Annotated in this window: 48 protein-coding genes and 1 pseudogene (1 of these 49 only partly in view); 24 read left to right on the top strand and 25 right to left on the bottom strand. The window is 69.2% G+C overall.

The window, feature by feature from the left end; genetic code table 11:
* Window positions 1-183 precede the first annotated feature (183 nt).
* Window positions 184-1509 (top strand): cytochrome P450, encoded by a 1326-nt coding sequence (locus ACFV9C_RS41420; RefSeq protein ID WP_380202926.1) that lies wholly within the window; start codon window positions 184-186, stop codon window positions 1507-1509.
* A gap of 107 nt (window positions 1510-1616) precedes the next feature.
* Here the strand turns inward: ACFV9C_RS41420 and ACFV9C_RS41415 are convergent, their stop codons facing one another.
* Complete coding sequence (locus ACFV9C_RS41415) at window positions 1617-2117, bottom strand: DUF5709 domain-containing protein (protein ID WP_380202924.1); 501 nt, start codon at window positions 2115-2117, stop codon at window positions 1617-1619.
* Between the two features lie 57 nt (window positions 2118-2174).
* On the opposite strand from ACFV9C_RS41415, the gene ACFV9C_RS41410 reads away from it, so the two are divergent.
* Both ACFV9C_RS41410 and ACFV9C_RS41405 read left to right on the top strand, forming a co-directional pair.
* Window positions 2175-3329 (top strand): aromatic acid exporter family protein, encoded by a 1155-nt coding sequence (locus ACFV9C_RS41410; protein WP_380202922.1) that lies wholly within the window; start codon window positions 2175-2177, stop codon window positions 3327-3329.
* Window positions 3330-3391: 62 nt separating this feature from the next.
* Entirely contained in the window at window positions 3392-3514 is a 123-nt protein-coding gene (locus ACFV9C_RS41405; RefSeq protein ID WP_380202920.1) for a hypothetical protein, read from the top strand.
* Between the two features lie 214 nt (window positions 3515-3728).
* Here the strand turns inward: ACFV9C_RS41405 and ACFV9C_RS41400 are convergent, their stop codons facing one another.
* Together ACFV9C_RS41400 and ACFV9C_RS41395 are read right to left on the bottom strand one after the other, a co-directional pair.
* Window positions 3729-4169, bottom strand: a complete 441-nt coding sequence (locus ACFV9C_RS41400; RefSeq protein ID WP_380202918.1) for an OsmC family protein — start codon at window positions 4167-4169, stop codon at window positions 3729-3731.
* A 4-nt stretch (window positions 4170-4173) separates the two neighbouring features.
* Window positions 4174-5316 (bottom strand): phosphatidylinositol-specific phospholipase C1-like protein, encoded by a 1143-nt coding sequence (locus ACFV9C_RS41395; RefSeq protein ID WP_380202916.1) that lies wholly within the window; start codon window positions 5314-5316, stop codon window positions 4174-4176.
* Between the two features lie 88 nt (window positions 5317-5404).
* Between ACFV9C_RS41395 and ACFV9C_RS41390 the strand changes: the two genes are divergently transcribed.
* Window positions 5405-6022 carry a TetR/AcrR family transcriptional regulator gene (locus ACFV9C_RS41390; protein ID WP_380202914.1) on the top strand — a complete coding sequence of 206 codons (618 nt, stop codon included), beginning with the start codon at window positions 5405-5407 and terminating at the stop codon, window positions 6020-6022.
* A gap of 31 nt (window positions 6023-6053) precedes the next feature.
* On the opposite strand, the gene ACFV9C_RS41385 is transcribed toward ACFV9C_RS41390, so the two are convergent.
* The 3 genes and pseudogenes from ACFV9C_RS41385 to ACFV9C_RS41375 all read right to left on the bottom strand — a co-directional run.
* The gene (locus tag ACFV9C_RS41385) at window positions 6054-6455 is read right to left on the bottom strand and encodes a DUF3592 domain-containing protein (protein ID WP_344200428.1); all 402 of its coding nucleotides are present in this window, start codon (window positions 6453-6455) and stop codon (window positions 6054-6056) included.
* Between the two features lie 212 nt (window positions 6456-6667).
* Window positions 6668-8524, bottom strand: coding sequence for a DUF5107 domain-containing protein (locus ACFV9C_RS41380; RefSeq protein ID WP_380202912.1), 1857 nt, complete (start codon window positions 8522-8524; stop codon window positions 6668-6670).
* Window positions 8525-8609: 85 nt separating this feature from the next.
* Window positions 8610-9659 (bottom strand): annotated as a pseudogene (locus ACFV9C_RS41375) (RNA-guided endonuclease InsQ/TnpB family protein); the annotation flags it as partial.
* Window positions 9660-9907: 248 nt separating this feature from the next.
* Between ACFV9C_RS41375 and ACFV9C_RS41370 the strand changes: the two are divergent.
* The gene (locus ACFV9C_RS41370; protein WP_380202910.1) at window positions 9908-11563 is read left to right on the top strand and encodes an FAD-binding dehydrogenase; all 1656 of its coding nucleotides are present in this window, start codon (window positions 9908-9910) and stop codon (window positions 11561-11563) included.
* Window positions 11564-11623: 60 nt separating this feature from the next.
* Here the strand turns inward: ACFV9C_RS41370 and ACFV9C_RS41365 are convergent, their stop codons facing one another.
* The 3 genes from ACFV9C_RS41365 to ACFV9C_RS41355 form a co-directional block, all read right to left on the bottom strand.
* Window positions 11624-12091 carry a hypothetical protein gene (locus ACFV9C_RS41365; protein WP_380202908.1) on the bottom strand — a complete coding sequence of 156 codons (468 nt, stop codon included), beginning with the start codon at window positions 12089-12091 and terminating at the stop codon, window positions 11624-11626.
* A 14-nt stretch (window positions 12092-12105) separates the two neighbouring features.
* Window positions 12106-12963, bottom strand: a complete 858-nt coding sequence (locus tag ACFV9C_RS41360) for a serine protein kinase RIO (protein ID WP_380202906.1) — start codon at window positions 12961-12963, stop codon at window positions 12106-12108.
* 148 nt (window positions 12964-13111) lie between these two features.
* Window positions 13112-13822, bottom strand: a complete 711-nt coding sequence (locus ACFV9C_RS41355; RefSeq protein WP_380202904.1) for an NIPSNAP family protein — start codon at window positions 13820-13822, stop codon at window positions 13112-13114.
* A gap of 169 nt (window positions 13823-13991) precedes the next feature.
* On the opposite strand from ACFV9C_RS41355, the gene ACFV9C_RS41350 reads away from it, so the two are divergent.
* Window positions 13992-14783: a sigma-70 family RNA polymerase sigma factor gene (locus ACFV9C_RS41350; RefSeq protein WP_380202902.1), complete on the top strand. Its 792-nt coding sequence runs from the start codon at window positions 13992-13994 to the stop codon at window positions 14781-14783.
* Between the two features lie 97 nt (window positions 14784-14880).
* On the top strand, window positions 14881-15747 hold the full coding sequence (locus ACFV9C_RS41345) for a hypothetical protein (protein ID WP_380202900.1): 867 nt from the start codon (window positions 14881-14883) through the stop codon (window positions 15745-15747).
* Between the two features lie 306 nt (window positions 15748-16053).
* Here ACFV9C_RS41345 and ACFV9C_RS41340 read toward each other — a convergent pair whose 3' ends face one another.
* Window positions 16054-16716 (bottom strand): hypothetical protein, encoded by a 663-nt coding sequence (locus ACFV9C_RS41340; RefSeq protein WP_380202898.1) that lies wholly within the window; start codon window positions 16714-16716, stop codon window positions 16054-16056.
* Between the two features lie 145 nt (window positions 16717-16861).
* On the opposite strand from ACFV9C_RS41340, the gene ACFV9C_RS41335 reads away from it, so the two are divergent.
* On the top strand, window positions 16862-18952 hold the full coding sequence (locus ACFV9C_RS41335) for a thiamine pyrophosphate-dependent enzyme (RefSeq protein ID WP_380202896.1): 2091 nt from the start codon (window positions 16862-16864) through the stop codon (window positions 18950-18952).
* On the opposite strand, the gene ACFV9C_RS41330 is transcribed toward ACFV9C_RS41335, so the two are convergent.
* Window positions 18945-19421, bottom strand: a complete 477-nt coding sequence (locus ACFV9C_RS41330) for a DUF1992 domain-containing protein (RefSeq protein WP_380202894.1) — start codon at window positions 19419-19421, stop codon at window positions 18945-18947. The genes ACFV9C_RS41335 and ACFV9C_RS41330 overlap by 8 nt on opposite strands.
* Window positions 19422-19493: 72 nt before the next feature.
* On the opposite strand from ACFV9C_RS41330, the gene ACFV9C_RS41325 reads away from it, so the two are divergent.
* A complete protein-coding gene (locus tag ACFV9C_RS41325; protein WP_380202892.1) occupies window positions 19494-20075 on the top strand; it encodes a hypothetical protein in 582 nt (193 codons plus the stop codon).
* Entirely contained in the window at window positions 20072-21010 is a 939-nt protein-coding gene (locus ACFV9C_RS41320) for an ornithine cyclodeaminase family protein (RefSeq protein ID WP_380202890.1), read from the top strand. The genes ACFV9C_RS41325 and ACFV9C_RS41320 overlap by 4 nt, the downstream gene beginning before the upstream one ends.
* On the opposite strand, the gene ACFV9C_RS41315 is transcribed toward ACFV9C_RS41320, so the two are convergent.
* From ACFV9C_RS41315 to ACFV9C_RS41295, 5 genes are all read right to left on the bottom strand, one after another.
* A complete protein-coding gene (locus ACFV9C_RS41315; protein WP_380202888.1) occupies window positions 21003-21746 on the bottom strand; it encodes an SDR family NAD(P)-dependent oxidoreductase in 744 nt (247 codons plus the stop codon). The genes ACFV9C_RS41320 and ACFV9C_RS41315 overlap by 8 nt on opposite strands.
* Window positions 21743-22216 (bottom strand): SRPBCC domain-containing protein, encoded by a 474-nt coding sequence (locus tag ACFV9C_RS41310; protein ID WP_380202886.1) that lies wholly within the window; start codon window positions 22214-22216, stop codon window positions 21743-21745. The genes ACFV9C_RS41315 and ACFV9C_RS41310 overlap by 4 nt, the downstream gene beginning before the upstream one ends.
* Window positions 22213-22515, bottom strand: coding sequence for an ArsR/SmtB family transcription factor (locus ACFV9C_RS41305; protein WP_380202884.1), 303 nt, complete (start codon window positions 22513-22515; stop codon window positions 22213-22215). Before ACFV9C_RS41305 ends, ACFV9C_RS41310 begins: the two co-directional genes overlap by 4 nt.
* Window positions 22516-22594: 79 nt before the next feature.
* Entirely contained in the window at window positions 22595-23929 is a 1335-nt protein-coding gene (locus ACFV9C_RS41300) for an aromatic amino acid lyase (RefSeq protein ID WP_380202882.1), read from the bottom strand.
* Complete coding sequence (locus ACFV9C_RS41295; RefSeq protein ID WP_380202880.1) at window positions 23929-24942, bottom strand: ornithine cyclodeaminase family protein; 1014 nt, start codon at window positions 24940-24942, stop codon at window positions 23929-23931. Before ACFV9C_RS41295 ends, ACFV9C_RS41300 begins: the two co-directional genes overlap by 1 nt.
* Window positions 24943-25006: 64 nt before the next feature.
* Here ACFV9C_RS41295 and ACFV9C_RS41290 point away from each other — a divergent pair, with 64 nt between their 5' ends.
* Entirely contained in the window at window positions 25007-25711 is a 705-nt protein-coding gene (locus tag ACFV9C_RS41290) for a hypothetical protein (RefSeq protein ID WP_380202878.1), read from the top strand.
* Here the strand turns inward: ACFV9C_RS41290 and ACFV9C_RS41285 are convergent.
* The 3 genes from ACFV9C_RS41285 to ACFV9C_RS41275 all read right to left on the bottom strand — a co-directional run bounded on the left by ACFV9C_RS41285 (window position 25708) and on the right by ACFV9C_RS41275 (window position 27270).
* A complete protein-coding gene (locus ACFV9C_RS41285) occupies window positions 25708-26094 on the bottom strand; it encodes a pilus assembly protein CpaE (RefSeq protein ID WP_380202876.1) in 387 nt (128 codons plus the stop codon). The genes ACFV9C_RS41290 and ACFV9C_RS41285 overlap by 4 nt on opposite strands.
* 84 nt (window positions 26095-26178) lie before the next feature.
* Entirely contained in the window at window positions 26179-26547 is a 369-nt protein-coding gene (locus ACFV9C_RS41280) for a hypothetical protein (protein ID WP_380202874.1), read from the bottom strand.
* Between the two features lie 12 nt (window positions 26548-26559).
* The gene (locus tag ACFV9C_RS41275; RefSeq protein WP_380202872.1) at window positions 26560-27270 is read right to left on the bottom strand and encodes a M15 family metallopeptidase; all 711 of its coding nucleotides are present in this window, start codon (window positions 27268-27270) and stop codon (window positions 26560-26562) included.
* A gap of 299 nt (window positions 27271-27569) precedes the next feature.
* Between ACFV9C_RS41275 and ACFV9C_RS41270 the strand changes: the two genes are divergently transcribed.
* From ACFV9C_RS41270 to ACFV9C_RS41260, 3 genes are all read left to right on the top strand, one after another.
* Window positions 27570-28925, top strand: a complete 1356-nt coding sequence (locus ACFV9C_RS41270) for a sensor histidine kinase (RefSeq protein ID WP_380202870.1) — start codon at window positions 27570-27572, stop codon at window positions 28923-28925.
* Complete coding sequence (locus ACFV9C_RS41265; RefSeq protein WP_380202928.1) at window positions 28922-29662, top strand: response regulator; 741 nt, start codon at window positions 28922-28924, stop codon at window positions 29660-29662. The genes ACFV9C_RS41270 and ACFV9C_RS41265 overlap by 4 nt, the downstream gene beginning before the upstream one ends.
* Window positions 29663-29871: 209 nt before the next feature.
* A complete protein-coding gene (locus ACFV9C_RS41260) occupies window positions 29872-30966 on the top strand; it encodes a winged helix DNA-binding domain-containing protein (RefSeq protein ID WP_380202868.1) in 1095 nt (364 codons plus the stop codon).
* Here the strand turns inward: ACFV9C_RS41260 and ACFV9C_RS41255 are convergent.
* Entirely contained in the window at window positions 30951-31292 is a 342-nt protein-coding gene (locus ACFV9C_RS41255; protein WP_380202866.1) for an MmcQ/YjbR family DNA-binding protein, read from the bottom strand. The genes ACFV9C_RS41260 and ACFV9C_RS41255 overlap by 16 nt on opposite strands.
* Window positions 31293-31347: 55 nt before the next feature.
* Between ACFV9C_RS41255 and ACFV9C_RS41250 the strand changes: the two genes are divergently transcribed.
* Entirely contained in the window at window positions 31348-32424 is a 1077-nt protein-coding gene (locus ACFV9C_RS41250) for an alpha/beta hydrolase (protein ID WP_380202864.1), read from the top strand.
* Window positions 32384-33115, top strand: a complete 732-nt coding sequence (locus ACFV9C_RS41245) for an esterase family protein (protein WP_380202862.1) — start codon at window positions 32384-32386, stop codon at window positions 33113-33115. Before ACFV9C_RS41250 ends, ACFV9C_RS41245 begins: the two co-directional genes overlap by 41 nt.
* Here ACFV9C_RS41245 and ACFV9C_RS41240 read toward each other — a convergent pair.
* Entirely contained in the window at window positions 33094-33729 is a 636-nt protein-coding gene (locus ACFV9C_RS41240; protein ID WP_380202860.1) for a hypothetical protein, read from the bottom strand. The genes ACFV9C_RS41245 and ACFV9C_RS41240 overlap by 22 nt on opposite strands.
* Window positions 33730-33822: 93 nt before the next feature.
* Between ACFV9C_RS41240 and ACFV9C_RS41235 the strand changes: the two genes are divergently transcribed.
* Window positions 33823-35052, top strand: a complete 1230-nt coding sequence (locus ACFV9C_RS41235; RefSeq protein WP_380202858.1) for a RimK family alpha-L-glutamate ligase — start codon at window positions 33823-33825, stop codon at window positions 35050-35052.
* Entirely contained in the window at window positions 35045-35914 is an 870-nt protein-coding gene (locus ACFV9C_RS41230) for an amidohydrolase family protein (RefSeq protein ID WP_380202856.1), read from the top strand. Before ACFV9C_RS41235 ends, ACFV9C_RS41230 begins: the two co-directional genes overlap by 8 nt.
* Here the strand turns inward: ACFV9C_RS41230 and ACFV9C_RS41225 are convergent.
* Window positions 35826-36611, bottom strand: a complete 786-nt coding sequence (locus ACFV9C_RS41225; protein ID WP_380202854.1) for a TRM11 family SAM-dependent methyltransferase — start codon at window positions 36609-36611, stop codon at window positions 35826-35828. The genes ACFV9C_RS41230 and ACFV9C_RS41225 overlap by 89 nt on opposite strands.
* 249 nt (window positions 36612-36860) lie before the next feature.
* Here ACFV9C_RS41225 and ACFV9C_RS41220 point away from each other — a divergent pair, with 249 nt between their 5' ends.
* The gene (locus ACFV9C_RS41220; RefSeq protein ID WP_380202852.1) at window positions 36861-38669 is read left to right on the top strand and encodes a glycoside hydrolase family 2 protein; all 1809 of its coding nucleotides are present in this window, start codon (window positions 36861-36863) and stop codon (window positions 38667-38669) included.
* Here ACFV9C_RS41220 and ACFV9C_RS41215 read toward each other — a convergent pair.
* A complete protein-coding gene (locus ACFV9C_RS41215; protein WP_380202850.1) occupies window positions 38654-39763 on the bottom strand; it encodes a YeiH family protein in 1110 nt (369 codons plus the stop codon). The two genes, ACFV9C_RS41220 and ACFV9C_RS41215, sit on opposite strands and share 16 nt — an antisense overlap.
* Before the next feature lie 84 nt (window positions 39764-39847).
* On the opposite strand from ACFV9C_RS41215, the gene ACFV9C_RS41210 reads away from it, so the two are divergent.
* The 4 genes from ACFV9C_RS41210 (at window position 39848) to ACFV9C_RS41195 (ending at window position 42728) form a co-directional block, all read left to right on the top strand.
* Entirely contained in the window at window positions 39848-40621 is a 774-nt protein-coding gene (locus ACFV9C_RS41210) for a GntR family transcriptional regulator (RefSeq protein ID WP_380202848.1), read from the top strand.
* Window positions 40622-40631: 10 nt separating this feature from the next.
* Window positions 40632-41027 carry a VOC family protein gene (locus tag ACFV9C_RS41205; protein ID WP_380202846.1) on the top strand — a complete coding sequence of 132 codons (396 nt, stop codon included), beginning with the start codon at window positions 40632-40634 and terminating at the stop codon, window positions 41025-41027.
* A gap of 24 nt (window positions 41028-41051) precedes the next feature.
* On the top strand, window positions 41052-41837 hold the full coding sequence (locus ACFV9C_RS41200; RefSeq protein WP_380202844.1) for an arylamine N-acetyltransferase: 786 nt from the start codon (window positions 41052-41054) through the stop codon (window positions 41835-41837).
* 366 nt (window positions 41838-42203) lie between these two features.
* Window positions 42204-42728: a hypothetical protein gene (locus ACFV9C_RS41195; RefSeq protein ID WP_380202842.1), complete on the top strand. Its 525-nt coding sequence runs from the start codon at window positions 42204-42206 to the stop codon at window positions 42726-42728.
* Between the two features lie 33 nt (window positions 42729-42761).
* Here ACFV9C_RS41195 and ACFV9C_RS41190 read toward each other — a convergent pair whose 3' ends face one another.
* Complete coding sequence (locus ACFV9C_RS41190) at window positions 42762-43604, bottom strand: class I SAM-dependent methyltransferase (RefSeq protein WP_380202840.1); 843 nt, start codon at window positions 43602-43604, stop codon at window positions 42762-42764.
* Window positions 43605-44030: 426 nt separating this feature from the next.
* On the bottom strand, window positions 44031-44219 hold the full coding sequence (locus ACFV9C_RS41185; protein WP_380202838.1) for a hypothetical protein: 189 nt from the start codon (window positions 44217-44219) through the stop codon (window positions 44031-44033).
* 299 nt (window positions 44220-44518) lie between these two features.
* Here ACFV9C_RS41185 and ACFV9C_RS41180 point away from each other — a divergent pair, with 299 nt between their 5' ends.
* On the top strand, window positions 44519-45569 hold the 5' portion of the coding sequence (locus ACFV9C_RS41180) for a helix-turn-helix domain-containing protein (protein ID WP_380202836.1). 230 nt of this gene lie beyond the right edge of the window; 1051 of the gene's 1281 nt are visible here — the first part of the coding sequence; it begins with the start codon at window positions 44519-44521; its stop codon lies beyond the right edge, outside the window.

The following is a 45569-nucleotide window of genomic DNA, read 5'->3' as shown; positions in this document are numbered from 1 at the left end:
TGCGGTGGTTGAGGCCGGGCGTGCGGTGGTTGAGGCCGGGCGTGCGGTGGTTGAGGCCGGGCGTGCGGTGGTTGAGGCCGGGCGTGCGGTGGTTGAGGCCGGGCGTGCGGTGGTTGGGGTCGGGTGTGCGGTGGTTGGTGCGTTTGATGTTGGGTGTTCACCCGGCTGACGTAGCGTGCGGGTATGGCTCCGACACCTTTGCTCGGTTCGCGGACGCTCGATCGGCAGACGGCGCGGACGTTGCCGCCCGGGCCCAGGTTGCCGACGCTCGCGCAGACTGTGCTGTTCGCGAGTCACCGGAAGACGTTCTTCCCGCGGATGCGGGAGAAGTACGGCGACGTGTTCACGGTCCGGCTGGTGCCGTCGAGCCGGGTGTGCGTCGTACTGAGCCGGCCCGAGCACATCAAGGAGGTGTTCGGCAGCCCGCCCGCGGTGATGCACGCCGGCGAGGGCAACACGGTGCTGGAGCCGATCATGGGCTCGCACTCGCTGCTGCTGCTCGACGACGAGGACCACGTCCGGATGCGCAAGCAGCTGATGCCCGCCTTCTCCGGGGCGGCGCTGCGCGGGTACGCCGGGATGGTGCACGAACTGGCCAGGGCCGAGGTCGCGAAATGGCCGACCGGTACGCCGTTCAAGGTCCACCAGCGGATGCGCAACCTGACCCTGGAGATCATCCTGCAGGTGATCTTCGGCGTCACCGACGTCGACCGGCTGAACACCCTCCGCCCGCTGCTCGACAAGATCGTCTCCGTGTCGCCGGTGATCATGCTCGGCGGCTTCTACCCGCCGCTGCTCAAGGTCCGGCCGTGGAAGACGTTCCTGGACACCCAGCGGCGGATCGACGAGATCCTGTCCGACGAGATCGCCGGCCGCCGCGAGACGTTTGCCGGGCGCAACGACGTACTGTCCCGTCTCCTTGCCGCAGGCAACTGGTCGGACGTGGAGCTGCGGGACCAGCTGGTCACGCTGCTGCTGGCCGGCCACGAGACGACCGCGACCGCGATGGCCTGGGCGTTCCACGAGCTGGCGCGGCGCCCGGCGGACCTGGAGTTCGGCCAGCGGGCGGCCGACGCCGGCGCGGACGACGAACTGGAGGCGATCGTCAAGGAGGCGCTCCGCCTGCACCCGGTCGTCTACCAGGTCGGCCGTCGGCTCACCGAGACCGCCGACATCGCGGGCTACCGGTTGCCCCGCGGTACGACGATCATGGCCGCGATCGGCCTGGTCCACCGCGACGGCGAGCACTTCCCGAACCCGAAGGACTTCCGCCCGCGGCGGTTCCTCTCCGACGACCCGCCCGCGCCCGGCAGCTGGATCCCGTTCGGCGGCGGCGCCCGGCGGTGTATCGGCGCCGGCTTCTCGCTGATGGAAGGCACCGAGATCCTCCGCGCCGCCCTCACCACCTTCAACTTCCAGGCCCCCGATCCCACACCCGAACCGGCCCAGCCGAAGAACGTCACCCTGGTCCCCCGCCGCGGCGCCGAGGTCACTGTCACGCGCCGCTAACCCCCGCGCCTCTCGTGGGTCCACCCACCAGATGCTGGGTTCGCCCATCGGATCCCGGACGCAAACCCGGCCTCTCGTGGGTGGACCCACCAGAGGCCGGGGAGAGTTCAGTCCTCCAGGTCGCCGACGTCGCCCAGGTCGACGTCGCGGTAGCTTTCGCGGTCGCCCTCGTCGTCGTCCGAGAGCTCGAAGTCGTCCTCGTCGACGACGTGTACGGCGGCTTCCTCGGCGCCGGCGGCCGCGCCGTCGATGCCGACGTCGGAGGCGTACAGCTCGCTGTCGTCGTCCTCGCGGGTGCCCTCGTCGGACGCGACCAGCCGGCCGGAGCGGGTGTTGCCGACCTCGGGTCCGCCGACCTCCTCACCGTCCTCGGCGTACGGGTCGACGTCCGGCACCTCCTGCGCGAGCCGCTGGTCCAGGGTCTCGCCCTGCAGCGCCTCGTCGGCCGTCGTACCGAAGCCTTCGCCCGCGGACCACTTCTCCGGCGGCGAGTACCCCTCGTCCAGCAGGTCGTCCACGCCGCGGTCGTTGAGGGTGTCCCCCGGCTGCAGCTGATCCTCGTCGTCGACGGAGTAGCTGCCGTAGTCCTCACGGTTGTTCTCGCTCATGTGCAAACCTTGGCGCGTCGTACGCAACGGAAGCAAGCTCAACGGAGAATGGGGCCCGTGGATCCGGTCAGGCTGACGTTGGACCAGTTGCGGGAACTGCGGGACGACATCGCCCCGCAGGCCGCGCGGCGGTCGCGTGCGTCGATCCGGCGCCGGGTCGAACGCTGGCGCAGCCGGGCCTTCTTCATCGCCCAGTGCGCGCTGGCCGCGGGCGTGGCGTGGACCATCGCCCGGTACGTCGTCGGCCACAAGCAGCCGTTCTTCGCACCGGTCGCGGCGATGGTCTGCCTCGGGTTCAGCTTCGGCCAGCGGCTCCGCCGGGTGGCCGAGGTGATGGTCGGCGTCGCGGTCGGCGTCGGCGTCGGCGACCTGTTCGTGAAGGCGTTCGGCACCGGGGTCGCGCAGCTGATCTTCGTGATCGCGCTCGCGATGAGCGTCGCCGTACTGCTCGGGGCCGGCAATCTGATGACCACCCAGGCCGGCGTCCAGGCGGCGATCGTGACCACCCTGCTGCCGAACCCGAACGCCGGTTTCAGCCGCTGGCAGGACGCCGCGCTCGGCGGTCTGGTCGCGCTGGCGGCGGCGACGATCGCCCCGGCCGCGGCGATCCGGCGGCCACGGCAGCAGGCCGCCGGGGTACTGAGCGAGCTGGCCGCGATCCTCAACGAGACCGCGGACGGCCTGCGGTCCCGGGACGAGGAGGCGGTCACCGACGCGCTCCGCCGGGCCCGGGCCAGCGAGTCCCGGCTCGACGACCTGCGCAGCGCCGCCGAGGAGGGCGTCGCGGTGGTCCGGCTGTCACCGTTCCGCCGGCGGCACCGCGGGCGGGTGCAGGAGATCGCGGACCTCGTTGTACCGCTGGACCGGGCGATCCGGAACACCAGGGTGCTGGTCCGCCGGTGCGCGGTGTCGGTATGGCGGGACGAGGGCATGCCGGCCGAGTACCCGATGCTGCTCGAGCGGCTCGCGGACGGCACCCGGCTGATCGGCGAGTCCCTGTTCGAACCGGCCGCCGACGTCGCGGCGCACCGGGTCCTCGGCGAGCTCGGCCGCCGTACGGCGGAACTCCCGCTGCCGACCGGCCTGTCCGCGGTCGTCGTGCTCGGCCAGCTCCGCTCCACGATCATCGACCTGCTCGAACTCACCGGCACGTCGTACGACGACGCCCGCAAACTCGTCCCACTCCGGCTGGACGGACTCGACGAGAAGTAGCAGTGACTCAGGTCACAATCGGTTTCGCCGTCATACCTCGTCACGCTCCGCGTCTCACCAGCATGACGATCCACCGACTGATGAGCACGATGGCCGCCGAGCAGGTTCGTGATCTCGAGGACCTGCTGGCCGTCGACAGCACCCAGACCACCGACGACCGGACCGACGCCGCCGCCGAGCAGTAAGGCGCCAGCCGGACGAACGGAACCGGGCGGCGCACCCGGACGGTCTTGCCCACCGAGCCAGACCGCACGGAAGTCGCACATCAAACGCAGAGGCGCCCCAGTGCGAGGCGCCCCCGGATCCGTTACCGGTGCACCGCCACAGAGGTGCACCGCAACCACCCGCCGACCGTCCTGACGCCGCTTGCGCGAGGCTCAGGCCGGTCGGCGGGTGGTTTTACGCAACGGTGATCTCGGTGGTCACCGAGTTCGCGATGAAGCACTCCTGGTGCGCCAGATGGTGCAGTTTGTCGAGCGTCGCAGTGTCCGGCTCGGCACCGCCCCAGACGATCTTCGGGTGCAGGGTCACCTGCGTGACCGCGAGCCGCCCGGCCTCGTTCTTGGCCATCACGCCGACCGCGTGGTCGTCGTACGAGTCCACCACCAGCCGCTTCCGGGCCGCGATCGCCAGGAACGTCAGCATGTGGCACGACGACAGCGCCGCCACGAACGCCTCCTCCGGGTCGACCGGGCCGGGATTCCCGAGGTACGCCGGGTTCGCCGACGCCGGCACCGTGATCCCGCCGTCGAAGCGCCACTCGTGGTCGCGGTTGTAGGCGTCGTAGGTGAACTCGTGCTCACCACGGCTCCAGCTCACATCGACCACGTGCTCCGACATGGACTCACCTTTCCGAGACGGCCGCCTTCGCGGACGCGGTGACGGGATTGCATCGTACTGGAGTGTGTCCGGGCAGCTTGGCGACGTAATCGCTGTCGTACCGGGCCGCCATCCCGGCCACCGGGAAGTCCGTCGTCACCCATTGCGCGCCGCTCGCGAGCGCGATCCCGAGCCGGGTGTAGTCCTTGTCCCGGATCGTCGCCATCGGCTCGTCGGAGCGGGTACGGACCAGGTACCCCTTCTGCACCAGCCGCTGGATCTCCGCCTGGTTCGCGCCGCGCGGGTCGTTCACCTCGGTGACCGCGGCGTCCGGTGCGCCCTCCGGCCCGCGGGTGAACACCGCCCGGCCTTCGAGGCTCGGCCGGCCCGCGGTGTAGGTGTCGCGGATCTCGCCGGGTCCACCGTTGTCGAAGTAGAACATCACCTGGCCGCGGACACTGTTCAGCTTCGGCCAGCCCTTGGTCAGCACGGACTGCTCGAGCGTCAGGCCCGGCTTGCGTACGTCGTCAGGCGTCAGCAGCTGCTGCTCGCTGAACACCGAGCGAATCTCGGTGTCGACGCTGTCCAGGTTGGCGGCGTCCCACGGCGGCGCCTTCACGCCACCGGCCGCGACGACGGCCGGGTCGGACTGCTTGAGCTCGAGGTTGATCGCGATCGGCACGTGGTTCGGGTGTGCGTCGGACCAGGTCTTCACCTGCTGCAGGCAGAGCACGAACGTGTCGCAGTTCGTGTTGTAGTCGAAGTCCGGGATGTGCATGACCTTGATCCCGGGCTTGGCCATCGCGGGATCGGTGAGCGGTCCCTGCCCGGTCAGCTTGCGGATCAGCGGGTACGTGTACAGCCCGCCCTGCGGGTCCGGGTACAGGTCGAGCTCCAGCGCGCGGACGTTCTGGTCCTCGAGCTGCTGGGTGATCGGGGCGTGCGAGTACCAGAGGTCGACCGAGCCGGCGTTCTGTTGCTGCTGCACCTTCTGCTCGGCCGGGCTGAGCTCGCGGTGGTACGAGTTGTGCGACCCGACCACCTGGATCTGGTTCAGTCGCAGGTCGTCGCCCTGCGACCCGTGCCGGGAGTACGCCGTACCGGCCACCCCGGACGCGGCGAGTGCGGCGGACGCGAGCCCGGCGACGACGGTTTTGTTGACGCGCATAAAAGTTTCCCCTCCGTCATGACCAACTGTCGGCAATCTGTCACAAAGAGGTGGCAACGCTGTCCCCGGTTCCGTGGACAATGAGTGAATGGTGACATCGGGCGCGTATCCGCTCCGCCGTACGCCCACCCAGGACCGGGCCAGCCGCCAGGTCGAACGGATCCTGGACGCGGCCTGCGCCGAGGTGGTGGAGCGTGGGTACGACGCGGCGTCGACGAGCGGTGTCGCGAAACGGGCCGAGATCGCGGTCGGCAGCGTGTACCGGTACTTCCCGGACAAGCGCAGCCTGATCCAGGCGATCGAACGCCGGAACCAGGCGCGCTACACCGAGGCGGTCGGGGAGCGGCTGGCCGCGGTGACCAGCTGGCGCGGGGCCGTGGACGTGACGCTGGAGACGTTCCGGGAGATGCACCGCACGGACCCGGGGTTCAAGGCGGTCGTGCTCAGCGGGCTCGGCGATCCGGAGCTGGAGGCCAAGCCGGGCGAGTTCGACGACCAGCACGCCGGCGAGTTCGCGGAACTGCTCGCGGCGCGGTTCGGCGCTCGCGACACCAGGGACTTCCGCCTGGCCGTGACGCTCAGCATCGCGATGGGCGAGGCGCTGGCCCACCTGGCGGACCGGCTGTCCGGGGACGAGGCGGAGTACGTCCTGGACCGGGGCCGGCCGGTGCTGTACGACCTGCTCGCCCCGCATCTGCCTGCTTGAGCCGGAGAGGAGGCTCAAGCAGGGTGTTCCGTCAGGCCGCCGGGGCCGCGGAGTACGGCCCCATCGTCGGCCAGTGGCTGACGCGGCCCGCGAGCCGGGCCCGGCGCGGGTTCCGGACGTCGTACGCGACGATCACCCGGTCACCCTTCGCGTAAGTGATGCGGCTCCCGACCGGGAACTTGCGGGCGACCTCGTACGGTCCCTCGCCCCGGCGCGTGTAGTACTCGACGATGACCTCGGTGTAGACCGCCGGTGCACCGTTCGCCAGCTGGCCGCGGACCGGGCCACGCACCCGGATCACTCGTCCCGCGGTCTTCTCCTCCGTGCCGGTGGGGAGTTCGTCCCGGCGCAAGCCGGCCAGAACCTCGGTCACGATGAAAGCCGCGACCACCAGCACCAGGCCGAACCCACCTAGTACAACGATCGTCAACATGGCACTCACCCCCGACGCGCCGCCCGCGAGCGACGCGGTCGTTTGTCGAAACTGCCTTGCACGGCCCTTGCCGTACACCGGTGGGACGCCACCGGACTCCACTTGGTTCCGTGTAACTTCACGAAACCTTTACAGGATCACTTTTTCGTCTACAGGACCATAGTAGAGTCCGGTGGAGCGGTGTTTCTAGAGGTAGAGTTGACCTGTAGTTGTCAGTTTTCGCCCATTCCGAACCGGTACTGCGGCGGTACTGGCCGCTGTGTGCCAAGCGCCTCCTCGGCGGCCAGCCAGTACTCGGTGAGCGGGTTCGCGCCCTCCCGGACGGTGGCCAGCTGGATCCCGGCGGCCAGCAATTCATGGGCTTTCGCCGGATTTCCGGTCTCCAACGCGTGCCGTACCCGCAGCAGCTGCACCCGCGGGTCGTCGGGCGCCTCCGCGAGCATCCGCTCGGCCCGCAGTACGTCGGAGTCGAGCGCGGCCGCGACCGCCTCCACCACCAGCGGCACCAACTGGGGCTGTAGCGCGACGGCACGCTCGTAGTAGTCCAACTCGCCCGTAACTACACCGAGGTTGCGTAGAGCCCAGGCGTTGTCCCCGGACCGGCGCCATGCCTCCACGGCCCCGTCCACGTCACCGTCGTAGTGCCGAGCCACGCCCCGGTGGTACCAAACGAGCCAGTTGTCCTCAGCCGCCTCCAGCAGCTCGCGCCACGCGACCAGGGTCCCGTCCGGTACGTCGTTCTCCGCCGGCAGCTGCCCGTCCAACAACGGCAGCCAGGCCGACTCCCTAGCAGTCAGGGTGTCCTCGCTGAACGGCGTACCCGCAGACACGGCCCACCCGGTCCGCTTCACCTCCAACGCACCCCACCCGGACCCCAACGCCAGCTGTTCCACCGGCGCTGCATCGACAACCCGCGCCCACTCCCGCTCCCGGGCCGCCAGCCCACCCAACACCGGACCCAACGCAGCAGCCCCACCTTCGCGAGCTGCCTTCCAGTCCTGGGAGTGCGCTACACCGGCGTCCATGGACAAACGTCCGTACGCCTCCAACCAGCTCCAAGAGGTATCAGCAGGAAGCCGTAGGTGCTCCATCTGCGTCCGGGCAAGCCCAGCCTGAATCTCGGCGTACCCATCACCGGAAAGACCAGGCGCCAGCCACTCCTGCCACCGCCGTCCACCGTCGCCCTGCCCCCACACGAACAGCTTCCGCCCCCGCAGCTGCTCGGTCGACGCCTGCACGAGCCCGTCGCCGTCCCCGTCGACGGAAGCGATCCACGACGCCTCCCCCGCCAGCGGCTCGAAGAAGTAGTCGATCGCCCGCGGATGCCGCATCGGGTACGTCAGGTCCGTGGTCACGTCGACCAGGTCGAGCCGGCTCCCGTACCCGAACTGCCACGCCTGCTCCGCCGGTACCAGCACCCGCCGGTCGGGCGACTGCGGTACGGCGATGTTCGACCACCAGTACGCCGGGACGTCGACGTCGGACGGGTTCTGCAGCCGCACGCCGACGTACAGGAACTCCGAGTCCTCCGGCAGCCAGAAGTCGAGCTGGGTGACGAGGTTCCGGGTGCGTTCGAGCTCCCACAACCGGAGCATGGGCGTACCGTCCGGTCCGTCGACCCGGGCCGCGTGCATCGGCGCGCACGTCCCTGTCCAGTGGCCGGTGCTGCCGACGTTCCACTCGACGCCGCCGGCGAACCAGGCGTTGCGGAGCGCGAGGTTCGCGGGCTGGAACACCGGGTTGCGATAGAGCAGCTCGGTCCCGTGGTGGACCAGCGAGTACAGCCGGCCGCCGAGGCTCGGCAGCAGGGTCGCGCGGACATGGTCGTTCTCCAGGACGAGCGCGGGAAGCGGCGTCTCGACGAGTGTGCGGTCGTACGCGTCCTGGTTCAGGCACGGCAGCGGGCTGTGCAGGGCGCCGTACTCGATATTCGTCCGCAGGTCGGCCGGGAGTTCGGCGATGTTCTCCACGTGGTGCACCTCGCGCTGCGTGCGCAGCGGTGCCAGCGGGTTCTCCGGACCGAGCGAAGCTGCAGGAATCACGAGGTTTTGCGCAGAAAGAGTCGTCACAGACGTATCTTCGCAAGTGCGCTATACATGGTCGACGTGACTCCGCCCACGACCGAAGCCGCAGGCTTCCTGTGTCAGCGGCTAGGCCACATCGCAGACGGAAGTCGGCTTGGGTGAGGCGGTTGTCTTTGGAGCAGTGCCCACATTCCGGGCACGTCCGAGACGTATTGGCCGCGTTCACTGGGACCACTTGGCGTCCGGCTCTCTCAGCCTTGTTCGCCAGGATGCTCAGGAACTGCGACCACGCCGCATCGAGAATGCTTTTGTTCAGTCCACCTTTCGCCGCCGCGCCGTTGGGAAGGAAACCTCCGGACTCGTCGACCTTCGGTTTGGGGACCTTTGTCATCCCGGCGATGTTCAGCGACTCGTGAGCGATGACATCGTGTCCACGGACCAGCGCGAGCGCGGCCTTGTGGTGGAAGTCGAGCCGTTGTCGCTGGACCTTGCGGTGCAGCTTCGCCACCTTCCGCGCTGCGGCGCGGCGACGCTTGGAACGGGACCGTCGAGGAAACGTCGAGAGGTACCTGTGCGCCTCCATCAGGGCGGCCTCGGCGGCGTTTCCAGGACGCGGGTTTGGTTCGTGGTGGCCGCTGGAATCGGTGTAGAAGTGCACCACGCCAACATCAATACCGACGATGCTGCCGGTGACCGGCAACGGCTCAGCGGGCACCTGGTCGCAGACCACGACGACATACCATCGGCGACCCTCTCGTTTTACCGAGACGGTCTTGACCAGGCCCTTGACGGCGCGGTGCTGGTGGACACGGACATGACCGACACCCTGCAGCCGGACGCGAGTCTGTGGGCCTTCCGGGCTGGAATCCCAACGACACCCATCGCCATCCTTCGGGAACTCCACCGTGTCGAACCGGCCTACTCCACGGAATCGTGGATAGCCAGGCGCCTGTCCGGCCTTCACCCGTCGGAGGAACGCCTGGAAAGCCTTGTCGAGACGGCGCAGCGTGGCTTGCTGGGACGAGAACGACCACCGCGCTTGCTCGATGACCTCGGCGCGGATGTGCTTCAACTGAGCGGACTGATCTCCGTACCGGACCCGCGTCTTGGACACGTGCCGGTAGGCGTCGCGGCGCTCCTGGAGGGCGGCGTTGTACAGGGCGCAGTGGTCTCGCAGCATCTCTGTAAGGGCCTGCTCTTGACGGCTGGTGGGGCGGAGCAGGAACTTGTAGGCCCGGATCACTTCCTCCGCGGCCTCTCCCACAGCGCGATGTGCCGCCGCCCCGTGTCCTTCCGTGTCACAGTCACGTCACTGTTATACACACAGGACGTATCTAGTAGTGGAGAGGAGGTGGTGAGGATGATCAGCAGCGGAGCTGCGGCCACAATTCCCCGGCAGAAAGCAGCGGATCCCCTCACCGAAGTCCAATGGACGCTGATGTGATCGTCGTCGGGGCGGGGCTGGCCGGGCTCGCGGCGACCGCGGAGTTGGCCGACGCGGGCCGCAAGGTGCTGCTGCTCGACCAGGAGCCGGAGGCGTCGCTCGGCGGGCAGGCGTTCTGGTCGTTCGGCGGGCTGATGTTCGTGGACTCGCCCGAGCAGCGCCGGATGGGGATCAAGGACTCCCGGGACCTCGCGCTGCAGGACTGGCTCGGGTCGGCCGGGTTCGACCGGCTTGACGACGAGGACAAGTGGGCCCGGCAGTGGGCCGAGGCGTACGTCGACTGGGCCGCCGGCGAGAAGCGTCCGTGGCTGCACGCGCAGGGCGTGCGGTTCTTCCCCGTGGTCGGCTGGGCCGAGCGCGGCGGGTACCACGCCGACGGCCACGGGAACTCCGTACCGCGGTTCCACATCACCTGGGGCACCGGGCCGGGGCTGGTCGCGCCGTTCGTGCGGCGGGTGCGGGAGGCGCATGCGTTGGGCCTGGTCGAGTTCCGGTTCCGGCACCGCGTCGACGAGCTGACCGTGACGGGCGGGGTCGTCGACGGTGTCGCGGGCAAGGTGCTCGAGGCCAGCGACGTACCGCGGGGTGTGTCGAGTTCGCGGGTCGAGGTCGGCGACTTCGACCTGAAGGCGCAGGCCGTGATCGTCACGTCCGGCGGGATCGGCGGGAACCACGACCTGGTCCGGGCGCAGTGGCCGAAGCGGATGGGCGAACCGCCCCGCAGGATGATCAGCGGCGTACCTGCGCACGTCGACGGCCGGATGCTGGCGATCACCGAGCGGGCCGGCGGCCGGTACGTGAACCGGGACCGGATGTGGCACTACACCGAGGGCATCCAGAACTGGGACCCGATCTGGCCGCTGCACGGGATCCGGATCCTGCCCGGCCCGTCGTCGCTCTGGTTCGATGCCACCGGCAAGCGTCTGCCGGTGCCGCTGTTCCCCGGGTTCGACACGCTCGGGACGCTCGAGCACATCATGCGGACCGGGTACGACTACACGTGGTTCGTGCTGACCCAGAAGATCATCGAGAAGGAGTTCGCGCTCTCCGGCCAGGAGCAGAACCCCGACCTGACCAACAAGGACATCAAGGGTGTGCTCGGCCGCGCCCGCGGTGGCGCGACGCCGCCGGTGCGGGCGTTCATGGACAAGGGCGAGGATTTCGTTGTCCGCGGCAACCTTCCGGACCTGGTCCGCGGGATGAACGACCTGACCGGCGAGAACCTGATCGACCTGGACGACCTGGAGCGGCAGATCCTCGCCCGGGACCGGGAGCTGGCCAACACGTTCACGAAGGACCTGCAGGTGACCGCGCTCCGCGGCGCCCGGAACTACCGCGGCGACAAGCTGATCCGGGTCGCGCCGCCGCACCGGATCCTCGACCCGAAGGCCGGCCCGCTGATCGCCGTACGGCTGAACATCCTCACCCGCAAGTCCCTCGGCGGCCTGCAGACCGACCTGGACTCGCGGGTACTGCGCACCGACGGCACCCCGCTGCCCGGCGTCTACGCGGCCGGCGAAGTCGCCGGCTTCGGCGGCGGCGGCGTCCACGGCTACCGCTCCCTGGAAGGCACCTTCGTCGGCGGCTGCCTCTTCACCGCCCGCACAGCAGGCCGCGCCGCCGCGGCCGCCACCCGCTGACGGCGCCTCCTCCGTCCGACGAACCCTGTAACTGTGATCGCCGCAGCTGACCCCTGACATTCAGCGTGCGGCTTGCGGCCCGTCGCGATGCCGGCCAGGGTAGTACGACGTGTGCCCCCGGCCGGCCTGCGCCATCCCAGACTCCGCCAGCCACTGCGAAGGACCGGGACGACGCGGAGGATCGGGTCGTCCGACCTTGGCGAGCTCTGGAAACCGTGCATGCCACTTCGGGAAGCAGTAGCGCGGCAGCACAAGGTACGGCCAGACTTGCAGCAGCAGACCGCGGTTCAGGTGCCGAGTCAGCTCCTCAGCGCGGCGCGCCTCACTGATCACGTGCGCGTAGAAGGAGATGCGCTCGCCGAGAACATCGAGATCGTAGCGATTGACGGGCGGCGGCCGGAGCTCCGGGGGAAGCGACACGACGCCACTTGCCGGCCCCTTCAGGTCGTCCAGTGAGTCCGGCACCACATATGGGATCGTGGCGCCGGTCTGGAAGCCTCGCTTCGTGATGCGGTCGTTGTCGGACATGCGACCAGTATCGGTCAGAACACCATCGTGAGGAGGTCGGCGAAGAGTTCTTGTTCGTCGGTCTCCAGGCCGCGGTTGGTGAACCAGGTTGCCATGTTGTGGCAGTCGCGCAGGAGGAAGTCCATGCCCTTTGGGTTGCCGACGATGTCTACGACCTGGGGGAGGTCGATCATTACGATGCGGTCGGTCTGGGCGAGGACGTTGTACGGCGAGAGGTCGCCGTGTGCGAGCCCTGCCCGGGCCAGTTCGCGCATGCCGTTGCGGAGTTGCTCGAAGTACACCTCGAGCAGGTCCTTCGGCGGGCGGACCTGGGCGAGGCGTGGTGCGGCGCCGCCCTGGCCGTCGTCGATGAACTCCATCAGCAGTTCGGTGCCGTCCACCTGCACGGGGTACGGCACCGGGACGCCGGCCGTCCACAGCCGGTTGAGGGCCTCCCACTCGGCGTACGCCCAGCCACCGGCCGCGACGCTGCGCCCGTGCGCGGACTTCTTCGCCATCGCCCGGCTGTCGCGGCTGTTCCGCGTCCGCCGGCCTTCGACGTACGACGTACTGCGGTGGAAGGACCGGTGCTCCTCGGTGCGGTACCGCTTCGCGGCCAGCAGCGAGGACTTCGCCGGGTTGTCGCCGATGGCTTCGACGGCCCGTTCGACCAGGAAGACGTCGGCTTCCTTGCCGGTTTTGAGGACGCCGAGCTCGGTATCGATCGCGGCCTGTTCCGTCACGACCCACGAGGGTCGTGGTTCCGGGCCGCGAGAGCCGCGCTCGACGTCCAGCCAGGTGGACCACCGCTGGTCCGGACCCAGGTTCTCGTCGATCGACTGGAACTGGAAGTTGAAAGAGTTATCGGTGAGTTCGTACTCGGGAAAGGACAACGGAGGTGCTCCTGAACGAAGAAGTGAGGCTGACGCGGACATGCCGCAGCGCAGTGATGGCCATCCGTCAGCCCTCCTTAGTCCAGGCAGCGCTCGTCGCCGCTCGGCCAAACCAGGATGCCCGCCCGTCGCGGGCTCCGCAACGTATTTACCGGAGCTGGGATCGCGCGGTCGGACTCAGCCTGAGTTCCTGCATCGGCTTCGTGGACCGGCAGACCAGTTCGGGCAGCACCTGCTCCTGCCAGACCCGGGACGCGGTCAGTTGCCGGCGGTGCTCGTCGTACGCCGGGATCCCGGGGAACCGGGCGAACCAGGCGAGCACCACCTCGTCCCGCAACGGCAGCTGCGGAAAGTTGTTCTCGGCAACCAACGACTCGAACACCGCGACCGGCTCGGCCCCGGTCGCCCGCAACACCGGTACGACGTGGTCCTCGAAGTACTCGACGAATCCGTCGTCGGAGGCACCGCGATGGTGGACCACGCCGGCGATCACCGCGTCCGTGTCGCCGGGTCGCGGGGCGTCGAGCGCCGGGTACGACGGCCCGAGCCGGACCGGCTTCAGCAGCAGCGCGTTGTCCGAGTCGATCATCGTGGCGTTCGCCGCCGCGGAGTGCGCGCGCCAGACCGGCCCGTAGTAGAAGGCGTTCAACGCGTCCGCCCGCGCGGGCAGGTCGCGGAAGCCGCGGATCCAGACGAACCGGTCCGGGTCGTCGAGATCGCGGAACTGACCGGCGATGTGCATCCCGGTCGCTTCCTGCCCGTCGACGAAGTACGTGTCGAACAGGTCGATCAAGGTGTCACACTGCCCGGGGTGCAGCGTGTACTGGCGTAGGTCCGCAACGGCGCAGCACTCGTTCATGGTGAGCAGCCAACCACCGAAACCTGACAGTTACTGTCAGGCGACAGTCGTTTGAAACACCCGTAACAGCCCAGTACTTGCACTCACACCGCGAGTTTGGTCTGGTGGAGTCAGGTGGTTGAGCCCCCTGCCACTGGGAAGTGCACGACGACACGACGAGGTATCTCCCGTGACGATCGCAGCAATCGAAGAGTCCAAGCAGAACATCGCCGACGCCACCCACGAGCTGCTGCTCGAGGCAGACGGCGTCCCCGATCCCCGCCATCAGGCCTGTCTCGATCAAGTCGTGCTGCTGAACGCGCCGGTCGCCCGCTCGATCGCCTCCCGCTACCGCAGCAAGGGAGTCGACGCCGACGATCTCGAACAGGTCGCGTACCTCGGCCTGGTGAAGGCCGCCAACGGGTACCGGCTGGAGGCGGAGACCGCGTTCCTTTCGTACGCCGTACCGACGATCCGCGGCGAGCTGAAGCGGTACTTCCGCGACTGCGCGTGGACGGTCCGTCCGCCGCGGCGGGTGCAGGAGATGCAGGGCAGCATCGCGGCCGCGGAACCGGAGCTGATCCAGCGGCTCGGTCACGTTCCGAGCGACCAGGAGACCGCGGCGGCGCTCGGCACCGATCCGGCCGAGGTCGCGGAGGCCGTGTCGGTGCGCGGGTGTTTCAGCACGCTGTCGCTGGACGCGCCCGGAACGGCGGAGGGCGGGACCAGTCTGCTGGAGACGGTCGCGGACGCCGAGGCCGGGTACGACCTGGTCGAGGACGTGCACCGGCTGACGCCGGCGGTGTCGAACCTCGGCGACCGGGACAAGCGGATCCTGCAGCTGCGGTTCTGCAACGGGTTCACTCAGGAGGAGATCGGGCACGAGCTCGGCGTCAGCCAGATGCAGGTCTCCCGGCTGCTCCGCGGGATTCTCGACAACCTCCGCTCCGAGCTGGCCGAGACCGTGCAGAAGAACGGGTAATGGTCGGCCCCGCTGGGGTTTTCACGGCCGCGGCAGGCGGGACGGGGCGCGCGCGAGGCGCGTACTACCCGTTCTTCGGTGCGGTAGCGTCGCGGGTGTGGACTTCGAGGAGGCGGCGGACGCGGTGTACGCGGCACCGGCGGCCGACTTCATTGCTACTCGCAACGAGCTGGCCAAGCAGCTGAAGGCTGCCGGTGACCCGCTCGGGTCGACACGCCTGAAGGCGCTGCGCAAGCCGACGGTCGCGGCGTGGATCGCGAATCTGGTGGCGCGGGAGTTGCCGGACCAGCTGGACGACCTGCTGGCGCTCGGGGACGAGTTCCGGGAGGCGACGGCGGACCTGGACGGCGAGCGGCTGCGGGAGCTGACGCCGAAGCGTCACCAGGTGCTCGACCAGCTCGCGAATGAGGCGGCCCGGCTGGCGGGCGACCGGGGGCAGAAGCTCAGCCCCGACGTCGCCACGAAGCTGCGCGAGACGCTGGACGCCGCGTTGATCGACCCCGCGGCGGGTGACGCGGTACGCGAGGGGCGGTTGAGCAGTGCGCTGCGGCATGTCGGGTTCGGGGTGGTGGATGAGAACGGCGAGCCGTCGAACGTCACGCCGTTGACCGACGAGCGCCGGCAGGCCGCGCGGGAACGGCGGGCGGCTCGGCAGGCTGAGGAGGCCGAGGAGGTCTCGGCCGAGAAGCAGGTGGAGGAGCGGGCGCGGCGCGAGCAGGAGGAGCGCGAGGCGGCCGCGAAGGCGGAGGCCAAGCGGGCGTTCGAGGACGCGGTCACCGCGGCCCAGGCCGCCGAGGCGACGGTCGAGGACCTCGACAAACAACTGGACGACGCCCGCGACGCCCTCTCCGAGGCCCAGGCCCTCGTCCACAAACTAGGCGCCGAACTGGACGAAGCCCGCCGCGCCGCGCGCGACGCACAGAAGCACAGCCGCGAGGCCCGCAAGCACTACAACCGGCTGTAAGCGCGAACCGCCCGCTGGGCGCGGGTGGCGGCGCAGAGGCGCCCCGCCGAGCGCGCCCGGTCAGCGGGCGGGGTGGGTTGCGGACGCGGGGCGTGCGGTGGGTGTGGGTTGCGGACGTGGGGCGTGCTGTGGGGGTGGGACGCGGGGCGTGCGGTCGGTGTGGGGGGTGGGGACGCGGAGCGTGGGGTGGGTGTGGGGGTTGGGACGCGGGGTGTGCGGTGGGTGTGGGTTGCGGGCGCGGGGCGTGCGGTGGGGACGCGGGGCGTGGGTTGGGGACGCGGGGCGTGGGGTGGGTGTGGGGTGGGGTTACTCGCCGGGGATGGGGAGGAGGTAGCGGCTGGGGTTGGCGGGGGCGCCGGCGTCGAGCCAGCGGTGGAAGCCGGTGGGGTTGCGGCGTTCGAACTCGTCGAGGCAGATGCGGCGGACTTCGGCGACCGCCTGGCGGTCGCGGGGGCCGGCGCCGTGGGACAGTTGGGTCGCGGTCTCGGACCAGACGCCGCACAGCTCGGCGATCGACAACGGGCACTGCAGCGACGCGATCAGCTCCTCGTCCTCAGCGAGTTGCGCGTCGGTCAACCGCTCGAGGTTCCGCCGGCGGCGCGCCTTCCGCGGCGACTGCCAGTGCACCTCCCGATCCGGTACGACGAGATCGATCAGCACGAACACCACCGCGAGAATCAGCCCCGCCGTCACGCCGAGTGCTCCCCACGCGAGCAGCCGCACCAACCCGGGCAGGCACAGCACCGCGCCGGCCGCCGTCGCCGCGACCAGCGCCGCCGAACCGTACGGCGCCTCCTCGGTCACGTGCCGCACCACCGCGGCCAACGGCCAGACCAGCACGAACACCACGACCAGCAGGATCGACGCGGCCAGCGGCCCGAGCAACAGGACACCGGCCATCGCGCCGGCGGTCCCGACGCCGAGACCGGCCGCGACTCCCACCCGCCGTACGACCCGCGAAAGGTGCATCACCACAGCTCACTCACCGTCACCACACCCCACAGAGTCCCCCTCGTCCGGTGAACGAACAACCCCTGGTCGCGGTTCCCCGCGTGACCTGTTCAACTGGTGGTCGCTGCTGTGATCGGACGCCTCTTCCCGGATCATGGTTGAAATGAGGACCTTCGCCGAACGCGTCCGCGGCCTCGCCCCGGCGCCGTGGGAGCACGACGCAGAGCTGCTCCGTGACCTGTACGACGCTCAGCTCGGCAGCCGGCACGCGGACTTGGCAGCGCGCTGGATGCAGTCCCAGGGCACCGGCTTCTACACGATCGGCTCGGCCGGCCACGAGGGGAACGCGGCCGTCGCCGCGGCGCTGCGGCCGACCGACCCGGCGCTGCTGCACTACCGCTCGGGCGCGTTCTACCTGACCCGGGCGGCGCAGTGCGGGTCCAAGGAGGGCCTGCGGGACATCCTGCTCGGCGTCGCCGCGGCGACCAGCGAGCCGATCGCGGGCGGCCGGCACAAGGTGTTCGGCCGGCACGAGCTGTCGGTGATCCCGCAGACGTCGACGATCGCGTCGCATCTGCCGCGGGCGATGGGCGTCGCGTTCTCGCTGAACCGGTCGCACAAGCTCGGCGTACCGTCCCCGTGGCCGGACAACGCGATCGTGGTGACCAGCTTCGGCGATGCCTCCGCGAACCACTCGACCGCGACCGGCGCGATCAACGCGGCGCTGCACGCCTCGTACCAGGGCCTGCCGATGCCGTTGCTGCTGGTCTGCGAGGACAACGGGATCGGGATCAGCGTGCGCACCCCGGACGGCTGGATCCGGCAGGCGTACGGCTCCCGCCCCGGCCTGCGGTACTTCGACGCGGACGGCACCGACCTGGACGCGGCGCTCTCGATGGCGACCGAGGCGGCCACGTTCGTACGGCGGAACCGGCGCCCGGCGTTCCTCCGCCTGCGCACGGTCCGGCTGCTCGGCCACGCGGGCTCCGACGTGGAGACGGCGTACCGCTCCGCCGCCGAGCTCGCCGCAGACGAGGAGCTGGACCCGCTACTCGGTACGGCGCGCTACCTGCTCGGCTCGGGCTACTCGGCCGACGAGATCATCGAGCTGTACGACGACAAGCAGGCGGAGGCGCTCCGGATCGCAGCCGAGGTCGCGGGCCTCCCCCAGCTGACCTCGGCCGAGGCCGTCGCCGCGCCGCTGCGCTTCCCGCCGGCGGACGCGGTCGCCGAGGCCCTGCCTCAATCCACCCCGACCGCCGAGCGCCTGACGCTCAGCCAGTCGATCAACCGCGCCCTGAGCGACGTACTGAAGTCCTACCCGGAGGCGATGGTCTTCGGCGAGGACGTCGGCCGCAAGGGCGGGGTGTACGGCGTGACGCGCGGACTGCAGAAGGCGTACGGCCCGGCCCGCGTGTTCGACACGCTCCTCGACGAGCAGTCGATCCTCGGGCTCGCGCTGGGCGCGGGCGTGTCCGGGCTGCTGCCGATCCCGGAGATCCAGTACCTCGCGTACCTGCACAACGCCGAGGACCAGCTGCGCGGCGAGGCGGCGTCGCTGAAGTTCTTCTCGCAGGAGCAGTACGCCAACCCGATGCTGCTGCGGATCGCCGGGTACGGGTACCAGAAGGGCTTCGGCGGCCACTTCCACAACGACGACGCGATCGGCGTACTGCGGGACATCCCCGGGATCGTGATCGCGTCGCCCGCGCGGCCCGACGACGCGGCCGGGATGCTGCACGCGTGCGCGGCCGCGGCGCGGGCGACCGGCGCGGTGAGCGTGTTCCTGGAGCCGATCGCGCTCTACCACCGGCGGGACCTGTACGCCGACGGCGACGAGCAGTGGCTGGCGCCGTACGCCGGTGAGCCGGTCGAGATCGGGCGCGGCCGGACGTACGGCGACGGGGACGGGTTGACCATCGTGACGTTCGGGAACGGCGTACCGATGAGCCTCCGGGTGGCCGCGCGGGTGCCGGGGATCCGGGTCCTCGACCTGCGCTGGCTGGCGCCGCTGCCGGTGGCGGACCTGTTGCGCGAGGCGAACGCCACCGGGAAGGTGCTGGTGGCCGACGAGACCCGCCGGTCGGGCGGGGTGTCCGAGGGTGTGCTGGCCACGCTGATCGACCACGGGTACGCCGGACGGCTGGCGCGGGTGACGAGCTACGACTCGTACGTCCCGCTGGGCGCGGCCGCGCACGACGTACTGCTCAGCGAGCAGACCATCGAGGCAGCCGCGCGGGAACTGCTCAGCTGAACAGGCGCTGCCAGAGCGATTTCTTCTGCGGCTTCGGCGGGCTAGTGCGCGGGGCGGCCGGCTCGCGGGTTGGGCGTTCCATCCGCCACTGGGCGATCACCGCGTCCTCGTTCACCGGGCCGGTCGGAACCACGGGGCCGGTGGTGTCGCGGATCGCGAGCCGGATCCGGTTGTTCAGATCCGCCAGGTACTCGCGGACCTCGGACTCGCGGCGCATCCCGCGGACCTTCTCGTGGAGCTGCTGCTTCTCCTTGCGGAGCTGCACCGCGGACGGCAGCAGCGCGTCGGTCTCGATGTTCTCCCGGCGGATGAAGTCCTTCACCCACCAGTCCGGGTCGTGCCCGTCGGCCAGTTCCAGCGGCTTCCCGGCGAGCGCCAGGTTGTCGAACTCACCCGTCTGCTGGGCACGCTTGAGCTGAGCCTCGACCCAGTCCTGGGTCTTCATGCCGGGTGGTTTCCGCTCGGTCATGATCAGCACCTCACCTAGGAGTTGACCCCAGACTACTAATTTGTGAATGCAATCACAAGGCATACTCGAGATGTGCAGCTGACCGACGAAGAGATCGCGGCGATGACGCCGGCGGAGCGGCGGGCGTTGATCCTGCGGCTCGTGCCGCGCCCGGGCGGGCTGCCGTCCCGGCGGACGATCGAGCGGATCCGCAAGTGGCGGACCGTACTGATCATGGTCTGTGTCGCGGTACTGGTCCCGTGGACCGTGTACCTGGCACTCACCCTGCCCGACCACTACGTCGCCCGGAACTGGGGCGCGACCTGGGTCGGGTTCGACATCCTGCTCCTGACGACGCTGCTGCTGACCGCGATCGGCGGGTGGAAACGCAAGCAGTTCGTGTTCCCGACCGCGTTCGCGTCCGGCGTGCTGCTGATCTGCGACGCCTGGGTCGACGTGATGACCAGCCAGCGCGGCGACGACCTGACGCAGGCACTGCTCAGCGCGTTCCTGGTCGAGCTGCCGCTGGCGTTCGTACTGATCGCCGGCCCGCTCCGCGTGCTGCGCTACCTGGCTGTCCGGCACGGCGTGATCCAGTCCGACGCGCACTTCTGGCGGATGCCGATCCCGATCCCCGACCTGTACGCCGACCACAAGATCCCACCGGCCGCGTGACGGTACTGCTGACCCGGTCGGACATCCTGCGGGTGCTCGACGTACCCGCGGTGCTGGACGCGCTGCGGCACGGATTCCGGCAGGCGAGCCCGATCGAGCCGCTGCGGATCCGGACCGACCTCCCAGGTCCCGGTACGGCGACCGCGCTGCTACCGGGGCTGATTCCAGGCATCCCGGCGTACACCGTGAAGGTCAACGCAAAGTTCCCCGGCTCGACGCCCGCACTCCGCGGCGTCGTCTGCCTACACGACCTGACCGACGGCACCCTCCTGGCCCTCCTCGACAGCTCCACAATCACCGCCTGGCGCACAGGCCTCGCCGCAGCCCTCGCCACACACCTACTGTCAGGAAACCGCCCCGCCACACCGGACGTTGTTGGGGTGATTGGGGCGGGGGTGCAGGCTGAGGTGGCTCTTGCTGGGCTTGGGGTGCTTCGGGAGGTGCGGTGGGTGGTGGTCCACGATCTGGATCCTGGACGGGCGGCCGATTTCCTTTCCAGGCAAGGGATTCCGGGGGTTGTGGTGGGCAGTGCGCGAGAGGTGGCTGCGGCTGCGGACCTCGTGGTGCTCGCCACCTGGTCGCGGGAGCCGTTGCTCACTGCGGCTGATCTCAGACCGGGTCTGCATCTGACGACCTTGGGCGCCGACGAGCCCGGCAAGGTGGAGCTCTCGGCCGAGCTGCTGTCCGCCGCACGGGTGATCGTCGACGACCGCGCACTCGCCGTTCAGATGGGGGCCTTGGGCAACGTTGGCCTCACCGTCGATGCGGCGCACGCGACCCTGACCGACGTGCTGACCGGAGCGGCCGAAGGGCGGCAGGCGGACGAGGTCACCGTCTACGCACCCGTCGGCCTGCCCTGGCAGGACCTGGCGATCGCCTGGCCCGTCTTTCAAGCCGCACAACACGCCGGACGGACGATCGACTTCCTCAGTTGACGACGGCGCCGGCCGTCAGATTGAGGGCGCTACCGGTGAAAGCAGCGGCCTGGTCGGACGCGGCGAAGGTGGCCGCGGCGGCTACGTCGGCAAGGGTCGCGGCGCGGTTAAGCATGGTCTGGGCGGCGGTGTGCTCGGCAACCTCGCGACGGAAATCCTCGGGATAGGTGTCCGGATTGGATTCCGGAATGCCGTTCGTTTGCAGCGTGACGACGCGTACGCCGTGCGGGCCGAGTTCGCGCGCCAGGCTGCGGCGGAGCGCCTCCACGGCACCGAACCCGACCTGGAATCCACCCAGGTTCGCCGCCGGTTCGCCGTACCCGCCGAAGGTCAGGATCACGCCGGAGCGTTGCTCGATCATCCGCCGGGCGGCCGCGCGGGACGTGAGGTAGTAGGTGCGCAGCATGTTCCGGACCGGCTCCTCGACGTCGGCGAGGGACATGTCGACCAGCGGCGTACCGAAGTACTGCTTGTGGCCGATCAGGTTGAACGAGATGTCGATCCGGTCGAGTACGGCGGCGTGCCGGTCGACCGCCTGCTCGTCGAGCGCGTCGACGACCGCGACCTCGGCGGTACCGCCCGCGGCGCGGATCTCGCCGGCCAGGCGGTCGAGCGGTTCGACGGTACGGCCGACCACGTGGACGATGGCGCCCTCGCGGGCGAAGGACCGGGCGACCGCGCCGCCGATCGGGCCGGCCGCGCCGTACACGATCGCGTGTTTTCCGTTGAGCATCATGGGTTTTCCTCCAGTTCGGCGACGAGGTCCGCGAGTTGCCGCATCGACGCGCGGATACCGCGCTCCATCCCGCCGTCGACGTACAGGTCCCGGTCCTCGACCGCGAAGAACACGGTCCGTTGGGTGAGGGTGGTGACCCCGTCGGCCTCGTCGAAGGTGATCAGGTTCAGGTAGACGGTGCCGGGCGCCTGGTCGAACTCGTACGTCTGCACGATCCGTTCCGGTGTCGGCTCACCGTGGTACAGCCCGTGGAACACGTAGCCCTTGCCGGCAGCGTCGTAGTGCGTCCACCGCCAGCGGCCGCCGTGCCGCGGGTCCAGCTGGTTGACGACGAGCTCGAGCCCGGCCGGCCCGAGCCAGCGTTTCACCAGGTCCGGCTCGGTGTACGCGCGGAAGAGCGACTCCCGTGAGGCGTTGAACTCCCGGATGATGACGACCTGCGGCGAGCCGGGCTCGGCGATGATCTTCACAGGTCCTCCAGCAGGTCGTCGAGCCGGTCGAAGCTCTCGGTCCAGTACGCGCGGTAGTCCATCAGCCAGCCGACCGCGCCCCGGAGCGGCTCGGCCTCGAGATGACTGAGCCGGGCAGTCGCTCGTTGCGAGCGGCTGATCAGCCCGGCCTGCTCGAGCACCTTCAGATGCTTGGACACGGCCGGCTGCGACATGCTGAACGGCGCCGCGAGCTCGGCGACGGTGGCGTCGCCGCTCTTCAGCCGGGTGAGGATCGCGCGCCGGGTCGGATCGGCGAGCGCCGCGAAGACACCGGTCAATCCATCTTCATAACCTAATGGTTTTGAAACCATGTGGTTAAGGATGCGTGCCGGCCGACGTGATGTCAAGACGGTTCAACTAGAGCAGTTCGGTGAGGATCGCGGTCAGGTCCTCGCCGAACGGGCGGTCCGCGTCGATCGGCGGTACGACGGCGTCGACCGCCCGGAGGAGTGGTTGCACACCCGGTGGGACTGGGCGTTCGGACAGCGCGAAGGCCTGGCGTACGGCGAGGAGCTCGCAGGCGGTTGTCTCGCGAGTGAGGCGGATCGCTTCGCCGAGGTTGCCGACGGCCTCCCAGGAGAACGTCTGCACGTCCTCCTGACCGTTGGACGTCTCCGCCGTACTGATTGCCGTCGGCAACGTCAGGCGACGGAACTGGTGGGTGATCGCGACGGCGCGTTTGTGGACCGCCACCAGGCCCGCCTGCGGTCCGGGGTCGCGGGCGAGCTGGGCCGGGAGGCCTGTCACGGTGGGGTCGAGGAGACGGTGCAGGCGCGCGGTGGAGACCTCGGCGGCGTGGGCGAGGGCGGCGGTCAGGTGGTCGCAGTACGCCGTCAGGTCGAGTCCGTGGAAGCCTGCCGTGCCGATGAACTCGCCGTCCAGGTAGGCCGGTGAGTCGGTGACGCCGTTGAATGCGCGCTCGACGGCGTCGTCGAGTTGCTCGAGGGTACGCCGTACGTGCGCGACCACCTGTCCGGCGACGCGGAACGAGACCGGTGCCTGCAGGCTGCGCGGGTCCGGCTCCGGGCCGGCCAGTTCCCGCAGGCGGGCGAGCTCGACGGTCAGTACGTCGTCGCCGCGGCCGGCCGCGGGTTGGTACGGATCGCGGTTGGCGCCGACCACGGCGATCGCCGCCGCTCCCACGGCCGTCAGCCGATCCGCCAGCCTGTGCGCGCGAGCGGCCGCGAGCGCCGCGCGGCCGGTCGCGCCGGGAATGCCTGCCAGTAAGGCGATTCCTTCCTTCGGGCCGAGGTCGAGGGAGGCGAAGGCATGCGCCAGAGGGATGATCTCGCCGGCCGATCCGGCACCCTCAGCGGGGATGTTCGGTAGGTGGGCGCTGTTGATCAAGGCAACCAACTGTTGGATCAGGCCGACGGACACCGCCGCGTCACCGGTGAGGAACGTGCGCAGCCGGCCGATCAGAACGGCGCGGGCTTCGTCCGGCGGCAGCCAGGGTGGGCCGCCGACCGCGCGGCCGCGGAGGAGGTTGCGTTGGTGGCGGCTCTGTTCCTCAGTGGTGAGACGGCGTTTGCTCAGGTTGCCCATGCCGGTGTTCACGCCGTACACCGGGTCGCCCGATTCGAGGGTATGGAGGGCGTCGGCGCGGATGCCTGCCAGGCGGTCGAGGAGGGCGGGTGCCAGCTCGATCGGGTCAGGACTGGCCGGGTCCAGGTCGCCCGGTTCGTTGATCATCAGTGGAACCGGAGCATCGTGCCGGCGTCGGCGGCCTCGGCGCGGCGGAGGATCAGGTGCGCGATCGCTACGTCCAGGAGGGACAGGCCGCGGTGCCAGAACAGCGTGCGTTCCGTGGCGTTCTCGCGGCCGGGTTTGCGGCCGGCGACGATCTCGCCGATCTCGGCGTACAGCGTGTCCGGCGACAACCGGCCGGTGTCGACGTGGCGGCGGAGTGATCCGAACCGCCCCGACTGCGCCTCCCGCCAGTCGTCGACGACCACCTTGTCCATCACGTCCAGCAGGTCCAGTTCGACCGCGGATACCGTACCGTACGGTATGGTCAGCGTTCCCGGCGTGACCGCCGCGGTGCGGAGGAGTGGTTCGGGTTCGGTGAGGCGGGTGGCCTCGACGAGTACGTCGGCGCCGTCGAAGGCCTCCTCGGCGGTCGCGCAGACCCGGATCGGCGTGGACAGCTCCGCGGCGAGGTCCGCGGCGAACTTCTCCCGGGACTCCGGCCGCGCGGACGTCACCCGGATCTCGTCGAGGTCGAACAGGTCGTCGAGCATCGTCACGTTCCACCACGCCGTACCCCGGGCACCCGCGTGCGCGAGGATCTTGCTGTCCCGGCGGGCCAGGTGCCGCGCGCCGACGGTCGTCATCGCGCCGGTCCGGGCCGCGGTGATCATGGTCGCGTCGAGGACCGCGAGCGGTACGCCGGTGGTCGGGTCGAACAGGGTCGCCATCGCGAGCTCGCTGGGCAGGCCCTTGAGGTAGTTCGGGACGAAGTCGCCGACCACCTTCACGCCGCTGACTCCGTGCGCGCCGAGGCCGTCGAGGTGACCGCGGAGGATGTTGAAGTGGCCGATGCCGCCGTTGTCCGGGGTCAGGTGCACCCGCGGCTCGAACGCGGTCCGCCCGAGACCGTGCTCGCGGACCGCGTCCTCGACCGCGTCGACGATCTCCAGCCGGGTGAGGCCGAGCTCGTCGATGTCCGGTCCGCTGAGGAAGCGCAGCCAGATTCCGTCGGTCACTCGGGCTCCTTCGGTTGCCGTCGTTCGATACTTAAGTTTCGCGCGCGCACGTTACGTTCGGTGCATGGGGTCGACGACAGGTACGCCGGAGAGCACCGTGATCGGTCACTCGACCGGTGACAAGGTGCTGCTGTACGGCGGGCTGCCACTGGTCGGGCTGGTGCTCGGCTTCTTCCTGCCGCGGATCGCGGACTGGGCCGGCGGGCACGAGTGGGTGCCGTTCCAGGGACCGCTGCGGCTGATCGCCGCCTGGGACAGCTGGTGGGTCGTGGTGATCTGCGTCGTGGCCGGACTGGTGGGCGGCGTCGTACTGGCCGGGATGGCGTTCGACGACACGCTGCGGGTGACGATCGACAACCGGTCGGTGGAGTTCCTGAAGCACCAGAAGACCGTGACGGTGCCGCGCGAGAAGGTGTCGGTGGCGTTCCTGGAGGGCAAGGAGATCGTCCTGCAGGACGCGGGTTCGCGGGAGCTGGCGCGCGAGAAGCACGACCAGTTCAAGTCGGAGACGCCCAAGATCGCGGCTGCGTTCCGCGCCCACGGGTACCCGTGGTCCGAGGCCGGGGACCCGCACCAGGCGGAGTTCCGGCGCTGGATCGAGGACGACCCCGATCTGCCACCGGCGGTGAACGCGATCCTCAAGGTCCGCTCGAGGGCCTTCGACGACGGCGACAAGGGCAAGGCCGACCTGCGCGAACTCCGCGACGAACTCACAACCCTCGGCTACACCGTGAAGGACAAGGACAAAAGGCAGTACTGGAGGGTCTAAGCACTCAGTAGGTGGATGACGGCTTCGGCGTAGGCCTGTTCGGCGTCCGGGGCGGTGTGGATGCTGTCGGTGAGGGTGATGCGGTAGCCGTCGGGAGTGGCTTCGAGGGAGCGGAAGTGTGGGCCGAGGAGGGCGCGCAGTTGCTCCTCGCGGGGCAGCCAGATCACCTCGCGTTGCTCGATGCTGTCCAGGGCCCACTCGGTCGTGCCGTTGAAGCCGATCACCTTGCTGCCCTGGTAGTCGTGCACCTCGACGGTCATGTCGCTCACCACGAACACGTCCTCGTCCATGTCCCGGTCCGGTACGACGAACCGGTCCCCGGCGCCGGGGCTCCACAGCACCCCGGCCTTACGCAGTCGTCCGGCCTGCTCGATCGTGATCACGCTTCCATCCTCCCCACGGAACGCAAATACCGCAGGTCCGCGCGAGCCGCCACCACCGAGACGCGGCTCGCGCGCGGCTGCAGGTCAGCGGTGCAGGGCGGTCCGGAGTTCCTCGGCGCGGCGGGCGATCCGGTCCCGGCACTCGGTGGTCAGCGGCAGGTCGACCAGCGTGCTCGCCTGCAGGTGGCTCAGTCCGAACTCGGCGCGCAGCCGGCGGACGGCGGCCGGGCGGTCGGCGGCGGACCGCAGTACCGCTGCCACCTCGTCGCGGCGTTCGAAGGCGGCCAGGATGCCGTCGTAGATCTCCAGCTGGGTGTATGCGGACCGGTCCGGCTCCGCCATCGTCTGCTCTCCCTTGTCGCTGGTCCGGATCACCTGCCGCCACAGGGCGGGTACGGCGAGCCGGGCGCGGGTGTAGCGCCGGGTCAAGGGCTGTGCGTAGGTCATGGTCATGTCCGGATCCCCCTAGTCGTCGTCTGCCTTGGCCAGCGCATGCGGCTCGCGCGGCGGGCATTTCGTCCCTGGCGTGGTGATCGCCTCGAAGTGCCAGGGTTCGTTGTCGTACCGGCGGCAGATGCCGTACCGCCAGCCGTTCTTGTCCAGCCACGTCATCGCGGCCGCCGGTGCGATGTCGACGGCCTTGCCGAGCACGTGGGCGGAGTACTTGGGCGGCAGCACCCAGCGGGTCGCCACCTTGTAGGAGCCGTACTTCTGGATCGCCTCGTTCAGCAGCCGCTGCTGTTTCGCGGCACTGCGCTTGCCGGAGTTGATCCGGATCGGGACGCCGGCCGCCGCGGCCGCCGCGAAGGCCTTCTTCAGCCGGGCCTCGAGCTTCGGGGACAGCGCGTCGATGTCCTCCTCGCGCGGCACCTGGGTCGGCTTCTTCGTCGCCTTCTTGGTGGGACTGGTGGTGGTCCGGGTCGGCGTGTTCGTCGTCGTACGGCGGGCCGTGGGCGTCCGGGTCGGCGCCGTCGTCGCGGGCGGGGCGCTGTACGCGGGCGCGCTGTTCGTCGACACCACCGGCCGCTTGTCCGCGCCGAGCCCGAGGGCGTCCCCGACCTGCTGGTGCCACAGCAGCAGCGATCCGGCGACCGCACCGACCACGACCACCCCGGTCACGGACAGCAACCGCGTCCGCCCGGTCCTGCGGCGGTCCGGAAAGTGGTCGTCGGTCATGTCGCCTCCCGTCCTGGACTGAGGAGCGCAGGGAGCGAAGCGACCGGAGCGACGAGGGAAGGACGGGAGTCACAGCGACATGACCAGCCGCGCCGGAGGCGTGGCATCAACGGAGTCATGGGGTACAGCCTTTCGTGATCAGGGCGGTGGGCGCATCCGTCCCAGGGACCGTCCTGCGGCCCTAGCTGTAGCCCCTGAGTATCAGTTCGGACGCCGAGCCTCCTCCAAAAGTTGGAGTGCGGGCCCCTCCGCTCAGATGAAGCTTCGGCAAACACAGGCTGACTACGCTGGGCGACGTGATGGGACTCTGGCGACGGATGACGCAGGGGCAGCAGGATCTGCTGCTCGCCGCGGTCGTCGGCGTGGTCTGGTTCGCGGCGCTGAACCTGATCAACGGCACCTGGCTGCGGCCGCACAACCCGGCGGTGTCGGTGGTCACCGGGGTGTTCCTGGTCACCACGGTCGCGTTCGCGCGCCGGATCCCGCGGACCATGCTGGTGATCGTCTCGGTGCTCTATCCCTTCCTGTACGCCGCGGTCGGCACCGGGCTGGCCGCTCAGCTCGGGGTGACGATCTTCGGGCAGCCGGAGATCAGCGACGCGGCGCTGCAGTCGGAGATCCACCTGGTCCCGCTGCTGGTGGTCGGGTACCTCGCGGCGTCGGCCGGCGTCCGGCGGTTCACCTGCCTGTTCTTCACGATGGGCAGCCTGGCCGGGTTGATGATCGGGCTGCCGACCGTGGTCGCGATCGTCCTCAGCCACGTCAGCCGCCTGGTGCTCCTGGGCCCGCGGTACAAGGCCCTCCCCCGCGATGTCGGCAGCCTGTACACGTACATCGACGTGTCACTGTTCGTGTTCGCCGAGGCACTGATCTGCGGGATGGTGCTGCTCGGCGCGGACACCCGCAGGCGCCGGAGGTCGGTCGCGCTGCTGGAACAGCGGAACGCCGAACTGGTCCGGCTGCGCGCGGTCGAGGCGGAGCGGGCCGCGGTCGCCGAGCGGACCCGGATCGCCCGCGACCTGCACGACGTGATCTCGCACCACGTCAGCGCGGTGGTGATCCGGGCGCAGGCCGCGGACCGGGTCGCCGACCAGCGTCCTGAAGTACTGCGGGAGGCGATCCGCTGGATCATTGCCAGCGGCAAGGAGGCGCTGACCGCGATGCGGGAGACGGTCCGGGTGCTGAACACCGCGTCGCCGCAGATCGCCGGCGACACCGGGTCCGGCGGCGGGACCGCGCCGGTGCCGGACCTGGCCGACGTGGCGCGGATGGGCGAGCGACTGAAGGCGGTCGGCATCGACGTCACGATGGAACTCCCGCCCCGGCAGCGGCAGCTCACCTCGGCGACGGATCTGACCGCCGTACGGATCATCCAGGAGGCGCTGACCAACGTGATGGTGCACGCGAAGGCCACCGCGGCGCGGGTGACCTGGCAGAGTGGACCGCAGGGCGAGCTGCTGACCATCGACGACAACGGGAACGGCGGCCCGCCGCCGGTGAACGTGCTGGAGACGGCGCGCCGCAAGGAAAGCGGTCGCGGCAACGGACTGATCGGGATGCGGGAACGGGCCACAGCGGTCGGCGGCACCCTCGCCGTCGCGGCCGGCCCCTTGGGTGGATGGAGAGTGCAGGCATGGCTGCCGCCGCAGAAGTGAGCGAGCCGATCCGGATCCTCGTCGCCGACGACCAGGGCGTGATCCGGATGGGGCTGGCGATGATCCTGGACCACGAGCCGGACCTGACCACGGTCGCCCAGGCCGAGAACGGCGAGGAGGCGCTCCGGCTGATCGACCGGTACGACCCGGACGTGGTGCTGATGGACATCCGGATGCCGGTGATGGACGGGCTGGTCGCGACCGAGCGGATCACGTCGGCGAACCGGGAGGCCGGGCGGTCGCGTCCCGCCGTACTCGTGCTGACCACGTTCGACGACGAGGCCTATGTACTCGCGGCGGTCCGCGCTGGGGCGTCCGGGTTCCTGCTGAAGGACACGGACCCGGACCTGCTGGTGTCCGCCGTACGCGCGGTGCACCGGGGCGACTCGCTGGTCGATCCGGCCTCGACCCGGGTGCTGCTGGAGCGCTGCATGGAGCTGGAACGCCAGTTCGACGGTGGTACGGCGAGCCCGCCGCCGGCGCAGCCCGACGCGCGCTGGGCCGGCTCGCTGTCACAGCTCAGCGAACGCGAGCGGGAGATCCTGGTCTGGATGGCGCGCGGGCTGTCGAACCGCGACCTCGCGACCAAGCTGTTCGTCAGCGAGACCACTGTCAAGACCCACGTCAGCTCGGTGCTCTCCAAGCTCGGTCTGTCGAGCCGCGTCCAGGCGGTCGTCGTCGCCTACGAGGCCGGAGTCGTGCGGCCGGGCGAGGCCGACGTGCGCTGGGAGTCCTAGAGAAACAGCCAGAGCGTCACCGCGGCGGCGACGAGGATCAGTACGACGGTCACGATCTGGCTGAGCGCCGACGCCTTCTGGCGTTGCGGCAGGAAGTCCCCGGTCATACTTCAAGAGTGCGTCGCGGAGGCGGCGTACCCATCGGCCGTCAGGATGGTTCTGGTCTACTACCTGAGGATGATCGGGCGTGCCTTTCGTAGGCTGTCGCGATGACTACCCGAGTGCTCAGCCGGCGCGAGCTGAATCGTGCGTTCCTCCAGCGGCAGCAGTTGCTGCACCGCGAGCCCGGAACGGCGGCCGAGCTGATCGAGCGGCTGGTCGGCCTCCAGGCGCAGGCGCCGCTGGCGGCGTACGTCGCGTTGTGGTCCCGGCTGGAGGGCTTCGACCCGGCCGAGCTGTCCGAGCTGATGATGTCCCGGCAGGTCGTGCGGGCCTCGTTGCAGCGGGCCACCATCCATCTGGTCACCGCCGACGACTGCCTGCTGCTGTGGCGGCTCGTGCATCCGGTCGCGGACCGCGGGCTCCGGGGATCGTTCGGCAAGCAGCTGGCCGGCGCGGACGTCGACGCGGTCGTTGCCTACGGCGCCGAGCTGCTCAGCCAGGAGCCGTACAGCCGGGCGCGGCTCCGGGACGTGATCGGCGAACGCTGGCCGGACTGGGACGCCAACGCGCTGGCGTACGCCGTCAGCTATCTGACCGGCACGGTCCAGGTCACGCCGCGCGGGGTGTGGGGCAAGACCGGGCCGGCCGCGCTGCAGACGATCGAGAGCTGGCTGGGCCGCCCGCCGGTGCCGGATCCCTCGATCGACGACCTCGTCCTGCGGTATCTGGCAGTGTTCGGGCCGGCGACCGTGGCCGACGTACAGATGTGGTCGGGGCTGACGAAGCTGCGTGAGGTGGTGGACCGGCTAAGGCCCGGGCTGCGCGTGTACGCCGATGAGGACGGGCGGGAGCTGTACGACGTACCGGACGGGCCGCTGCCCGACCCGGAGACGCCCGCCCCGGTCCGGTTCCTGCCGGAGTACGACAACCTCCTGCTCTCGCACGCCGACCGCCGACGGGTCAACCCGGCCGAACGCCCCGTACCGCTCCCGCCCGGCAACGGTGCGGCGATGGGCACCGTGCTGATCGACGGCGACTACACCGCGGACTGGCGACACCATCGCGGCAAGAGCCTCGACGTCACTCCGCACCGCCCACTCGTCGCCGCCGAACGCACAGCAGTAGCAGCCGAAGCCACCGAACTCCTCGGCCTGATCGGTGCCCCCGGCACACCGGTGGTCGTCGGTCAGTCGCCGAAGTAGGCCGCTCGAACCTTCTTCGGGACGCACATCGACCAGGCGTCGAGGATCAGTTCGCGGAGTTCGTCGTGGTCGACGGCCGCCAGGTTGAGCTCGATCCACTGGTAGCGCTCGTCGGAGGGGCGGGGTGGGAGGAACTTGTCCGGCTCCGCGGCGAGGGCCGCGGCGCGTTCCTCGCGGGGGAAGCCGAGGCCGATGGTCTGCTCGTCGGGCGCGACCGCGAGATAGACGATCTGGCCCACGCGGAACTTGATCCGGTCCCGGACCAGTACCTCGTAGCTGCGCGGCAGATCCGCGGTGATTGCGCGGATGTCGGTGAGATCGACCACGCCTCCCACCCTAGGACCGATCACTGACAGGTGTTGTCAGCGTTACCTTGGTTGGATGCCTGCAGTCGTGAGCGCGGTCGAAGGGGCCGAGGTGGTGTTCCGCCTCGGTGACGCTGCGCATGCGTTCACGGGCGTTCGGTTGTGGCAGGAGCTGGGGCTGCCGGCGGAGCTGCTGGAGTTCAAGCCGGTCGACTACGGCTGGGAGCTGCGGCTGCCGCGGCCGTCGGTGCACCGGATGGAGTACCTGTTCGACATCGCGGACCTCGGCATGCGGACCGATCCGACCAACCCGCGGGTGGTCGGCGGCGCGTTCGGGGACCACTCGTGGCTACCGCTGCCCGGGTACGTCGAACCCGCGTGGATCGCCGTACCGCCGATCGCGTCGACGTTGACGCCGTCGACCGTGGACTCGCCGGTGGGGCCGGTCGATGTGCAGGTGTGGGCGCCGGACGGGATCGCGCCGGCGTTCGAGCTGCCGTTGCTGCTGGCGCACGACGGGCCCGAGTTCGCGGCGTACGCCGGACTCACGCACTACGCCGGGGCGCTGGTCGGGTCGGGCACCCTCCCGCCGTTCCGGCTCGCGCTGCTCCGTCCTACCTCACGCAACCTCTGGTACGCCGCGAACCCGTCGTACGCGTCGGCGCTCGTGGAGTACGTCCTGCCCGCGGTGCGGGCGCAGTACCGGAGCCGGCGGCCCGTGCTGATGGGGGCGAGCCTCGGCGCGCTCGCGGCGCTGCACGCGGAATGGCATTTTCCGGGGACCTTCGATGGGCTGTTCCTGCAGTCGGGATCGTTCTTCACGCCGGAGACCGATCCGCAGGAGGCCAAGTTCGAGTACTACGCCCAGGTCACCGGGTTCGTCGAGCAGGTGCTGACCGCGGCCGCCGCGCCCAGTACGCCGACGGTCGCGATGACCGCCGGGACGACCGAGGAGAACGTGCACAACAACCGGGTGACGGCGGCTCGCCTGGCCGCGCTCGGGCTGGACGTCGCACTCGACGAAACTCCCGACATGCACAACTTCACAGCCTGGCGGGATGTGCTGGATCCTGAGCTGACGGAGCTACTGCGACAGACCTGGGGTGGGGCCGATGGAACGGGAGCAGGTCGAGTTGGAGGCGCCGGGGCTTGACCGCCGCGGCACCCTGATCCGGTACGGCCACTTCGGCCGCCCGGTGCTGGTCTTCCCGAGCGAGCAGGGACGCGCCTGGGACTACGAGAACAACGGCATGGTCGACGCGGTCGCCTCGTTGATCGAGGCGGGGCGGGTGAAGCTGTACTGCGTGGACTCGTACGACCACGTCAGCTGGTCGGACCGGAGCATCCAGCTGGAGCTCCGCGCCCGGCGGCACGAGCTGTACGAGTCCTGGATCGTCAACCAGGTGGTGCCGATGATCGGCCTGGACTCCATCATCACCACTGGGTGCAGCCTTGGGGCGTTCCACGCACTCAACTTCGCGTTGAAGCGGGCCGACCTGTTCCCGGTGGCCATCTGCCAGTCCGGCAACTACGACGCCGCGAGCTGGCACGCGTGGGGCGAACGCGGCGACGCCACGTACTTCAACAATCCCGCCGACTACCTGCCGAACCTCTCCGGCGACCACCTGGACTGGCTGCGGTCGCGGCTGTTCATCCTGCTCACGGTCGGGCAGGGCGACTGGGAGACCCATCCGACCGGGTCACTGCCGTCGGCGCTCAAGACCGCCGCACTGCTCGAGGACAAGGGCATCCCGCACGAGCTGGACCTCTGGGGGTACGACGTGGCGCACGACTGGCCGTGGTGGCGGCAGCAGATCGCGCATCACCTGCCGCGCTTCTGCTGACGTACGGGGAGCAGCCGGCCGGGCGGGACGACCACGACGAGGTCGGTCGTCCCGACGCCGAGCAGACAGCCTGTCGTGCCCGGGAAGAACTCGTCCGCGGGCAAGGCCCTGGAGAGCCCGGCCCGGCGGATGCGCTCGCCGAGGCGGTCGCGTTCGAGCTCGGTGAGACCTTCGAGGTACCGGCGTACGGCCGTCAGCGGCTTCACGAACTCGGCCGGCTGGAGGTTCGCGGCGGCGATCAGCATCAGCGGCTCGCCGGCGCCCGGACCGTACCGCAGCCTCGACGGCGAGGCCTCGGCGTCCAGCAGGAAACCTGTCGGTGCCTGGACCGCGATCCAGCCGTCGCGGCGGTACGCGGCGTACAGCCGGCGCCCGCGCAGCAGGTGGACGGCGATCGCGGCGCCGAGCAGCAGCACGCCGGCCCCGGCGAACCCGGGCAGGTCCGGCCGGTCCCGGACCAGCTCGACGACGCCGCCCAGCAGGCCGGTCAGGCCGAAGGCGCCGAGGACGACCGTCAGCCCCGTCACCTTGCCGGTGTGCCGCCGGAATCCGCGCAGCGTGTTCAGCGACCGGACCGCGGTACTGCTGCGCTGCGCGAGCTCTCCGGCGTCCACGCCTGCTCGGACGTTCGGCGACCTGCCGGAGTTCCGGTCGACGGGACGGGTTCTGGTACATACCCTCGTACCACGACGTACGGGAGGTTGACTGTGGCTGATCGCTCGCGGCACTTGATCGGGTTGCTGCTCGGGGCCGAGGAGGACTGGCCGCAGGCGTTCGAGGCGCTGCTGCAGCGGGTCGGGCCGGTGACGATCGACGGGCGCGAGCACGAGTTCGGGTCCCGCCGGCTGACCATCGAGCCGTTCGACCTGAACGACCCGGTCCGGGTCGGGCTGGTCATCGACCGGCTCGCGTACTGGTACTACCACCCGCGCGAGTGGCTGAAGAAGGCCGCGTTGATGAACGGGACGTACCTGCTGAACTCCCCGTTCACGTTCCAGGCGATGGAGAAACACTCGGCGTACTGCGCGATGCTCCGGCTCGGGCTGAAGATCCCGCGGACCGTGCTGGTGCCGTACAAGAACCCGGTCGACAACGTGCGCTGGGCCTACACGTCGGCGAAGTACAACCAGCCGTTCGACCTCGACGCGCTGGCCGCGGACCTCGGGTACCCGCTCTACATGAAGCCGTTCGACGGCGGCGGCTGGCGCGGCGTGTCCCGGATCGAGAACGCCGACGACCTGCACCGCGCGTACGACGAATCCGGCGAGATGCTGATGCACCTGCAGGCCACCATCGACTACGACAAGTTCGCCCGGGCGCTGTCGATCGGCGCCGAGACGATGGTGATGGACTTCCGCCCCGACCAGCCGATGCACAACCGGTACGCCGTCTCGCACGACTTCCTGTCCCCGTCGGCCGGCCACCAGGCGGTGGCGATCAGCCGGATCGTGAACGCGTTCTTCGGCTGGGAGTTCAACTCCTGCGAGATGCTGGTGAAGGGCGATTCGGTGCACCCGATCGACTACGCCAACGCCTGCCCGGACGTCGCGGTCACCTCGCTGCACTACTACTTCCCGTGGGCGCTGAGCGCGCTGGTCAAGTGGTCGGTGTTCTGCCTGGCGACCGGCCGGCGCTCCTCGGTCGACCTGCACACCGAGCGGTACTTCGAGATCGCGGACGACCCTTCGCTGGACTATGACGCCAAGCTGGACGGGTACCTGGCGCTCGCGGACCAGCACTTCGAGACGGCCAAGTACCAGGAGTGGTGCGCGTCGCACCTGGGTGACTTCGACCTGCGGGTCCGGGACTGGGTGGCCGGGCCGGGCTTCGAGAAGGTGCTGCGCGAGACGGTGGCGGCGACCTACCCGGCGCACGAGCAGGAGAAGTTCTTCGCGCACTTCAAGGGGCTGACGGATCTGTGGGTCGCCGATGCGTGATTCCGGCGTACCCGCGTGGTGGCGGCGGCTCGGGCTGGACGGGTTGGTCGACGTACATGTGCACTTCCTGCCGGACCGGGTGCTGAACGCGGTCTGGGCGTACTTCGACCAGGCGTCGACGCATTACGGGACCGAGTGGCCGATCACCTACCGGACCTCGGTCGAGGAACGGCTGAAAACGCTGGACTCCCTGGGCGTACGGGCGTTTCCGGCGTTGGTCTACCCGCACAAACCGGGGATGGCCGAGTCGCTGAACGCGTGGGCGCGGGACTTCGCCGCGGTGACACCCGGGTGCGTGTCCAGCGGCACGTTCTTCCCGGAGCCGTCGGCCGCTTCGTATGTGCGTGACGCCCTGGAGGCGGGGACGCGGATCTTCAAGGTGCATGTGCAGGTCGGCGGCTACGACCCGCGGTCGGGTGAGCTGGACGACGTGTGGGGGCAGTTGGCGGAGGCCGGCGTACCCGTCGTCGTGCACTGCGGGTCGGGCCCGATCCCCGGGCGGCACACCGGTCCCGGGCCGATCGGCGAGGTCCTGCGGCGGCATCCCTCGTTGACGGCGGTGATCGCGCATCTGGGGATGCCGGAGTACGCCGAGCATCTCGCGTTGACGGCGTACCCGAACGTGCATCTGGACACGACGATGGCGCTGACGCCGTTCGTCGAGGCGATGATGCCGTTCCCGCGGGACCTGATTCCCCGGCTCGCGGACGTGCAGGACCGCATCGTGCTCGGCTCGGACTTCCCGAACATCCCGTACGAGTACGCCGTACAGCTCACGGCGCTGGAGTCCCTGGACCTCGGCGACGACTGGCTGCGCGCGGTGTGCTGGGAGAACGGCGCCCGCCTGCTCGGCTCCGCGTGAGCACGTAGGCGGTCGGGGTCGCGCCGTTGTACCTGAAGAGCCGTTCGCGGACGACCTTGAACGGGCTCCGCTGCACGGCGTCGCGGAGCAGGCGCTTGTCCTCGGTGAGGAGGACCACGCGGCCGTCGGGCGTCAGAACGCGGTCGAGCTCTTGGAGTACTGCGGGATAGAGGCGGAGGTTGTCGCGGTGACTACCGACCTGTTTCCCGAACGGCAGGTTCGCCACGACCCGGTCCACGCACCCGTCGGCCAGCGGGAGGGCCTCGGCCTTGGCCTTCATGACCTTGGGGTGGTCATGGTCGAGACCGACCAGCCGGATAGCCGGCTCTAGGCGATGGGCGGCGCGGAGGATCGTGCCGGTGCCGCAGAAAGGGTCGAGAAGCCGCTGTCCGGCGCGGAGCTTCGCCATCCGGACGAGGACTTCGGCGACGACGTAGTTGGTTGACCACGGCAACCGTTCGTGACGGCCGAAGCGGTGCGTCCAGGTCAGCCTCACGCTCCCGTCGCCGAATTGAACGGTCGAGTACAGCGGACAGGCCGCGACTTCGTCCAACGGCCCGTCGAGGACGCACTCGACGGTGACGGCGGACGTCTGGTTGACGGAATGTACGGACGGCATCGCACGCAGCTCCTCGACAAGGAGGTCGGCGGCGCCGTCGATCGTCCGCAGGACAAGGTGGTCGGTGATGCTGAGCAAGAACGCTCCCGAAGGCTCGCGATCGACAGAACAGTCGAAGCGCGGCGCAGGCAGGCCACCTCAAGCCGACCCCACCCGGAGCCCGCCGCAACCCACCCACACCTTCAGAAACGCTGCATCACCAACCACCCTAGAACCCGCTGGCACAGGACCACACCTCATTTACTGCCTGACTACCCCGTTGCTCGGGTCATTCCAACGTTGTAAAGTGCTGCTGGCCCCTACCAGATCAGCACCACGGGAGAGTTCATGACGCAGCCTCGTGCGGAGTATCCGCGTCCGCAGTTCGTTCGGCCCGACTGGCTGAACCTGAACGGCGACTGGCAGTTCGAGATCGACCGGTCGGACTCCGGACTGGAGCGCGGCCTGCGGGAGCGTGAGCTGGAGCGGCGGATCGTCGTACCGTTCGCCCCGGAGACCGAGCTGTCCGGGATCGAGGACGTCGACTTCATGGAGGCGGTCTGGTACCGCACCACCGTGACGATCCCGGCCGACTGGGACGGCAAGGACGCCGTACTGCACTTCCAGGCCGTCGACCACGACGCGACGGTGTGGGTGAACGGCGAGGAGGTCGTCCGGCACCGCGGCGGGTTCACCCCGTTCAGCGCCAACCTGCGGCACGTCGCCAAGCCCGGCGAGCAGGCGACGATCGTCGTCCGCGCCCGCGACACGCACCGCGGCCCGCAGGCCCGCGGCAAGCAGAGCCAGCTGTACGCGAACCACAGCTGCCTGTACACCCGCACCACCGGCATCTGGCAGACCGTCTGGCTGGAAGCCGTACCCACGGTGCACCTGAAGCGGCCGCGGATCACCCCGGACGTCGCGGGCTCCAGCTTCCACCTCGAAGTACCGCTCTCCGCGAACAAGCCCGGCTGGAAGGTGCGCGCGGTCCTGAAGGACGCCGACGGCGAGATCACCACCGCCGAGGTCCGCGCCGACCTGGACCTGGCCCCGCGGCTCACGCTCCAGGTGCCGGCCGACCGCGTCCGGCTCTGGGACACCACGGACCCGCACCTGTACGACGTACGCGTCGAGCTGATCGATGCCGAGGGCAACGTCGTGGACGGCGCCGAATCGTACGCCGGCCTGCGTTCGGTGAGCATCAACGGCAAGGCGATCCTGATCAACGGCAAGCACGTGTTCCAGCGGCTCGTCCTGGACCAGGGGTACTGGCCGGAGAGCCTGATGACGGCGCCGTCCGACGAGGCGATCGTGCGCGACATCGAGCTCAGCCTCGCGGCCGGCTTCAACGGCGCCCGCCTGCACCAGAAGGTGTTCGAGGAGCGCTTCCTGTACCACGCGGACCGGCTCGGGTACCTCGTCTGGGGCGAGTTCGGCGACTGGGGCTCCGGCGTCGGCGACACCGGCAACGACAACCAGCAGCCGACCGCGACGTACGTCGGCCAGTGGCTGGAGGCCGTCGAACGCGACTACAGCCACCCGAGCATCGTCGGCTGGTGCCCGGTGAACGAGACGCACCAGCTGCTGCACGACCGGATCACCCAGCTCGACGACGTCACCCGCGCGATGTTCCTGGCCACCAAGGCCGCGGACACCAGCCGCCCGGTCCTGGACGCCTCCGGCTACAGCCACCGCGTCCCCGAGACCGACGTCTGGGACTCGCACAACTACGAGCAGGACCCGGCCGAGTTCGCGCGGCAGATGGCGGACCTGGTCAACGACAAGCCGTACGGGAACACCGGCGGTCCGCAGGGCAAGCCGATCTCGTTGGCGTACGACGGTCAGCCGTACTTCTGCAGCGAGTTCGGCGGCATCTGGTGGAACGAGGAGAAGGCGGCCGCGGGCAAGAGCGGCAACTCCGCGGACTCCTGGGGCTACGGCCAGCGGGTCGCGAGCGAGGAGGACTTCTACGTCCGCTTCGCCGGCCTGATCGACGCGCTGCTCGACAACGAGTTGATGTTCGGCTACTGCTACACGCAGCTGACCGACGTGTTCCAGGAAGAGAACGGCATCTACAACTTCGACCGCAGCAACAAGCTCGACGTACCTCGGATCAAGGCAATCCAGGAGCGTCAGGCGGCTTACGAGAAGGACTGAAGTAGGAGGCTCCCGACGGCGACCAGGACCCAGAGAATCGCTCCCAGGAAGAGTGGCCTGGGTCCTGCGTCGCGGAGTTCGCGGGGGCGGAGCGACAGGCCGATCGCGGCCAGTGCGGCGGTGATCAGTGTGCTGCCGACGACGGTGAGCGTCGGCAGCCAGCCGGTCGGTACGACGCCCGCCGAGCGGAGGCCGGCGGCGGCGATGAAGCCGATCAGGAACAGCGGTACGAGTTTGCGCCACGGCAACGGTTTGCGGATCGAGGCCGTGGCGCCTTCGTACGTACCGTGCGAGGCCTTGTCGAGCGCTCGGGCGGCGCGGTTCTCGCGGCGGATCTTGAGGGCGACCAGCGTCAGTACGATCGGGATCAGCGTCAGCGAGCGGGTCAGTTTCACGACGATCGCCTGATCGCCGGCGGCCTGGCTGTACGCGTACCCGGCGGCGACCACCGACGACGTGTCGTTGACCGCCGTACCGGCCCAGAGGCCGAAGACTTCCGAGCTCATCCCGAGCAGGTGGCCGATCGGCGGGAACGTCAGCACCGCGACGATGTTGAACGTGAAGATCGTCGCCATCGCGTAGGCGACCGAGGAACGCTTGGCGCCGATCGCCGCGGTCGCGGCCGCGATCGCCGAGCCGCCGCAGATCGCCGTACCGACGCCGATCAGGGTCTGGGTGTCGCCGCGGACGCCGAGGATCCGGCCGAACAGCCACGCGCCGCCGAGCGCGATCGCGAGCGTGCCGAGCATCACCGGCAACGACGAGACGCCGACCCGCGCGACCTGCTGCAGCGACAGCCCGGTGCCGAGTACGACGATCGACAGTTGGAGCAGCGTCTTCGAGGCGAAGTCGTACCCCGGCCGCCAGACGTCGGAGCGCAGTACCGGGATCACGCTGCCGGCGACCACGCCGAGCAGGATGCCGAACACCGGCCCGCCGACGATCGGTACCAGCCGGCCGAGCGGTACGGCGACGGCCGTCACCGCGAGCACGATCAGGAGACCCTTGCGGTGCGACAACGCCGTACCGAGGCGGCGTACGGCAGGAACGGCGGCGGACAGGTAGTGCGGTGTCCTAACCTCGAGCTGCACCACTTCGCCGGTTCCTCTCCGCCAGAAATGTACGTACATTCAAGGTAGGAGATGACCGGACATTTGGCAACTCCGGAAGGGACCCGTGTGCGCAAGCTGGAGCGAGGCGGCGGCGAGCCGCTCTGGAAGCAGTTGCAGTCGGACCTGGTCCGGCGGCTGCGGTCCGGGGAGTTCGACGACGCGTTCCCGGGTGAGCTCGCGCTCGTCGACGAGTACGCGGTCAGCCGGCATACCGTCCGGCAGGCCCTCGTCCAGCTCCGTACGGACGGCCTGATCGTCGCCGAGCGCGGCCGCCAGCCCCGGGTCGCGGCGACACCGGAGATCCGGCAGCCGATGGGCGCGCTGTACAGCCTGTTCTCCTCGGTCGAGGCCGCGGGCCTGCCGCAGCGCAGCGTCGTACGGGCGCTCGACGTCCGCGCCGACGGCGTGGTCGCGGCCCGCCTCGACCTGGAGGCGTCGATCCCGCTGCTGTACCTGGAACGCCTCCGGTACGCCGGCGACGAGCCGCTCGCGCTCGACCGCGTCTGGCTCCCCGCGGCCCTCGCGGAGCCGTTGCTCGCCGCGGACTTCACCCACACCAGTCTGTACAACGAGCTCGCGAACCGTACGGGCGTCGTCCTCGACCACGGCCGCGAGGACATCCGCGCCGTCACTCCGACCGCCGCCGAACGCAAGATCCTGCACGGCCCCGCGGACGCCGCCGTCTTCTCGATCGTCCGCCAAGGCAGCGCCCAGAACCGCTCGGTCGAATGGCGGCACACCATCGTCCGCGGCGACCGCTTCGCCTTGTCGGCGGAGTTCTCGGCGCACGCCGGGTATCGGCTGACCCCGAGCAGTACGGCGCTCACCCAGGCCTGGTGATACTGGGCGCATGAGTGTGCGGGAGTTGCGGTTGGTGGTCACGGCGGATGACTACGAGGAGGCGGTCGCGTTCTACCGCGACGTACTCGGACTGCCGGAGCAGGCGTCGTACTCGTCGGACGACGGCCGGGTGACGATCCTGTCCGTGGAGCGGGCGACGCTGGAGATCGCGGATCCGGGGCAGGCGTCGTTCATCGACAGGGTCGAGGTCGGGCAGCGCGTGGCCGGGAAGTACCGCATCGCCTTGCAGGTGGATGATGCCGCGTCGACCACGGCGCGTTGGGCGGAGGCCGGCGCGACGGTGCTCGCGGAGCCGACGCGGACGCCATGGAACTCCCTGAACGCGCGACTGGAGACGCCGGGTGGCATTCAACTCACGTTGTTCACCGAGCTTGACCTCAAGTGAACTTGAGCTGGTGAGGTGATGGGCATGTGGGACATCGAGAAGCTGGACCTGGACGCCTACCTGACACGGATCGGCCATCCGCGCGTCGCACCGTCGGCCGAGGCATTACGCAGCCTGCACCGCGCACACGTACTGGCGATCCCGTTCGAGAACATCGACGTCATCCTCGGCACCCATCCCGGGATCTCCCTCGACGCGATCCAGACGAAGCTCGTCGGGCGTCAGCGGGGCGGGTACTGCTACGAGCACGCGTTGCTGTTCGGGGCAGCGCTGGAGCAGCTCGGGTACGACGTCGTACGGCGAGTGGCCCGGGTACAGCCACACAAGTCCGGGCCGCGGACGCACGCCCTGCTGAAGGTCGGCATGGACGGCGAAGAATTCCTGGCCGACGTAGGCTTCGGCGCCGGCCAGCTGTACCCCACTCCCCTGAAAGACGGCACCATCATCGACCAAGCCGGCTGGGACCACCGCCTCACCCAAGACGGCGACCTCTGGACCCTCTCGAAGCACACCCCCGAAGGCTGGATCCCCCAACACGCCTCCAACAACGAACCAGTCCGCCCAATCGACTACGAGGTCTACCACCACTACGTCTCCACCCACCCCAACTCCCCCTTCACCGGTCGCCCAGTCGTAATGCGCGTCTCGGACGGCGAAGTCCGCCGCCTAATAGGCGAAACCCTGTACACCGACCACCCCCACGGCGAGACAACCGAACGCCCCATCCACCCCACCGACCTCCCCGACGTACTCGCGTCCCTCGACGTACTCCTAAGCGACGAAGAAGCAGACCGCCTCCACCTGCTGTAGACGTGGTCAGCCCCCGCGTGCTCCGCAGGCGCTCCGGTCGCTCCGCTCCCTCCCGCACCCACTACGCGCGCTCCCACCCACCCACCGGCTGGCGCCGGCATTTGCCCGCTGCCGCGGGCGAGTTGCGAGCTGCCGCTCGCGGGTGACTGCTTGGCGGGCGTCCTCCGTGAAGCTGAACGTGGCGAGTGGCTCGGGCCGCCACGACCGAAGTGGTGCTGGGCCGCCGCAACGTCCGCAGGTCACCGGTGCGCGCCTCATGAAGGTCGCATTGCCATCGCCTTGCAGAAGGTCTCCCTGGGCACCGGATTGACAAGCCTCGCCGCGACATGGCGATGATGTTCCCGATACGGGAGGACGACCAGTCAAATGATTCGGCGCAGGAACGCGTTGTTGGAGACTGCTATCGCGTGTGTTGAGCGCGGCATTCCGGTGCGGCCGGCAACTATTGCCGGAGCACCAGACGGTGAGTGGATTACGGATGCGGACAAAGCAAGTGACGTTTGGGATGTTGACGAGCCTCCGAACCTGGCTGTCTCCTCGTCGTCTACCGTCGCGATCTGGCGGCTGCCCCGGATTGCCGGTGCCTATGGCAAGCGGCTGTATGAGCAGGAGCGTCCTGGTGTCTGGCCGCCGACGATGAAGTTGCCGGACGGAGACTGGATCACCTGCACGCTGCAGCCCGAGAGCAACCTGGGTCCGTTGGCGACCGGAGTCGAGTATCTCGAGCCGGGGACGCCTGTGGTGATCCCTCCATCGAGGACGGTCGCCGGCCGGTTGAAGTGGGACGGCTCGAAGTTCCCCATGCATCCATTGCCGACAGCCGATGCCGTGTTGTCGAAGGTGTTCCGCGCGGAACAGGAGTACGTCGACCTGCACGGTCAGCTCGACTAAGGCGATGGCGACTCTGCAGGAGAACGCCGCGGCTCAGCCCTTGTGACCGACGGCCAAGAATAACGAGCTCGCCGCCACGAGTTCCGGCATGCGATCGGCTAGGCGAGAGCACTCCAGTGCCGTGTCGAGCGGGTCGTGCTCGGCCAGCTTGTCGCTGTAGGGCTGACCTTTGAAGTGAGCGTCGATCATGACCGTTAGCCAGCCGCCCGGTCCAGTCAGGCCGAAGATGCTCACCGGCCGCAACCCGGCGCTCATGAGCTCGCTGCGTAGCTCGCTCTCGCGGTGGTAGTAGCAGTTCGCCATCCGTTCGTTGGCGCTGCTGTGGCCCGTCTCCAAGATGTCGCTCACGATGCCGTGACGCGTGAGGAGCGTGTTTGCGATCGTCGAGCCGATCAGATTGGCGGCGCGGTTGATCGCCACCACCGCCAAGACACCACCCGGGCGCAGTACACGAAGGGCTTCACGTAGGGCCAAGCGGCGGTCGCACGGCTCCGGCAGGTGGTAGAGCGGCCCCGCCATGAGCACGGCATCGAATGACTCATTCGCCCATGGCAGGCGGCGGCCGTCGCCAAGCTCAGCGGTGATACCCGCCGCTTTGGCCTGGTCGATGTGACGCCGGATTGGATCGAGTAGTACGACGTCGTAGCCATGGTCCTTCAACCAGCCGGCGTGCACGCCTGGACCGCCGCCGATGTCAGCGACTCGGGCGGGTGCTGGCGGGAACCACTGACCGAGGAACTCATAGAGGCGCGTTTGCTCCAGGCGGCCTTTGACTGTGGCGCTAAGTCGGGCGGCCTCGTCCCAGCGGCTTGAGTAATGAGTGTGGATCGCTGGATCGACTGTCGGCCGATTCAGCGGGATTACAGGCGTATCCACTGCTGTGCTCCTATCGTCTGGATGGAACAGCGGGCGAGCGTCCGCTCTGGAGGCTGTGCGCCCGCCCGCTGGACTGACGTTGCTGGCCAGGTGATTGCTCGCCCAGGCGCGTACGCCCCAACCACCTGGCCAGCTGTCACCGAGACGCCTGTCAGCGCCCTCGGTGGTTGAGCAGCTGACACGGGACGGACTCGCCTTCGCATCCCGTGCCAGCCAGCTCTTGGGTCCCTGCCCGAGTCAGGGGTCGCAGGGGACTCGGGGAGGAAACTCGGGCAGGGACCGTTAGGGGCGGAATCGATGAGTGTGCAGCGATCTTCTGCACCTGAGGGGCTGAGGACGTCTCCTCATCGATTCCGCCGGTTCATCGGGTTGCCGCGTGCACTGCGACGCGAGACCTGCGGCACGCCGGAAGGCACGTCAGTGTCTTCATTGGTTCGCAGCATCCTGATCCGCCGGCTCGATGGTGATGCGAAGGCTGGCAAAGCGCCGAGTCATTCCTGCCTGGTACCGAATGGCATCCTCCGGCTCGGCCGTGTAGTCCGCGATGACGTGTTCACCAAACCAGACGCGGACACGGCGGTCGCGTGGCTGCGGTGCGTCGGTAAGCGTCGTCATTCACCCTTCACCTCCCGCGCGATGTCGCGGATGATGAAGCCGTACAGGACGGCTGCGATGAGCGCGAGTATCCATGTACCGGTCATGACACTTCCAACTCCTAGTCGAGATGAGGAACTGCAATCTGAGGCGGCGGGCGGGAGGGTCAGCGACACCACCAGTCCGGCCTAGACCCATTGCATCCCTTACGCTGGGTACACGACAGCGCACATTTGTGGCATCTCTGGCGCATCCTTGACGAACGCCGTACGGGCGCGACACCGTTGCCGAGCAACCGCTGGGGAGATGGAGAAGCGACGGTGTCAGGCAAGCGAACCCGTCTGGCCGAGTGGCGACGCGCCGCTGGGTACAGCCAAGAGCGCTTGGCCGAGCATCTCGGGGTGGACCGCTCGACCGTGGCCCGATGGGAGTCTGGCGGCACGGCACCAGTGCCCTTCGCCCGTCCGCGGCTCGCGGCTGCCCTGGGTGTCTCAAGCGCGGAACTCAACGCTGTCCTGGGCGACAGCAGGCCCTCAGAGTCACAACTGGCCACTCAGGCTGTGGCCTCTGGGAAACTGGTTGAGACCGACCTGCCGCGCCGTGGCTTGCTGCGACTACTCAGCCTCGCGGGCACTGTTATTGCGGGAGCAGAGCTGGTCGGCGACCGGGGCGAGTTCCTCGGTGAGGGCCCGTTAGACGACGGTTCGCTTGCTGAGCTGGCGACCTTCAATCAGCAATTGTGGCGAATCTTCGCCTTGGCGAGCACCAAACAGGCTGTTTATCCGCTGGTGACGCAACAACTCGCCGTCCTGGTCGACCGGTTGAAACGGACCCATAGAGTCGCCACTCGGCAAGCTCTGTGCGAGCTGACCTGCGACCTGTTTCAGCTGGCTGGCGAGGTCTTCTTCGACAACGACCAGTACACCTCGGCGGCCCACTGCTACACCCTGGCCGCACAGGCTGCCCGCGAGGCAGGCTCCCGTGACTTGTGGGCCTGCGCCTTGACTCGACACGCATTCATCAGCGTCTACGAACAGCAGTTCGCAGAAACGGTCCCGATGCTGTCCTCGGCAGCCGACCTGGCTGCTAATGGCGATAGCGCCCTCTCCACGCGCTACTGGGTCAGCGCCGTACAGGCCGAGGCCGCCGCGGGCCTCGGTGATCTGAGCGCCTGCGAGCGCGCATTGGAACACGCTGAACAAGTCAGACGGCTGGGCCGCGAGAGTCAGACCGGAGGGTGGCTGCGCTTCGACGGCTCGCGGCTACCCGAGCAACGCGGCACGTGCTACACACTGCTTGGCAAACCTGATCTCGCGGAGAGGTCCTTGCAGGAGGCATTGAGTGTTCCTGCATCTCTGCGGCGGCGCGGTA

This window comes from Kribbella sp. NPDC059898 (genome assembly GCF_042730855.1).
Lineage (GTDB): Bacteria > Actinomycetota > Actinomycetes > Propionibacteriales > Kribbellaceae > Kribbella.
The sequence above is the reverse complement of the archived record's forward strand: the minus strand, read 5'-3'. Positions and strand labels throughout refer to the sequence as shown.

What these genes read in the sequence shown, in the direction of transcription:
- ACFV9C_RS41420 (WP_380202926.1), top strand. Translation starts at nt 184, where the DNA reads ATGGCTCCGACACCTTTGCTCGGTTCGCGGACGCTCGATCGGCAGACG.
- ACFV9C_RS41415 (WP_380202924.1), bottom strand. Translation starts at nt 2,117, where the DNA reads ATGAGCGAGAACAACCGTGAGGACTACGGCAGCTACTCCGTCGACGAC.
- ACFV9C_RS41405 (WP_380202920.1), top strand. Translation starts at nt 3,392, where the DNA reads ATGACGATCCACCGACTGATGAGCACGATGGCCGCCGAGCAGGTTCGT.
- ACFV9C_RS41400 (WP_380202918.1), bottom strand. Translation starts at nt 4,169, where the DNA reads ATGTCGGAGCACGTGGTCGATGTGAGCTGGAGCCGTGGTGAGCACGAG.
- ACFV9C_RS41395 (WP_380202916.1), bottom strand. Translation starts at nt 5,316, where the DNA reads ATGCGCGTCAACAAAACCGTCGTCGCCGGGCTCGCGTCCGCCGCACTC.
- ACFV9C_RS41390 (WP_380202914.1), top strand. Translation starts at nt 5,405, where the DNA reads ATGGTGACATCGGGCGCGTATCCGCTCCGCCGTACGCCCACCCAGGAC.
- ACFV9C_RS41385 (WP_344200428.1), bottom strand. Translation starts at nt 6,455, where the DNA reads ATGTTGACGATCGTTGTACTAGGTGGGTTCGGCCTGGTGCTGGTGGTC.
- ACFV9C_RS41370 (WP_380202910.1), top strand. Translation starts at nt 9,908, where the DNA reads ATGGACGCTGATGTGATCGTCGTCGGGGCGGGGCTGGCCGGGCTCGCG.
- ACFV9C_RS41365 (WP_380202908.1), bottom strand. Translation starts at nt 12,091, where the DNA reads ATGTCCGACAACGACCGCATCACGAAGCGAGGCTTCCAGACCGGCGCC.
- ACFV9C_RS41355 (WP_380202904.1), bottom strand. Translation starts at nt 13,822, where the DNA reads ATGAACGAGTGCTGCGCCGTTGCGGACCTACGCCAGTACACGCTGCAC.
- ACFV9C_RS41340 (WP_380202898.1), bottom strand. Translation starts at nt 16,716, where the DNA reads ATGCACCTTTCGCGGGTCGTACGGCGGGTGGGAGTCGCGGCCGGTCTC.
- ACFV9C_RS41335 (WP_380202896.1), top strand. Translation starts at nt 16,862, where the DNA reads ATGAGGACCTTCGCCGAACGCGTCCGCGGCCTCGCCCCGGCGCCGTGG.
- ACFV9C_RS41330 (WP_380202894.1), bottom strand. Translation starts at nt 19,421, where the DNA reads ATGACCGAGCGGAAACCACCCGGCATGAAGACCCAGGACTGGGTCGAG.
- ACFV9C_RS41315 (WP_380202888.1), bottom strand. Translation starts at nt 21,746, where the DNA reads ATGATGCTCAACGGAAAACACGCGATCGTGTACGGCGCGGCCGGCCCG.
- ACFV9C_RS41300 (WP_380202882.1), bottom strand. Translation starts at nt 23,929, where the DNA reads ATGATCAACGAACCGGGCGACCTGGACCCGGCCAGTCCTGACCCGATC.
- ACFV9C_RS41290 (WP_380202878.1), top strand. Translation starts at nt 25,007, where the DNA reads ATGGGGTCGACGACAGGTACGCCGGAGAGCACCGTGATCGGTCACTCG.
- ACFV9C_RS41280 (WP_380202874.1), bottom strand. Translation starts at nt 26,547, where the DNA reads ATGACCATGACCTACGCACAGCCCTTGACCCGGCGCTACACCCGCGCC.
- ACFV9C_RS41275 (WP_380202872.1), bottom strand. Translation starts at nt 27,270, where the DNA reads ATGACCGACGACCACTTTCCGGACCGCCGCAGGACCGGGCGGACGCGG.
- ACFV9C_RS41270 (WP_380202870.1), top strand. Translation starts at nt 27,570, where the DNA reads ATGGGACTCTGGCGACGGATGACGCAGGGGCAGCAGGATCTGCTGCTC.
- ACFV9C_RS41260 (WP_380202868.1), top strand. Translation starts at nt 29,872, where the DNA reads ATGACTACCCGAGTGCTCAGCCGGCGCGAGCTGAATCGTGCGTTCCTC.
- ACFV9C_RS41250 (WP_380202864.1), top strand. Translation starts at nt 31,348, where the DNA reads ATGCCTGCAGTCGTGAGCGCGGTCGAAGGGGCCGAGGTGGTGTTCCGC.
- ACFV9C_RS41245 (WP_380202862.1), top strand. Translation starts at nt 32,384, where the DNA reads ATGGAACGGGAGCAGGTCGAGTTGGAGGCGCCGGGGCTTGACCGCCGC.
- ACFV9C_RS41230 (WP_380202856.1), top strand. Translation starts at nt 35,045, where the DNA reads ATGCGTGATTCCGGCGTACCCGCGTGGTGGCGGCGGCTCGGGCTGGAC.
- ACFV9C_RS41220 (WP_380202852.1), top strand. Translation starts at nt 36,861, where the DNA reads ATGACGCAGCCTCGTGCGGAGTATCCGCGTCCGCAGTTCGTTCGGCCC.
- ACFV9C_RS41205 (WP_380202846.1), top strand. Translation starts at nt 40,632, where the DNA reads ATGAGTGTGCGGGAGTTGCGGTTGGTGGTCACGGCGGATGACTACGAG.
- ACFV9C_RS41200 (WP_380202844.1), top strand. Translation starts at nt 41,052, where the DNA reads ATGTGGGACATCGAGAAGCTGGACCTGGACGCCTACCTGACACGGATC.
- ACFV9C_RS41195 (WP_380202842.1), top strand. Translation starts at nt 42,204, where the DNA reads ATGATTCGGCGCAGGAACGCGTTGTTGGAGACTGCTATCGCGTGTGTT.
- ACFV9C_RS41185 (WP_380202838.1), bottom strand. Translation starts at nt 44,219, where the DNA reads ATGACGACGCTTACCGACGCACCGCAGCCACGCGACCGCCGTGTCCGC.